We start from the raw sequence: 57,671 nt of genomic DNA, 5'->3' as shown, positions 1-57,671 counted from the left end.
CGGCCGCTTCGGTCTGATACCGGTGAAACATGTACATGGGCACAAACACCTCTTCCAGCGTGGTCATGGGCGTACCGGCCGGAATCTTCTTCTCGGTAAAGTTGCGGAAAACGGCCGACCGAACAGCTATAACGCGCTGAAGCTCCTCCACGGCATTAGCGCCATTGTCCCATAAGTGCGTGGTGGGCGAGGCACTGCCTTCCGGCCGGGCATCCTGATCGGTCAGGAACGTCAGGCCTTTGGCGTGCATCTGCTGCACAATCCGGTTCAGCTCCTTTTTTTCGTCGGTGCCTTTCGGGAATTCCTGGTAGCCGTACCGAATGCTCCATTTGTCGTACTCGCCAATCTCTTTGGTGTACGCATCCGACAGGTCGATACGGCCGCCCTTCAGTTTGGCCACCATATGCGGGTAATCCATCACCGATGCCTGGTTCTGCGTACTGGCTACGTAGTTGTGCGGCAAACCCAGCGTATGGCCTACTTCATGGGCGGCCAGTTGCCGCAGCCGGTCGAGCGACATCTGCATCATCTCGCCCACATGCGCGGTGTCCGACTCAAAATTCCCGACCAGCCCCTGCGCAATCAGGTAATCCTGCCGGACCCGCAGCGAGCCCAGCGTTACTTTGCCTTTGAGGATTTCGCCGGTACGCGGGTCAATAATGGATGCGCCGTACGACCAGCCACGGGTAGAGCGGTGTACCCACTGAATTACGTTATAACGAATATCCATCGGATCGGCATCGGGCGGCAGCAGCTTCACCTGAAAGGCGTTGCGGTAGCCGGCAGCTTCAAAGGCCTGGTTCCACCAGGCGGCACCTTCCAGCAGCGCCGATCGGATAGGCTCCGGCGTGCCGGGGTCCAGGTAGTACACAATAGGCTTTACGGCTTCGCTCACCGCAGCCGAGGGGTCTTTCTTTTCCAGCCGGTGCCGGGCAATGTACCGCTTCATGATGGGCTGGCTCACCGGCGTCGCATAATCGAAGTACTCGATACCCAGGTAGCCGATGCGGGGATCGAATTCGCGGGGTTTGTAGCCGGCATCGGGCAGTTGCACAAAGGAATGGTGCTGCCGCATGGTGACGGCATTGGCCGTGGGCACTACAGAACGCAGGTAACCGCCGGGGCTATCGCCGGTGAGGGTAATGGTTACTTCCAGCTCAGTGTTCTGCGGAAAATTTTTAGTATTGGGCAGGTACATGGCGCAGCGGCTCGGATCGACCCGGAAGCTACCCTGCCGGGTCTGGCTGATAGCCTGTACCGCCCCTACGGCATCCTGCATCAGAAAGGGCGTCAGGTCGACCAGTACATGATTGGCTTCTTCGGCCGCTACCTCAAACCCCCAATGCACCGACTGCGCAAAGGATTCTTCAACGGCCCGGCGTTCGAGCGGATCGGTACTGATGGCCCGGTACTGGTAATTAGGCTCCACCATCAGCACTTTAGGGCCGCTACGCTGAAACTTCACCACGTGTTCGTTACCCAGCCGCCCCCGGTCCAGGCCAATATCGTTGGAGCCGATGCCCGACGCCAACGACGGGTAATAGAGCAGTTCGGTTTCGAATTTATCAATTTCGAGGTAGACTTTGCCTTTTTTGGCATCCCAGTAAAAGGGCAGGTAACCCGGCTGTTTGTCCATGCCGGTCGTAAATACAGCAATAGTTGGCGTTTGCGCGTGGGCTTTACCCAGAAAACCCAATAAGCTAAGGAGTAGGTACAATTTCTTCATCATAAAACAAGGTACGATTCCCTAAACATACTGATTTTTTCCAAATCTGCCCTAAAACAACAAAGCCGCCCCGTTAATACGGGGCGGCCCAGCTATATTATTCTCAATAAAGATTTGATAACCTTAAACGGCAACGGCCGCCCGGCTCAAACCTCAAACTTATTAGTTCCCCGCCTGACCTTTGGCCAGCAGGTTGAAGAACTGATCCAGTTTCGGCAGAATGATAATCTCTGTCCGCCGGTTGATCTTCCGACCGGCCGGTGTAGCATTGGTTTCTTTCGGGATATACTCCGAACGACCACCAGCCGTCATCCGATCCGGGCTAACGCCAAACTTGGTTTGCAGCAGACGGACCACCGACGTAGCCCGCATTACGCTCAGGTCCCAGTTGTCTTTCAGGAAATTAGTGGAGATGGGTACCACGTCGGTATGACCTTCTACCAGAATATCCAGTTCTTTGTGGTCATTTACCACTCGGGCAATTTTACCCAGCACAGCCTCAGCCGGGCTCAGCACTTCGTAGCTACCCGAACGGAACAGCATCCGATCCGACAGAGACACGTACACAACGCCTTTCTTCACTTCAACCTGTACATCCTCGTCATTTACATCGCTCAGCGAACGCTTCAGGCTCATCACCAGCGCCAGGTTCAGCGAGTCTTTACGCTGCATAGTGCTGTTGAGGTTGCTGATGTATTTGCTTTGATCGTTCAGCGTCTCCAGCGATTTACGAATGCTCTCGGCACCTGTTTTGCTAATGATCGACAGCTCAGACATACGGTCGAGCAGGTTAGTGTTGGTCTTTTTCAGATAATCCAACTGCGCCTGTAGGTCTTCTACCTGCTTCAGCCTGCCCTGAAGGTCATTTTCTTTGCTGTTCAGGTTCGCTTGTAAAGCCGTAATTCGTTTGTCACAATCATTCAGGTCAGCAACAGCCTTATCGCGTGACGCCTGTAATTCAGCGTACTGCGACTGCAACTGAACGAACTTCTTTTTACTCGCACACGATGATAGTATCGTGACGGCAACCAACGCAAACATGAATTGTCTCATTCGTTTGGAGTGGGCTAAGGTTAAAAATTATTTTTAATGTCAAATTTTATTTTCCGGCATCAAAATTACGACACAATGTTAACCGAATCAATTTTAATTTGTTTCAATCCCTATCTTCCTATAGAAAACTACTTAATTATCAACAAGTTATAAATCCTTAGAAATTCATTAGAAGAAAAACAGATGAATCAGTCAGCCTTTTTTCAACTAATAATCGTTAACCACTTCAGTATCAGCGGCTCAAATAAACTAAATACCTGCTCACTAATCCAGCACCCAGCTGCTCACCTCAGCTCAAACGTAACCTTAACCTGCGCCGGAATAATTATTTTCTGTGGGATGTCCAGCAGCCCGGCATCGACACTGGCTTTTTCTGAACCATACCCGACCCTGACAGAAGTATCGACATACCGGCGCTGCAGCACCGGGTCAGTTTCTTCCGTATCCCGAACGCTCAATACTCCCCCAAGTGTCCGGCCCGCCGACCGGGCCATTATGGTTGCCTTTTCGCGGGCTACCTCAATGGCTTTTTCCAGGGCTTTTACTTTGCTCTCTTCGGCTTTGGAAGAGCCAAATGCCGCACTAAACTGGTTGAAACCTGCTCCGATCAGCGCTAGCTGCAGGTCGGCATATCGCTTCAGATCATTGAGTTTAAAGATAATCTGCTGCTCGGTAACAACCTCCTCCCGGCGCTGACCCGGCTGTGGATAATAATCAACATTCTTACGGACGTTGAGCAGGGTGTAGGTAATGTCTTTTTCATCAATGCGAAAGTCGCGCAGCACCTGTATCAGCTTTTGCTCAGCCGCCTTATGGGCGTTGTATGCTTTACGGGCATCGGTAGGGTCGGTATAACGCAACATAACCGAGACCTGCACCTGATCAGCAGGCAATTCAAACCGGGCATCGCCCAAAACAACAATCCGGTTAATGGGTAAATCGGCAGTAACGGCACCGGGTTGGGCACTTACCTGGAGCACCATCAATAACCCTACGACTAGTAGAAATAAACGCATACATGGAGTGAAGATTTCTGTTGATCCTGTTGCAAGGTAACGCAGCGCCTGCACAATTCTTATGAAATTCTAATTAGTTGTTAAGTAGCCTCTCAGAAGTACGAGGCTATTTGCAGTGACCCTAACAGATCTAGTTCTAACAGATCAAATATAACAAACTAATTATAAATCGTATGAGAACGCTCTTTAACACGTTGATTGTGGCTGGTCTCACCTGTCTGAGTCTGACCACCGTCAGCGCCCAGACCCCGAATCAGACCACCCGACAGGCGATGACGGACCTGGAAGCAAAGCGGCCCAAGCAAGCCGAACAAACCCTACAGCAGGCAGCGCAGCAGCAACCTTCTCCTGAATCCTATTTTTTCCTCGGGCAGTATTACCTGAAAGCTAATCAGCCCGACAAAGCCCAGGCCGCTTTTGAAAAAGGCGCGTCTATGGAAGACAAAAAGAGTTACCTGAACCAAATTGGTCTGGGTGGTGTGGCCCTGATGCGGGGCGAAACCGGTAAAGCCGGCGACATTTTTGCCGAGGTAGAGAAACGGGCAAAACGAAAAAATCCGGACTGGCTGTACCGCATGGCCCAGATGTATGTAATAGCTGACTCCAGCCACCGCAATCCGCAGGAAGCCCTTCGGTTGATTAATAAAGTGCTGGACGATAGCAAAGTCGAGAAAAAGCCGGGTTATTATATCGTGAAAGGCGATGCCATGCAACATCTCAACAAAGGGGGCGATGCCGTGTCAGCCTATGAATCGGCCCTGCAACTCGACGCCCAGAATGTTTATGCCCTGACGCAAATCGGCCGGATCTTTAAGAACGGTAAAAACTATCCGGTTGCCCGCGATAATTTCCTGAAAGCCCTCAGCATAGATTCAACCTATACACCGGCTTACGATCAGCTGGGGGATCTGTACTTCCTGGGCCGCAATTACCGCTCGGCAGCGTACAACTATAAAAAGGTGGTGGATAACTCCGAGGAAAACTTTGACGACACCTTTCAGTATACCAAGATGGCGTTTCTGGCTAAAGATTATCCGAACATGATAGCGTACCTCGACCGGATCAAAGACAATCCGCAGTTGAAGGATAGTAACCCCGTTCGGCGGATGTATGCCTACGCCTACGTAACCGACGATTACAAGAAGTACGATGAGGCTAAACAACTCATGGAGGAACTCATCAAAACGACTCCGGAAGATGAGCAGTTCACCATGGATTATGCCGCCCTCGGCCGGGCCTATGCCAACATAGATGGAGAGGGTAATGACTCCCTGGCCATTGTGTACCTGACCAAAGCTACGGCCGATACCACCGAAAACCTGTATGATGATATTGCCGGCATCTATTATAGCAAGCTGAAGCAGTATAACAACGCAGCCCGGGCGTATCAGCAAGGCATCGAATGGAAAGAAGCCAACAACAAAAAACCGGTCAGCCAGGACTACTATAACGTAGGGCGGAGCGCCTACTTCGGCTTTACAATCAACAAAGACAGTACCCTTACCGGCCTGGCCGACTCTTCGTTTGCCAAACTCTACGAAGTCAATCCAGCCTATACACGGGGGCTGCTCTGGCGGGCACGCATCAACCGCTACATGCCCGACGATAGTGCCAACCAGCGGGCCGTAGAATTTTATCAGGCCTTTGCCGAAGCGTCTGATACCGATTCGCTCCGAACTGCCGATAAAACCCTGGAAAAAGATCTGACGGAAGCGTACGGATTCCTGGGCTATCAGGCATATCAGGATAAAGAGTACAACAAGGCAGTAGATTACTTCAATAAGACCCTGGAGTTTGACCCGGAACACAAAACCGCTAAACAACTCCTGGAATTTATTGATAAAAACAAGCTTGCAACGACCGGCCAAAACGCAGCCGGCGTCAAGACGGCGTCGAGCCGATGAGTGAGTGGTTGGATAATTGTAGTATTAGTAATGCGTAAAGACAAGTAACGGGCTCCCTTAAGGGAGCCTTGTTCTTTTTTGGCAAAGTTCATTGTCTGATTTGCGTATACAGCGCCGAAAACGCTGTATACGCAAATAGCAGAGTTGCCGTTTATCAGATAATTGCCTTAGCTTTGATAAACAGTCAATGGGTTGCCCGATGAAATTTTTCCTGTATCTGTTTTCAGTCGGTGTTTTACTGGGGTCATTGTCGTGCCGGATGGTTTCGGTTGACGAGCGCACCGCACCGGTCAATTCAAATTCACTCGTCGTGTATCAGATTAAGGCGGGTCAGCATTTTTCGCAGCAGGATGCGCTGCGCTTTACCAGCAAAACTACGCTGACGTTTGAGGCCACTTTCAATGAATCGGCTATGTATCAAAGCCGCGAGCCCGGCAACCAGGGCGATATAAATAAATTGTACGGTTTCTCCGATTGCAACACCCACCACCAGACCAACAGCGCCCGGTTCGGCTGGAACTGGACCGGCAACGCCCTGCGCATTTACGCCTACTGCTACCAGAACAGCAAGGTGATTGCGCAGGAAATCGGGACGGTTAACCTGAACGAAACCAACACCTACCAGCTTGCCATTGTCGGCAGCAAATATGTATTCCGGCTCAGGAACAAAACCGTGGAAATACCGCGCGGGTGCAGCGAAACCGCCACTCAGCAGCGTTACAGGCTTTATCCGTATTTTGGGGGTGACGAACCAGCCCCCCACGATGTGACTATATCCATCAAAGAACTGTAACGAGTTGTCGCGTTGCCGCCGGTCACAGGCTGTCCATGGTTGTTACGGGTATATCTTGGGTGGCGGTTTCCTTCAGCGGAATGTGGGCTTTCTGGTCGTACTGGTAGCCGTCTTCGCAGAGCGGCCACAGCATCGGGGCCAGAAACAGAGTGGTCGCTTTGAAACCCTGCACAATGGCGGCCATGTTGCCGGTACCCTTGGAGAGGTCAGCTTCGTTTTCCATCTCGTAGGGACCCGCAAAGCCCCGCTCGCGCAGCACATCGCAGAACGCCCGCCAGTCGTGATTGTCGGAGCCGCCGAAGCCAGGCATCAGGCATTCGTAATTCATCCGTGCCCACTCGTGCGCCGGCAGTGGCACTCCGGCCCGTTTGGCCAGCTCTTCATTCACGGTTTGCATAGCATACATACCGCCCCAGTACGTCCGGGCGGTGTTCTGCAAATTACGGGTTGCCTTAACGTGGATACGCTTCAGCCGGCTCATATCCGTCTCCCGGATTACGTCTACCGGATTGGTATGCTGCCAGACATCATGCGAAGGGTCGTAGATTTCGCCGTGGTTTGGGCTGGGAATGAGCTGATACATCAGCTTCCGGGCCGCCAGCACCCCGGTCAGGTTGTTGAACGTACCCGTATAGGTGGTCGGTCGCCAGCCCTCCATCGGGCAGTTTTCGTACAGGATGGTTACCCCCAGGTCTTCGGCGTATCTGATGATGGGGCCAAACACGCGGGCATACTCCTCGAGATTCTTCTGAAAACCACCGTCCTGATTACCCAACTCGTGGTTATAGCCGACAAAAGTACCCACTTTCACATCGTTCTGATCGCCCCCCAGCAGGTGCGCCATCCGGATAAGCCGGAGCAAATGGTCCTGGTTTTTCCGGCGCTGCCCCGGATCACCCCCAATCAGGTTCTCGAAAGCGCCGATGGACAGCCGCAGGTTATTCGCATTAAAGGTTTCCAGCAGTCGTTTGGCGTCATCCAGCGAAAAGGATTCGTAGTTCAGGTGGGTGGCAATATGGTCGCTGCGGGTACCGTCGCGCCGGAACACACACAGGTCGATTCCCTGAGCGCCAATTTTACGAGTTTTTTCAATGACTTCGCTTAGTGTCAATTGGGGAAAAGCCGAGCTCATCACCCAGATAGGGTTGTTTAGGGCAGACATGGGTGGTTTGAGGTTTGAAGTTTGAGGTTTGAAGTTTGAGGTTTGAAGTTAATCAAGCGCCGGCAACTTCAAACCTCAAATCTCAAACTTCAAACCAAACTCCTTAACAGGCTGTTGCGCAGAAAACATTTTTGCATGTCATCGTCTGTTTCTATTGTCTGGCTGCGCCGGGATTTACGCCTACACGATAATGCCGCTTTGTATTATGCCCTTAAACGTGGCCACCCGGTTATTCCGCTCTTTATTTTTGACCGGTTGATTCTGGACCCGCTGGAAGACCGGCGCGACCGCCGGGTCGAGTTTATTTACCAGCAGATTGTTTGGTTGCGGGAGCAGTTGGCCCAGATGGGCGTTCCCATGCTGGTACGCTATGGTCGGCCGGTAGATGTCTGGAAGGACGTGCTGGCTGAGTATCCGGTGGTGGAGGTATTTACCAACCACGACTATGAAATCTATGCTAAAGAGCGCGACATCGTTATTCGCAATCTGCTGCAGGAACGCGGAATCGGCTTCCATACCGCTAAAGATCAGGCGATCTTTGACCGCGACGAAGTGCTTACCGGCGGCAAAACACCCTATACCGTTTTTACGCCCTACAGCCGGCGCTGGCACGAACAACTGAATGACTTCTACCTGAAATCGTACCCCACGGAGCGGTACTTTGCCAGTTTTTACAAAGCCGTGCCCTTGCCGATGCCGACATTGCAGGAGATGGGCTTCGAACCACTCGGTGAGTCTTTCCCCAAGCCAACCGTTGATGAAGACTTGCTGCTGGCCTACCAGAAAATGCGGGACTATCCTGCCCGCACCGGCACCAGCGAACTGGGTATTCACCTGCGGTTCGGCACCATCAGCATCCGCGACCTGGCCCGGCAGGCACAGGCCACCAGCCCCACCTTTCTGAACGAACTCTGCTGGCGCGATTTTTACTTTCAGGTGCTGCACTACTTCCCGCACGTAGAGCGGCACTCGTTCCGGCGCGAGTACGACAACATATCCTGGCGAAACAACGAAGCTGAGTTTGAACGCTGGTGCGCCGGTGAAACCGGCTACCCCATTGTGGATGCCGGTATGCGGCAGTTGAACGCAACGGGATGGATGCACAACCGGGTCCGGATGATTACGGCCAGCTTTCTCTGCAAGCACCTGCTCATTCACTGGAGCTGGGGTGAAGCCTATTTCGGGAAAAAGCTCCGCGACTACGACCTCTCGGCTAATAACGGCGGCTGGCAATGGGCGGCCGGATCGGGTACTGATGCCGCCCCCTATTTCCGGGTATTCAACCCGACGCTACAGGCGCAGAAATTCGACCCCAAAGGCGACTATATCCGGAAGTGGGTTCCGGAACTGAACAGCCTCAACTACCCAGTTCCGATGGTAAACCATACCTTTGCCCGTGAGCGGGCCATTGAAACCTACCGAAAAGGCCTCAGGCCCTAAGAATGGTCTGTAAAAAGAAGGACCATTGCATAAAGTAATCTAGGGGTATACCAGCAGAGTAGATACATTTGTAAGATACCCCATCCGCCCTGATATATGAACGATCTCTTCCTGGTACGAGCTATCAACGAAGGTTTGCAGAATCAGCAGACCAGTTTGGTCGATGCGGTTGTGCAGGCTCACAAAACGGGTAACGTAGTGGTGCATAGCAACAGCGGCAACTACTGGGTAGTTTCGCTGGCCAATGCGCTGGTGCTGGTAGAGGCTGGTTATTCCATAGCCTCGCTGCCGGAGGCTCCGGTTCAGGTGAACAAGTAACGCTCAGTTAAACCGTTCCGCGTATTTCTGAAAGATGTTGTTGTATTCGGAGAACCGCTGAGGCTTGGTAATAAACAGTGCGGCTCCCAGGGTATTCGCCCGGTCTTTATCAAGATCGTTTGATGAGGTAGTAAAGATGATAACCGGTACATCTTTCATCGCCTGATTAGCCTTCAGACTGGTTAGCACCTCAAACCCATCGATACCCGGCATGTTCAGATCAAGAACAATCAGTGTAGGACGTATACCGGCCTGACTTACCTGACGAAGAAACGCCCCGCCATCCTCAAAGGACCGGAGCTTACAGTTTGTACAGTTACGGGAGATAGTTTCCTCAATGAACAAACGATCGTCCTCATCATCATCAACAATGAAAACCTCAGAATCTCTTCTCATTGATATAGCTGGTTAGAAGTGCCTTTCCCCAGGCAAACCGTCTCCCGGACAAAAGTAAACCCGTTAACTAATTAATAATTAACGGGCTCTTTTCTTAATTTGTGCGCTCGAAGGGAGTCGAACCCCTATCTTCAGAACCGGAATCTGAAATTCTATCCATTGAACTACGAGCGCATTTCCGAAAGCCTTACGGCTGAATTGGGATGCAAATATAATGGACTATTCAACAAATCGCAAGCTACTTTCCCGAAAAAAGTGCCTTTGTCATCGTTCCAGCGTCTTATAGCCTTTTACTATCGTCTTACAGATCGGCGGCCCAGTCTGTATACCAGCGTATCACTCATAACGCGTAACTCTTCATTCTTAACGCCCTACAGTAACCGCATCGTCTCAAAGTCCCCTACCGATTTCAGGTACAGAAAGTGAATCAGCAGCCCGTTCACATTATTCACCAGTTTATGCGCTTCGGGCAGCGTAGCCACTACGGTGGTAATCCGTTCAAACTCGGAGGCCACGCCCATGTTCCGGTGGTGGAAGCTCATAATCTCGGCGCGGGACAGCTCTTTTTCCACAAAGAAGTAGTGCATAGCCTCGTCACTGGCACCGGTGCTGGGATACCACAGCCGATTATTCAGTTTAACCAGATCACCGGGGGTTACTGCCAGGCCAATCTCCTCGCCTACCTCGCGGGCACCTACCTCGGCGGGTTCATCGTCGACGTCCACCATGCCGGCCGGGTGCTCGTAGGTGTGCGAGCCGTCGCAGACGCGTCGCTGCCGCACCAGTACCACAAATTTCTCTCGTGTGTCGTTGTCGATCAGCACCACCAGCACCGATACGGCATGGCCTTTCAGGAAAACAACGGGCGGTATTTTGTCGCCCTCCGGCGTATCGGCATCAATCGTGAGCAGGGCAAAGAGCACTTCGCCGTTGTGCCGGCGACGGACATACTGCTCCTGCACCTCGTTGAGTTTTATTCCGTTTATGGCCAATTGTTGCTGCCAGAATTTAAATTTGTGGGCGTCGGTAAGGGCTTCCTGCTTTTTTGTCATAGCTGCATGTATGTCTGTAAGGCTGCCGTTAAGAAGAACGGCTTGCCGGCATAGCTACCAATGTGGTGCCAACAAGCCGTTAAACTCCGGATAGAGCTTTCTGGTTTTACTTTTCCGTGAGCCGTACCGGTGACTGTCCTACATAGCGTTCAAAAAATTCATAAATCCGCAGTGTCCGGTCGATGCGCTGACGCACGTTGCCCGAGCGGCTCAGCTCGTGCGTAGCGCCGGGCATCCGGACGTATTCGACGGGCCGCCCCAGCACTTTCAGGCTTTTGTAGAGCATTTCGCTCTGGATAACGCCCGTCCGGAGGTCGTTTTCGCCGTGTTTGATGAGCAGGGGCGTCCGGATTTTGTCCACAAAGGTCAGCGGGGAGTTGGCATCCAGTACCGACTGAATGTCTTTCTGCCAGGGGTAGCCGCCGAAGTAGTTCGGCACCAGTCGCCAGGCATTGCCCTCACCCATAAACGTAGTCAGGTCGTACACCCCCCGCTGCGAAAAGGCCGCTTTGAAGCGGTTGTCATGGGCCACAATCCAGGCGGTCAGGTAGCCCGCATAGGAGCCTCCGGTAATTACCTGCCGGCTGGTATCGGCCCAGGCTTCTTTGGCAGCATCAGTGGCAGCCGCCAGTACGTCTTCGGCCGGGCCGGTGCCCCAGTCCTGGTAGTTGGCTTTCTGGAAATCCTGCCCGTAACCGCCCGAGCCCCGCGGATTGGCGTAGACAACACCATAGCCCTGCGAGCAAAAGAACTGAAGCTCATGCCACATGGAGGGTTCACCCGGCCCCCACATGGCAGTCGGCCCACCGTGCATCTGCACCAGCAGGGGGTATTTCTTACCGGCTTCGGCAAAAGCGGGTTTCATGATCCAGTACTCCACGGTCTGCCCTTTTGCGTTGCGGTAGGTGCGCTTTTCGGGCTGGCTCAGCACTTTGGTGGTTACCCAGTCGTTATGACTGGTGAGTCTGGTGGCATTGGCGAAGGTAGCGGTTGTCATGCCTATGGGTGCTACATAGACCTCCGACGGATTAGCCACTTCCGTTTTGGCAAAAACCACTTTATCTGTTGAGATACCAAAGCTGCCGATGCCACTGTTAAAATCCGATAGCTGCGTTACCTGTAGCGTATTGCCGTCTAGCCGGTATAGCGGAAAGCCGCCGTTGGCAGGAGCCGTAAAATACAGCATATTGCCCGCTACAGGAACCTTTTTACCTTTAGCTATTACCGGCGTTACCGGAGCCCACTTTACACTACCGGCCGACCGGTCGAACGCGACGATCTGCGGAGCCGAAGCAGTAGTACCGTTCAGCGTGGCAAGTGCCAGTTGCGGGAAACCTACACTGCCCGGCGTGCTGGTCAGCAGCGCCAGTTGACGACCATCCGGCGAGATTGTGGGGGCAAAATAGCTGCGCCCGGCCTGGGCCAGAACGGTAGTGCGCTTGCCGGAGCCGTCGGCGGCCAGCCAGATAATCTGATTCTCCTGCTCCCGGTCGGGGTGCTTCAGCGTATCGCGCTCGGTTACCGCCAGCAGGCCGTTGTTGCCTCTCCATTCGGCTCCCTGGTAAGACTGATAGCCACGGGTCAGTGGTCTGGCCGCAGCGCCTTCCCGAACCTCAATCACGTACAGATGTGCAAATTGCAGCTCCGGCTCGGTGGTCGATTCGCCCTGGAAGTCGAGCCGGTTTACGACTTTTGCTTTTTTGTCTTCCACATCTTTGTTCAGGTACGCCCGGATTTCGGCCAGCGTGCCGTCCGGATTCGGCTTCACCGATTTATCGGGGGTAATAAAGCTGTTGGTAGCAAAGCCCGGCTTCTCCAGCGACCACGACGGCAGCCGCTTGCCCGGATTCAGCACGGAGTCTTTCAGCATGTCCGACAGGCTCAAATCGGCGCTGTACACCAGCTTTGTGCCATCGGGCGACCAGCGCGGGTTACCGGCCCCGTATTTGCCGCTGGTGAGTTGCCAGGCTTCGCCCCCATCCAGCGGCATGACAAAGATTTGCGGCTTGCCTTTCACCGTGCGGACAAACGCAATTGATTTCCCGTCCGGCGACCATACCGGCTGACGGGCGCTCTCGCTGCCTCGGGTCAGGGCTTTCGGGGTAGCCCCCGGCTTCAGGTCGAGCAGGTAAATGTGAGTGCGGTAATCGTACTCGAACGCTTCACCGTCTTTTGGTTCGATGATGGTCAGGGTGTACACGGCCCGCTGCCCGTCGGGCGATACGGCCACGGCACCGGCCTGTTTGATGCGGGTCAGATCGGTAGCGACAATAGCGCGGGGATTATCGTTCGGTTTGGCGGTCTGCGCCTGAGCAACCGGATTGACCAGCCACAGCGCCACGCCAATCAGCAGCAATTTCTTCATGCAGGTTTTTCGAGTGATAAAACAAGCCATGAAGGTACACAAAAAAGCCGGACAGACTGTCGGTCCGGCTTTGCTTCAAAAGGCTATTTCCCATGGGCTACCTGGGAGCTCCCACCAGTTCCGTAATTAACCGGTCGGCCTTGTAGATATGCCGCATGGCCGCAATAATGCCGCCGGTATGGACAGAGATACACCGGTTTAGTTCGGGCACGAAGATGAATGAACCGGGCAGGCTTTCAATATTTCCGTCAAAGGCTAAGCCTACCGCTTCCCGGTTTTTGTTGATGATTGGGCTACCGGAGTTACCACCGATGATGTCGTTGGTAGAGATAAAACACATCGGCTCCCGTAGCAGGGCCATGGGCGGGTTTTTCCAGCGTGCCGGCAACGACCAGGGAGCTTTCCCGTTGAAGGAGTAATACCGGTCATACAAGCCGGCATACGTGGTCATGATAGGCGCTATGGTGCCGTTGTAGGGGTAGCTTTTCACCACGCCATCGTTGATCCGCAGCGAGAACGTAGCATCGGGCGGGAAGCTGGTTCCATAGACATCGTACAGTAGTCGGCCGAGTTGCTGCCGTAAGACCTCCTGCCGGGCGCTGATTTGCCGGGCGCTGCCGCTGGCTGTCTGATACCGTTTCACGGCCTGCCGGGCCACCTCCAGCATCGGGTCGTTGGAGGTGGTGATGGCCATTGCGCCTTTAGTGATCAGGTCGTTGACGAAGGCGGGGTTGGTCAGTTTTGTTTGCGACAACAGGTACGAGGCCGCTTCTTTGGGTGAGCGCCCGCCCAGGGCTGCTTTCACATACGGGTCATCATTACCTAAAGCCGTCTGCACCTCGCTCAGGTGCGCAGCCAGGTAAGCCTCCTCCAGCGACCGGGATTTTACCACGGGCGGCTCCAGCATGGTCCGGATACGATCGGCCATTTGCGGCTGTCCATTGATGGCGTCGCCGTACAAGGCCAGTAAATATGCAAAGGCAAGAACCTCGCCCTGCGCCAATGGGTTCGGTGCCAGATACGTATTGTCATTGAACAGCTTCCGCAACTGCAGCGTGTTGGAGGTCAGGTACTCCCAAACCGTCAGCCGCGCGGCATCTATCCCTTTGCTGCGGGCATCGGCCTGAAACTGCTTTTCAAAAGCCGATTTACGGGCCAGCAGGTACGGGTCACGCAAACCGGCAAGTTGCCCGTTGTATGCTTTATAGCTGTTCTCGAAGCTGAAAATTTCATTCTGGATACTGTCGCTTTTGACGGTAGCATTGTAAGCCTGAAGGGCACTGGAACGGTTGCGGAGCAGTTGCAGAATATACGGCATCCGATAATCCCGGTCGTATTCCAGTTCCGCCGTGGTTTTCAGCCGCTCGGTATTGCCAGGGTTACCCGTCACAAATACCGGTTCGCCGTCGCGAATGCCGTTGGGGTTGAATTTAAAATAATGTGTGGTTTGCAACGGCTTGCCGTTATCATACACCCGGAAGAAAGAGCAATCCAGTGAGTAACGCGGATAGGTGAAGTTATCCGGGTCGCCCCCGAAAAAGCCGAGCTGCAGTTCGGGCATAAACACCAGCCGCACATCGGTATACCGCTTAAAGCCGTACAGCGAGTATCGACCCCCGTTGTAAAATGAAATGGTTTGCAGTTCCAGCCCTTTCCAGCCTTCGCGGGTCTGGTATTCCTTTTTTATATCGTCAAACGCCTGTTCACGGGCCTGCAACTGTGCCTGCTCGGAGGTATTCGCACTGATGGCCGACTGCACCCGGCTGGTAATGTCTTCAATACGCACCAGTTGATCGACAAACAGGCCCGGCACCTTGCGTTCTTCGGCCCCGGTTTTGGCAAAAAAGCCTTTGTTGACCAGGTCCTCACCCTTGCGCTGCACCGCTACCCCCGATTCGCGGGCACAGTGATGGTTGGTCATCACCAGGCCGCCAGGCGACACAAACGAGGCCGAGCAGTAATCGGCAAAGCGCAGAGAGGCCAGCCGCACTTCCTCAAACCACTTATCGTCGGGGCTGAAATTATAGGTCTGGCGGAAATACTCCTTCGGCGGATTATCGAAGGTCCACATCTTACCCAGGTCGAAGCGCCCGGCTTTGACGGTATCCGGATTCAGCGTGGCTTGCTGACCCTGGGCGGCCGCAACCAGCAGGGTGAGGAACAAGGCCCCGGTCAGCCTTTTTTTATCAATCAGATGTTGATTCATACAGGTTAAAACAGGCAAAAGGATAGTAAGACACCAATCCGGTAAAGGTAAGCGTTTCCCTTATATGAACGAACAGGCTTACCCCATCTCGTTCTTCAGCATGAACTCCTGAGCCTCTTTATCGCCCGGCCGGACAAACGGCCGGATGATGAGCCGGGTGCCGCGCTCATAGGTAAAGAGTCGATACATCCAGTTACTCAGTACGATCAGCTTGCTCCGGAACCCGATGAGGTAGTAAATGTGAACCACCAGCCAGATTACCCAGGCAAAGAATCCGCCTATGTGCCGGTTACCAGGCAGGTCGGCTACCGCCCGACTGCGCCCGATAATGGCCAGCGACCCTTTGTCGAAGTACTCGAACTCCTCCATTTTTTCGCCCCGAATGGTCCGGTTCAGGTTTTTGGCCAGCAACCGGCCCTGCTGAATAGCCGGCTGCGCTACGCCCGGATGGCCGTTGGGAAACTTATCGGTTTTCATCAGCGCAATGTCGCCGATGGCGTAAATATCAGGGAACCCTTCAATTTGGTTGAAGCGATTCACCATCACCCGGCCACCCCGCGCTATCACCTCGTTTGGTAATCCGTCGATGAGTGCCCCGGTTACCCCGGCCGCCCAGATTACCGTATGGGAGCGGATCTGCTCACCACCCTTAAGCGTAACCACCTCGCCATCGTACGTTTCCACCAGGGTATTGAGCTTCATGTTGATACCCATGTCTGTGAGGTACTTGTACGTCTTCTGACTAGCCTCCGGCGACATAGGCGGCAGCACCCGGTCGAGGCCCTCCACCAGGTAGATATTCATTTTGCTGAAGTCCAGTCCCGGATAATCGCCCGGCAGCACGTGTTTGCGCATTTCGGCCAGCGACCCGGCCAGTTCCACGCCCGTAGGTCCCGCGCCCACAATCACAAAGTTGAGCAGGGCCTGCCGGATATCCGGATCTCTGGTAATACTAGCCTGCTCGAACGATTGCAGCAGTTGGCTGCGGAGGTTAAGCGCTTCGGGAATGGTTTTAAGCGGAAACGAATATTTTTGTACCTGCTCATTGCCGAAGAAATTAGCTTTAGTGCCCGTGGCAATGACCAGGTAATCGTATTTGAGTTCGCCGATAAGCGTTACCACCGTTTTGGCCTGCGGATTGACGCCCGTGACCCGAACGAGCCGGAAGTGGAAATCCTCGTAATCTTCATCGAACATCTTCCGCAGCGGCTCGGCAATGGCGTCGGGCTCCAGCCCGGCGGTAGCCACCTGGTAGAGCAGCGGCCAGAAACCGTGGTAGTTCTGCTTGTCGAACATCACGATCTGGAACGCTTTATTGTCGAGGTTTTTGGCGAGGTTGATACCCCCAAACCCTCCGCCGATGATGACTACCCGCGGCTTGGTCGTATCCGGTATATTCAGGGAAAGATTTTCAAACTTTAACATAGGAAGCCATTGAGATTATAGTCAGGTAGCGCCGACTTGCAGCCGGCTTAAGTATTTACCTGATTTCGATGGATTTGTTTACTACTATAACCCCAAAAATCTGAAAATGGCTAAAGGAATTACTTACGGTCCTATGTCCTGAAGGCTTACTCCGCTCGCCCGCGATTGTATTGTGGACGAGCGGAGTAGAGACATCACTCCTTCCATTGATTCTTTCAGTATATTGAAAACAAATCCGGCTCTTATCCACCCATGGCTACGATTTGTCTTTCATGAACAGGCTCCTCATTCTTCCACTGGCCCTCCTGCTCTGCAGTTTAACCCCTGCGGATGATCCGCCAGCAAAGCGTTACCCGAAACACCGTGTGTATCGGACAGATCTGGGCGATCACATTGAGGAGATTACCGTTCACGACCGACACGGTCGATTGGCGACCGTTCGCTGTTTTGACAGAACCGGCCGGCGTATGTCAGAAGAGCATTTCCAGGACTACCCGCTTCGCATCAGACACGGCCAGACGCGGTACTGGTACAAAACCGGTCAGCTTCAGCTAGCCTGTGATTTCAAGAGAAACCGGATCAATGGGCCGCTAGCGGCTTACCACGAAGATGGATCACCGAAACGCCGGGAACAGTACCGCAACGGCGAATTACGAACCAGCCAGTGCTTCTCACCGGACGGGCAAGCCCGCCCTTGTCAGCCGCTGCTGACAACCGTTGACTTTCCGGGTGGACAAAAGCCATTTGTGGAGTTCCTGCGGGACCGCCTGGACCGTCGGAAAATAAATCTGGTTGATGCGCCGGCGTTTATAACTGTAGAAGCTACCGTACATAAAGACGGAACCCTGTCTGGGCCACGAACCCTGCCGGCTGTTAAACTGCGGCCACTACCGGAACAGATTATAAATCAGCAGGTAGCAGAAGCTATGGCCAATATGCCTCCCTGGCGACCGGCTGCGCTGGATGACATTCCAATAGAAGCGTATGTATTGATAAGTGTTGCTTTGCGAGACGGGATTGTTCACCAGGTCAATTACGAGGTATACGCATTTTGACACCGTAACGCTTTACCCGGCGTTTACCGCAGCCATGCGGTGAAGCAATAGTAGGCTACCCAGTTTCTGCAGGACAGTAGGTAAACACGTTTACTTCAGAGGCTCAACCCGGCAGACAGGCGGAACTTGCCGACCCGCAACCCGTATAATAGCCCTACCTCACTGACTTTAATAGCGGGCTCAACCATTGGCACAAGTTCACCACTAACAGAATACCGGGCGGTAAGCACTGTAGGTATCTGGCTGAACTCATAACCGGCCGCCAGCATGGCGCTGGGCAGATGCGTTTTGCCTATCCCCCCGCTTAACCAGAACCTGGACGGAGAAACCGTTTGCCCATATAAACCGCTAACAGACAGCAGCGAAACGAAAAGTAGTCCCCAATATACCGTTGATTTTCTCATAGTGAAGGTTGAATACTGGCGCAATATACGCCAGTATTCAACCTTCAGGTACGATGTAGCGAGATAGGTGCTGCTTTACGAGCGACATCTATTTTTTTCCGTTTACTCGTATTGATACGTGGCCGTGATTGACGTAACAGTTGCACCCGATTGGGTTTGAACTGTTTTCCGGCTTGGGTATCCCTGTTCGTTGTACTGATAGGTATACGTCTGAGTCGAACGAATCGTGTTGCCATCGGGATCGAGAGCGATCCGTTTGCCAGGATTATTTACGTTCATTTTTATCTGCGGCAGGTACGGATAAAACTCCGTCAGATTTTCAGCACTTTTCTGTTGATCATACCCCTCGTACCGGGTGATGGATGCCAGCGTATAAACCTCTTTACCAGGCTGCTTTACCGACATTTTTTCTTCCGTCACATTGCCCCAGTTATCGTAGGTATAGCTTCGCTTGATTTCAGTACTTCCTTCTTCCAAAGGGTCAAGAACCTGGGTAATCAGCTCACTTAATTGCTGTTGCGCATTGTACGCGTACGTATGGCTAAGCGCCAGCCGGTTGCGGCTATCGTACTCTTCCGAACGCTTGAGTTGACCGCCTTCGTAATAGTATTTGTTGTAGTAGCCCTTATCAAGAGTCACGGTCGTTAATTGGCGGTTCGCGTTGTACGTAAAATCAGCGCTGAGCTGTCGGATGGCACCGTTGACTTACCTGGTGATGGATAGTTTATCAGATTAAAACTACTATAAAGATCCAGCCAGTATCATCATAGTTGTAAGGACGTTGCGTAAAAGGAAGCTGATTGAGTAATCGGTCAAGGAGGTCCAATAAAGTACCCAAAACGTCATATGAGCGTTTGTCCTCAACAAATTAGCCAGGTTTGAGGCCAAATTTGGTTTACTCAGTATATCTCCTAACTTTACTCAGCATATTGAGTAAATTATGTTTGAGCGCAACGAAATAGACCTGCTTAACGAGCGATTACGGGAGCCGCGCCGATTCATACAGGTTTTGATGGGTCCCCGACAAGTAGGAAAGACCACCCTGGTACGTCAGCTTATCCGGAAGCTGGATTTCCCATGCCAGTATGTCTCGGCCGATGCCGTTGGGGCGGCCAACGTAGCCTGGATTGCTCAGCAATGGGAGACGGCCCGCTTTCTGCTCAAAACCTCCGCAGCTACCGAGGCCCTCCTGATTATCGACGAGATCCAGAAGATTGATAACTGGGCCGAACAAGTCAAAGCCCAGTGGGATCAGGACTCCTTCAGCCAAACGCCACTCAAGATCATCCTGCTCGGTTCTGCCCGCCTGCTCATTCAGCGCGGTCTGAGTGAGTCACTGGCCGGCCGCTTTGAAACTATCTCTCTCACCCACTGGACCCTGGATGAGATGGAGCAGGCGTTCGACTTTTCTACCGATCAGTTTGTTTACTACGGAGGCTATCCGGGGGCGGCCCCGCTAATCGGCCAGCCGGATCGGTGGCGGGATTATGTGCTCAACAGCCTGGTTGAAACCACCGTCTCCAGGGACATTCTGATGATGACCAGGGTAGATAAACCGGCGCTGCTACGGCAGTTGTTTGAGTTAGGCGGTAGCTATTCCGGGCAGATCCTGTCGTATACCAAACTGCTGGGGCAACTACAGGATGCAGGCAACACCACTACCTTATCGCATTATACGCAACTGCTGGATTCGGCGGGGCTGTTGAGCAGTCTGGACAAGTACGCGATGGACAAAGCCCGCCAACGAGGGTCTATACCCAAGTGGCAGGTGCAGAACAGCGCCCTGTTTTCGGTGTTTTCGCCCTACTCGTTTGAGCAGGTACGGGCCAACCCGGTGGAGTGGGGCCGTTGGGTAGAGACCGCAGTCGGTGTACACCTGAACCGGTCGGTCCGCCTGGGTAAGCTTACCCTGTTTTACTGGCGCGAAGGGCCGAATGAGGTCGACTTTGTGTTAAAGAGCGGCAAACAGGTAGTGGGTCTGGAGGTAAAAAGTGGCCGCTTCCGGCAAGCAGCGGGTATGGTTGCTTTCCAAACGAAGTTTAAACCCCATAAAGTGGTCCTGATAGGCCAAACCGGTATACCCTGGCCCGACTTCCTGCGGGCCGATCCGGCAATCTTGTTTTAGCAATTGTCTTCCTTCTATATAGGGCAGGTTAATTGCTCCTGCTTTTTTGGCGGCTACGGAACTTAATCAGCCATGGAACTATTTCGTCTTCTAGTATAGCTATTTTGTATACTAATGATACGGCCGGACGCAGGGTAGACAGGTTAACAACACGAAGCCGATGGTAGTTAGGGAAAACCCTAAATTTCAACCGGGTGGGGTTTTCACTATTCCGAAGGGGGCACATCAGTCCTATTTTTGCTAAACAATATTCAATTTACAGACAGAGTTTTATAAAAGTCGGCACCAGTCCAACACCATCCACGACAAAAACCATTGCTAGATACCTTATTTAACCGCGTTCTTTATCACCAATAACCCTGGCAACTATACCTGAGTACATGATACGAGTGTTGATCGCCGACGACCATAATGTGTTTGTGGAAGGCATTGAGTCCCTTATTTCGGGCTCGTCGGCAGTGGAAGTGGCAGAGCGTTGTTATGATGCTCAATCAGTAATGACCCAGTTGAATCGTACGCCCATCGATGTGGTGTTGCTGGATATTTCGTTCCCGCAGATTGATGATGGCCTTACGCTTTGTGAGCATATTACCCGCACCTATCCGCAGACGAAGGTGATTGCCCTCACCATGCACGACGACGCCAGTCTGATTAAACGGGTGGTGAAGAAAGGGGCGAAAGGATACCTGTTGAAGAACACCACGAAGGTAGAGTTGTTGCAGGCCATTCAGGCCGTGTACCAGGAGAGGCAGTATTTCAACGAAACGATTACCAACATCCTGCTGAACGACGAGCCAAAGCCAAAGAAGCCGGCATCGGGCGTTGGCCTGAGACCGAACCTGACCCCCCGCGAATCGGAAGTGCTGGCCCTGATTGCCCAGGGTCTGACCACCCAGCAGATGGCGGCTCAGTTGTTTGTCAGCGTCAAGGCCGTTGAGTTTCACCGCAGTAGCCTGCTTATGAAATTTGGGGTTCCTAATACGGCCCTGCTGATCAAGACTGCCATGCAAATGCAGTGTATTGACTAAACCAAACCTATATAGACGTTTATAGCCGTTGTTGCTTAACCCTATGCCCGTTGTATCTCTGTCCCGAAACGTTTGTCTGGTAACGCTGTTCATTTGGTTGAGCAGCGGGTGCCTGGCGGTACAGGCTACGCCGGATTCTTCGTCTGTTGCGCTTCTGAAGAAGCAGATCAGCCAACTGGTGCAGGACAAAAAGCACGGAGCAGCCGCAAAAGCCTACGAGCAGTTGGGGGAACTGTACCAGAAACAGTATGGGTATAACAAGCACACGCTGGATGCTTACTCCAGCGGGCTGAACTATTACCATATGCTGGGCGATTCGCTGGGGTATTATAACCTGCACATCATCATCGGCGACTACTATTCGCAGGATGCCTTTATGCAACCCTACGCCCGCCAGTATCTGCAACGGGCGCTGCAGTACTTCAACCGGGTCAACAACATGCCCAAGGTTCTCGAAACCCGGCTCGGTCTGGCCAATCTGGAGCAGCGAAAAGAGCCGGTGGCTCACACCCTGATTACCCAGCTTCGGGAAATAGAACGCTTAAGTACACAGCATACGCAGCCCTATTTTCAGGCGTATGCGCAGAACCTGCTGGCCAATACCTATAACCGGAACAAACAACCGGATTCTGCCCGGTATTTCGCGCAGAAAAGTCTGGTATTGTCCCGCCAGGTGAATGTTTCCTGGCTGATTGCCCTCAACTACTTCTACCTGGGACTGGTTGAGCAGTTTAAGGACCGGCCGACTGAAGCCATCCGGAATTATCAGCAAAGTTACCAGCTCGCCAAAGCCGAAGGCAATACGGGTTTGCTGAAAGAACTGTCGCGGCACACGGCCGATAGCTACTCGCACATGGGCGACTATAAAAACGCCTACGCTGCTTTGCTCAGGACGCTGGACCTCACCAATGAACTGTACTCGTCGGAGCAGACCAAAAGCATCCGCTTACAGGAGCTGGATACCCAGATTAAAACGCTGGCGGTTGAGAAGCAACTGGCCGAAGAGCAGAGTCGGCATCAGCATGTACTTAATTCAATGCTCGTAGCCGGTCTTGTTATCAGCATCCTGGGCGTAATCGCGCTGTTTTTTCTCCGCCGGCAGCAGAAACTTATTGCCCACCAGCAGGCCGTGATTGCCCAGCAGCAGATCCGGGAGCTGGAGACCAAATCCCTCCAGGCCATGATCGAGGGCCAGGAAAGCGAGCGCAGCCGCATTGCCCGTGACCTGCACGACGGCCTGGGTATCCAGTTGTCGCGCATCAAACTGTTCGTTGAAGCCCATCAGGAGTTGTTACCCCGGTCGGTGAAAGACCCCCTGAACCAGTTCCTGGACGAAGCCTGCAAAGAAACCCGGTTGATTTCCAACGACCTGCGACCCTACGCCCTGTCGATGTTCGGGCTGATTCCGGCGCTTGAAGATCTCGTGCAGAAGCTGAACCTGGTCAATCAGACCAAGCTGACCCTTGAACATTACGGCGAAGTGCCTGCCCTGAGCGACGAAGCCTCGGTGATGATTTACCGCGTGGTACAGGAACTGCTGAATAATGCACTCAAACACGCGCAGGCCGAAGCCATTACGGTACAGATCATGACCAACGAAGAAGCCGTACTCATCAGCGTGGATGATGATGGCCGGGGTGGCGACTTCGACACCCTGCCCTCCAAAGGCAACGGCATCGCCAATATCAACTCGCGTATAGACTACCTCGGTGGTCATGTCGAGTGGCATAGCGAACCCGGCAAAGGCACGTCGGTGATGATTTCAATACCGATGCGAAAGCTAATCCTGAACCCTCAACCTGCTTTAGTTTAAACCGTTTATGAACCACAAACCCAATAAATGTTTACCCATGTGCCGGTACTGTCCTCCTGAAATAACCTGATTTATTTCCGGAGTACGCGTTCGCTCACAGAACTCTTTTCTCCTGCTGACCCGCTGTTAAGCCAATCACTCCCGGATATAGCCTTCCGGTGAGTCGCTATCGGTTTGTGTCTTCGGAGAGCGTTTTCACCTGCTTATTACCACCAAACACGTCCTGTATACCTGATTAAAACCTAATTTTTTCACCCTACTCAAAGATGATAAAACATGTAATTTCGGGCTTCCTGATCATGAGCTGCTGGATCAGCGTCTCGGCGAAGGACCGAATGCTTACCAGAACAAATCCGGGGCACACCAGAACGGCTCTGACCGCCCTGAAAACGGCTCAGATTAGTGGTACCCGCCGACCCGCCGACGTAAAGCAGGTGGTGAAGGGCGTGGTTCGCGACGAAAAAGGCGAAGGCCTGCCGGGTGCCGCCGTAGCCGTAAAAGGCACACAGATTGGTACCACCACCGACGTAGACGGACGCTTTACCCTGAACGTACCCGCCGGTGCCAAAACGCTGGTCGTCTCCTTCATCGGGATGAAAACGCAGGAGGTCGAGATCGGCTCCCGCACCGAATTCGTGATTACGCTCCAGACCGGCGATCAGTCGCTGGACGAAGTGGTGGTGATCGGTTACGGTACCGCCAAGCGCTCTGATGTTACGTCGTCTATCACGACCCTGAAAGGGACCGAACTAAAGGACCTGCCCGTAGCCGGTATCGACCAGATGCTGCAGGGGAAGGCGGCCGGGGTAACGGTCACCAGCAACGGTGGTCAGCCGGGTGGTGGCGTATCGGTAAAAGTACGCGGGGTGACCTCCATCAACAGCAACGATCCGCTGTTCGTGATCGACGGTGTGCCGTTCGTGGGCGGTAACACCTCCAGCAATACCGGTTTTGCCGGACTGGGCGGTAGCGATGGTCAGACCGGCAACAGTGTGATGGCCATGCTGAACCCGAACGACATCGAGTCGATCGACGTCTTGAAAGATGCCTCGGCGCAGGCGATCTACGGCTCGCAGGCGGCCAACGGGGTGATTCTGATCACCACCAAAAAAGGAAAAGCCGGCGAAGGCAAGATCAACTACGAAACCTATTACGGCGTTTCGGAAGTAGCGAAGAAGCTGGACCTGATGGATCTGCGGGAATTTGCGCAGTACCAGAACCAGGTAATGCCGCTGATTGGCCAGGTGCCGGCGGCTGAGTTCAGAGACCCGTCGCTGCTGGGCCGGGGTACCGACTGGCAGGACGCGATGTTCCAGCGCGGAAAGATCCAGAACCACCAGTTGAGCTTCCAGGGCGGTAAAGACAAAACGACCTACTACCTGTCGCTGAACTACTTCGACAACAAGGGTATTCTGCTGGGTTCCGACTTCAAGCGGTATTCGACCCGCTTCAGCCTGGATAACCAGTTGAAGAGCTGGGCTAAAGTAGGGCTGAGCGCCAACGTATCGCGCAGTATCCAGAACGTAACGCTGGCCGATGCCGCCGAGAGTACCATCTGGTGGGGTGCGGTAACCAGTCCGCTGGTGCCGGTAAAGAACCTCGATGGCTCCTGGGGTGGTGGCGAAACCGTGGGTGGTGTGCAGTACAGCAACGCCAACCTGGTTGGTAACAGCCAGTACCGGGGCAACAACAAAACGACCAACAACGTATTTGGTAGCGCCTACCTGGAACTGGAGTTCCTGAAGGGTCTGTCGCTGCGCAACGAACTGTCGTACTCGCTGGGTCAGAACAACAATACGGCTTTTCAGAAGGCCGGTAATGTGGGAGGCACCTCGTTCCGGAGCAAACTGATCGACTCCCGGTCTGACAGCTACTACTGGTCGCTGACAAACTACCTGACCTACAACAAATATGTCAACAAGCACAGCTTCCAGGCAACGCTGGGCCACCAGGCGCAGAACTCATACTGGCAGGCCATCTCGGGTACGAAAGTAGACCTGCAGGCCAACATTTTTGACCTGAACACCGGTAACTCCGACCAGAAAACCTGGGGCCTGAACGGCGGTAAAGGCCAATGGGCAATGGAGTCGTACTTCGCACGGGCCAACTATACCTACGCCGATCGTTACTCGGTATCGGCCAGCTACCGGGCCGACGGTTCATCCAACTTCGGTCCCAACAACCGCTGGGGTTATTTCCCCGGTGTGTCGGTGGGCTGGACGGTTACCAACGAAGAATTTGCAAAAGGCGCTTTCCAGAACGTAGTCAGCTACCTGAAGGTACGGGCCGGTTACGGTGCCGTGGGCAACCAGAACTTCCCGGGCGGAGCGCCAAACCCGGCCTATGTGGGTGCGGTACAGTTCTTCTCCGGCCCGGTTGGTTTCGGTTCATCGAACATGATCAACGGAATTCCAAACCCGAACCTGAAGTGGGAGTCTGTAAAAACCACCAACGCCGGTGTTGACCTGGGCTTCCTGAACGGCCGTATCGACGCCACCATCGACGTGTACAAGAAGGTAACGTCGGACATGATCATCTTCCTGACCGGCCCGAACCTGATTGGGGTCGGTGATCAGTGGGATGATTTAAAAGCCCCGCTGGGCAACGCCGGCCAGATGACCAACACTGGTATTGACCTGGGCATCAACACCGTCAATATCAAAAATGGTGACCTGACCTGGAAAACCAACGTCGTGTTTACGCACTTTAAGAACACCTACGACCGGGCGGCCAGTGCAGCCTCGGCGCTGGATGGTAAAGTGTACTACAACAACTACCTGATTACGCACACCACTCCCGGCAACCCGGTCGGTTCGTTCTGGGGACTGGTTACGGATGGCCTGTACCGTACGCAGGAAGACCTGGCAAAAGCACTGCCGCAGTTCGGTTACAAAGTGAACCAGAATGAAACCTGGCTGGGTGACATCCGCTTCAAAGACATCAACGGCGACGGTAAGATCGACGCGCAGGATATGACCTTCATCGGCAGCCCGCTGCCGCAGTTTAGCTGGGGTCTGACCAACAACCTCAACTACCGGAACTTCGATTTCAGCCTGTTCTTCCAGGGTAGTCAGGGTGCCAGGGCGTTCAACTTCCTGCGCTGGCAGCTGGAAGGACTAAGCAACGCCTGGTCGAACCAACTGCGGAGTGTGATGGACCGCTACACCGAAACCAACATCGAGGGCAGCCTGCCGCGCTTTACGGCCACCAACCGGAACAACACGGCCATGTCTGACCGCTACATAGAAGATGCCTCGTACGCCCGTATCCAGAATATCACGCTGGGCTACCGCGTACCGACCGCCATCCTGAGCAAAGCCCGTATCGGCAGCCTGCGGGTGTACGGTTCCATTCAGAACCTGAAGACCTTTACGAAGTACTCAGGCTACGATCCGGAAATCGGTGCCTTTAACAACAGCATCAAACTGATGAACGTGGACATGGGCCACTACCCGAACCCACGTACGTTTACCGTAGGCGCGAACCTGCAATTCTAATCCAACGAGTGAATCAGAAATTGATCATGAGCAAAAAAACCATATACGCCCTGGCTCTTTCGGCGGTCATGCTGGCCTCCTGCAAAGAGAGCTTTATTGAGCGGCCGTCGCTCTCGGGCACCACAACGGGTAACTATTACAACAATGCCGAAGAAGTACGGGGCGCCACCAGTACGCTGTACAGTGGCCTGCCCTGGCGGAACTATGAGAGCCGCGCCCAGGATGCCATCGGCGACGTAATGGGTGGTAACATGTTTACCTATACCGACGTCGAATATCTGAAATTTACGGTATCGTCGGCCTCCGACCGCATCGGTGCCGCCTGGGGTGCGTTTTACAAGATCATCGGCTACGCCAATGTGATGATCAAAACATTTGAAGAAAAGAAAGCCGCCGGTGGTGGTGCCGCCTACCTGGACCCGGCCATTGCCGAAGCTCGCTTCATCCGGGGTACGGTGTATTTCTACATCGCCCGCACCTGGGGAGCGGCTCCGATCATCACCGATCCGGGCGAGACAGCGCTGTCGGGTAACTTCAACATTCCGCGTTACATCCAGAAAGATGTGCTGCGGTTTGCCCTTGAAGACCTGAAAAAAGCCGAGGCCGGTCTGCCGGAGTCGGATGTACCAGGTCGGGTAACTAAGTACTCCGCCAAGGGGATGATGGCGAAGCTGTACCTGTATCAGAAGGATTACGCCAACGCCAAAGCCAAAGCGCTGGAAGTGATCCAGTCGGGCAAATACAGCCTGGTGAGCGATTACAACGGCATGTTCACCAAGGCGAGCCTGAACAACAACGTGGAGTCGCTCTTCTCGATCCAGCACCAGTTTTCGCAGGACCCCTGGGGAACGGGTAACATCAAAAACCCGGACCGTGGACCGGGCAACCTGCGAACGGCCGAAGCCGATGCCTGGGAGATGTACGTGCCGTCGATTTCGATCCTGAAAGAATACGAGTTTGGCGACCTGCGCCGGAAGTGGTCCGTTATGGAGCAGGGCTGGACCAACCCGAACTGGAAACCGCAGCGGGTTAACGCGCCGAAGTACAACACTTTCATGGCCAACGGATATAAATACGATACCCTGCAACCAGCCGCCGACGGTGGGCAACTGAGTCCGACCCGCGCCAACATCGCCAAGTATTTTGCCGGTCCGGGCAAGAGCTTCGGTGGTGAGCCGGTGCTGGGGCAGAACTCAGGCAACAACGTGGTGCTGCTGCGCTACGCCGATATTCTGCTGATCTATGCCGAAGCCGTGCTGGCAGACAATGCCTCTACGTCGGATGCGAGTGCGCTCGAAGCGTTCAACAAAGTACGCATTCGGGCGGGCCTGACGCCGAAGACCTCCATCACCAAAGACGACATTCTGCACGAGCGCCGGGTTGAGTTTGCCTTCGAGGGCGACTATTGGTACGATGTGCAGCGCCAGGGTTTTGCTAAAGCCAAAGCCATTATCGAGAAGCAGAACCGGGGTACGGCCCAGAATCCGGAGTACATCACCAACTTCACCGAAGACAAGATGTACCTGCCCATCCCGGCCGGCGAAATCATCCAGGACCCAGAGTTAGGCAAAGAACCCGTTCCGTATTACAAATAATCTAAAGACCACCGGACGTTAGACAGTGGACTTCGGACAAAAAAGTCCACTGTCTAACGTCGGGAATCTAATGTCCTTATAGACTCATGAAACTACATACACTCACCAAACTGGCAGCCTTATCGCTTCTGACCGTGGCGATGGGCGCTCAGTTAAGTTCCTGCGTGGAAGATACCGACGGCCGGCCGCAGATCAGCCCCGGCAATCTGGAAGTAAGCAAGATTTTCCCCGACTCGGCCGCCGGCAACGCGGTTGTCACCCTACAGGGCAGTGGTCTGGGCGACATCCGGACCATTGTTTTCGAGAAGCAGAACGTACCGGCCGGTTTCCAGCCTACGCTGAATACCGACAACGCGCTGATCTTCCGGGTACCGACCGAAGCGGTCGGCGGTGTTCAGAAGGTAACGTTTACCAACAGCGCCGGTAAGTCGGTGTCGGTACCCTTTCGCGTACTGGCCTACCCGACCATTGCCGACGCATCTGACTTTATTTTCCGGGAAGGCACCCTGGTAACGCTGACCGGTAATAACCTGGACGATGTAACGAAGGTTGCAGTAACGGATACGGTAAAGAAGATTTCCGATGCCGTAACCATTGTCTCCAAAGACAAGCGGCAACTGGTGCTGAAGATGCCGGCTACGACGCTGGAGCGGGGTGTGCTGAGCATAACCAACGGCACCGGCACCATGCGGACCCGACAGGAGTTCATTAATGCGGCCAAAGCACACCAGATCTTTACCGATGTGTATGGTACAGGTTACGGAGACGGGTCCTGGGGTAATGCCGGTGCTATCTCCACGAAGGAGTTTAAGACCGGTACCGCTTCGGTCGGCAAAACCTTCCAGAAGGGCAACTGGCACCTGCTTGCCTTTACCAACTGGGGCGCTCCGCTTACGTATTCAGCCGATTATACCTATATCACCGGCTGGATCAAAGGCGCATCTGCCGATTACTCGCTGTACCTGACTACCGATGCCGGCAAAGGCGGGTATGGGGATTACAACGAGAAGAACCGGATTGATGTCAAAGCCAATACCTGGACGTTCTTTAAGCTGAAGCTGTCGGACATTGATTTCTGGGTTCCCGGCAAGAAGCTGACGCAGATGGCCTTCCGGATCAAAGGCCCCGATAAGCAGGACGAAACGTTCTACTTCGACGACATCATGCTCGTTAAGTAATTTCCGTGATGCACATGCTTTTTACATCAGCAGAGGCAAGCGAAATCTTGCCTCTGCTGATGTAGGCTGGTCAGAAATATACTGAGTTTAAGTAAAAATGAGCACAAGTAGGCTTGCTCCTCCGGAGCAGGGGTGTATTTGAGCGAAGTGAAATGACTATAAACCGCTGACCCCTCCGGGGTATATGGACCACTCTTTATACCCCGGAGGGGTCAGCGGTTTATAGCATCTGCCATTCGGGCCTTGCTCTCAGCCCTGTAAGGGCAAGCCAATACTATATCGCCTGTTGCCTAAAAAGCAGTGAGGGGTTAACCTGTGTTTGTTTTAATCCTTAAAATCCTGAACCGCATTACCCCCAACTCCCTATCTGTATGAAACGCTTACTCGTTCTCGTCCTCCTCACCCTCAGCACCGCCACCTTCGCGCAGGTTAAACTAGCCCGCATTTTCTCCGATCATGTAGTGCTTCAGCGGCAGCAACCGGTTCCGGTCTGGGGCTGGGCTAAACCGAACGAAAAGGTTACCGTCACCCTGGCGGGTCAGACCCAGAGCGGTAAAGCGGGTGCCGATGGTAAATGGATGGTGCGTTTTTCACCCCTCGAAGCCGGTGGACCTCACCAGTTGACCGCCACGGCCAAATCCGGCAAAACCGAAATCAACGACGTGCTGATTGGCGAAGTATGGCTGTGCTCCGGTCAGTCGAATATGGAGTGGCCGGTCAAACAGGCGGATAACTACCAGGCGGAAAAGAAAAACGCCAATTTCCCGCAGATCCGCCACTTCAACGTAGCCCATGAACTGGCGCTTACTCCGCAGGCCGACCTGACGAAGGGCGAATGGAAAGTCTGCTCGCCCGAAACCGTCGGCGACTTTACGGCCATCGGCTTTTTCTTCGCCCGCGAACTAACCCAAAAGCTGAATGTGCCGGTTGGGCTACTGCACTCCTCCTGGGGAGGCTCGCAGGTAGAAGGCTGGATCAGCAAAGAAGGGATGATGAGCAACGACGAACTTCGTCCCGTGGCCCGGCAACTCTCCACCAACTGGCAGCAGGCCGACAGCATCGTCGATTATAAGCTCAGGAAGCAACTGCTGAAAGGGGTTAGTAACCTCTACCTGACGGCCGCCGACGAACAGAAATACCTCGACCCGAACTACGACTTCTCTACCTGGCGGCAAGCCGATCCCTTCGGTCAGTGGGACTGGAAAGGAATGCAGGGTTTCCGGGGACAAGGCTACATAGCCCGGCAGATTGAGATCCCGGCCGATATGGCTGGCCGGCAGACTATGCTTGGGCTGGCGGAAAACGACAGCCGGAACGAAATTTACATCAACGGCAGGAAAGTGTACGAGGGTACCGAAACCGGCAGCCGGAAGATTACCATACCGGCGAATACCTGGAAAGCAGGTCAGAACCAATTGGTAGTGAAATATGGCAATGCCGTAAAGCTCCCCTGGTATGGCCTGGGCCTGATGGGCTCGCCCAACGACCTGTATGTGGCCGATGGTACCCAGCGGATTAGCCTGGCCGGTAACTGGCACATGATGCCGGCCTTTGCCGAAAAGCACGAATACTCCCGCTTCATGAACAACGTAGCCACCAGCATTTACAACGCCATGATTGCCCCGCTGGTGCCGTTTGCCATTCGGGGTACGCTGTGGTATCAGGGCGAGTCGAATGCCGGCCGTGCCTATCAATACCGCCAGAGTTTTCCGCTGCTGATCCAGGATTGGCGTACTAAATGGGGAAGCGCCGGGGGAACGGCGGATGGCCGCCCCTCAGACTTCTCGTTCTACTTTGTGCAGCTTTCCAGCTACGGCGGGAACCAGAGCAGCAACCAGGGCAGCGGCTGGGCCGAACTCCGCGAAGCGCAGACCATGACCTTACAGCTACCCAAAACCGGAATGGCGGTTACTACGGATGTCGGTAACCCCAAAGACATACACCCGACCAACAAGCAGGACGTCGGGCACCGGCTGGCGGTGATTGCGCTAAAGCAGGACTACGGCCAGGCTATTCCATACAGCTCACCCCTGTACGACGGTGTCTCTTTCGAGGGCAACAAAGCCATTATCTCCTTTAAACATGCCGACGGTGGCCTGATGGTAAAGGACAAATACGGCTACCTGAAAGGCTTTGAAATTGCCGGTGACGACAAGGTGTTCCACTACGCCAAAGCTGAAATTCAGGACGACAAAGTGGTGGTCTCCAGTCTGAAAGTAGCCAAACCCGTGGCGGTACGCTACGCCTGGACCGATTCGCCGGACGAGGCCAATCTGTATAATGGAGCCGGTTTTCCGGCCAATCCGTTCCGCACCGATACCTGGCCGGAAGTGACCCGAAATGCCAGATTCGACTAAGTAACGTAGTCATATGCACTCCTCTTTTTTGTCATTATTCGGTCGAACGCTGTTGCTGGGGCTGTCTCTGACTAACCTCGCCTACGCCAGACCCAAACCCCGGCTGATCGACGCGAAGGCGACTCCGGAAACTAAGGCGCTTTATCATAATCTGTATAAGCTGTCTAAAAAGTCTGTCTTGTTTGGGCATCAGCACGCAACCGAATACGGTCACGGCTGGTCTGGTGAAAACGACCGTTCCGATGTGAAGTCCGTCACCGGCTCGCACCCGGCTGTTATCGGCGTTGATTTCAGCGGCCTGTCGGGTCGCCCGCAGGCAGCTATTGATCGGGCAAAAGAATCGCTGCGCAGGCACATTGCCGCTACTTACGACCGGGGCGGGGTGGTAACGGTAGCCTGGCATTTCGCCAATCCGGTAACGCCCCAGACGGGCTTCTATTGGAAAGATTCCGTTACTGTTTCGGCCGTAGCCAACCTGATACCCGGCGGCTCGCACCACGAAGCATATAAACAGATACTGCAAACGGTGGCCGATGTCGCCAACACCACAAAAGGTAAAGACGGCAAACGGGTGCCGATGCTGTTTCGGCCATACCACGAGTTCGACGGCGGCTGGTTCTGGTGGGGAAAGCCGCACTGCAGCCGCCAAGACTTTGTTTCACTCTGGCGCTTCACCGTAGGCTACCTGCGCGACAGCCTCAATGTCCATAATTTCATTTACACCTTCTCGCCCGACTGCCTCTACCAAACCGAAGCCGACTATCTGGAGCGCTATCCGGGAGATGAATGGGTGGATATGGTGGGGGTGGATAACTACGCCGACTTCGGCCGCAACGGGCGCTACAATATCGAAGCTGGTATTAAGAAGCTGAAAATTGTGTCGGACTATGCCGAAAAGACCGGCAAACTGGCCGCCTTCACCGAAACCGGCTTAGAATCTATACCCGATACCACCTGGTGGACCAACACCCTGCTGAAAGCCCTGAAGGCGGAGAAGCTGAAGATTGCCTATGTGCTGGTCTGGCGTAATGATTCACGGAGCGCTACGCACTACTACGCACCCTACCCCGGCCACCGCAGCACCCCCGACTTTCTGAAGTTTTACCAGGATCCCTATACCAGGTTTGAAGCCGACCTGCCCGCCATGTACCGCCGGAAGCGGTTTCTGTTCTTCTGAGGCCTGTACTTTGTTCTACTACCTAAAAACATGAATCATCCCGAATTTTTAGGAGCTAATCGGCCGTGCTGAATGCTTGCTTTAGGGACTGTATCCCGCCAACGCCAGCCCCGCTAGGGGCATAACATCGGTAGCACCCGGCAAGTAGCGTCTCGGCATCAAGCCCCGGATGGGGCGTAACATGACCTTATGCGCATGTTACGCCCCATCCGGGACTTTGGCTTGGTAGGGCTATAACTTCCGCTACCGATGTTATGCCCCTAGCGGGGCTGGGTACGCCAACATTCGGGATGACTCATGTATTGTGTCGGGCGTTAGCTACTTTATGATTTGATCAACTGGTCAGCAAAGGGCTGCTTATAAAACCGCTTGCCGGTCGACTTATAAAGCGCATTGGCCACCGCCCCGAACACCGGCGGGAAAGGCGGTTCGCCCAGGCCGGTCGGATCAATATCATTCTCCACAAAGTACACCTCGATCTTCTGGGGCGCTTCGTTATTCCGGATCATGCGGTAATTGTGGAAGTTGGTTTGCTCGGCAGCGCCGTTTTTGTGGGTCAGCGCCCCGTAAAAGGCGTTACCGATCCCATCAACCACCGCGCCCTCGACTATGTTTTTGGCCGCATCGGGGTTCACCACAATGCCGCAGTCCATCGCACTATATACCCGCTCCACATACGGCTGTCCGTTGCGGGTAACCATGTCTACCACATGAGCGGCATAAGAGTTATGGCAGAAATAAGCGGCCACCCCCCGGCTGTACTTTTCACTGCCCGGCTTGTTCCAGTTCGACTTGTCGCGGACCAGCGTCAGGACACTGGCGTACCGGTCAGGATCATACTCGTTGTTTTTACCCACCGGGTTTTCTTTGGCCCTCTTCAGCAGTTCCAGCCTCAGTTCGATGGGGTCTTTACCCATCGCTTCGGCCACTTCATCCAGAAACGACTGCTCGGCGGCTGCGTTGAAGTTGGAGCGCGGAGCCCGGAATGCGCCGATGGTAATGTTGGATGGAATCTGCCAGCCCTCGGCCAGGTAGTTATCCACGGCTCCGGCCGGGAAGCGGTTGGCATGGATGGGATGCTCGGGTATACCGCCCCCTTTCACATGAAAACCAATCAGGTTTTTATTGGCATCCAGGGCCGCCCGGTACGTTGCCGTATACATGGGGCGGTAAATGCCGTAGGTCATGTCATCTTCGCGGGTGTAGATGAGCTTAACCGGTGCCTTGATTTTTTTGGAAATCAGGGCCGCTTCGTAAACATATTGGCCGTAGGCCCGTCGTCCAAAGCCACCACCCATCCGGGTCATCTGAATCTCAATCTTGTCGGCCGGAAGATTCAGCAGTTTCGATAGCGTTGGCTCAACCCAGCCCGGTGCCTGCAAGGGACCCGCCAGTAAGGCTTTTTCATCCGTGACATGGGCGAGGAAGTTCATCGGCTCCATGCAGTTATGGGCCAGAAACGGTGCCGTGTAGGTGCGTTCAATCACCTGAGCCGCATTTTTGAAGGCCGTTTCGGGATCGCCGTCTTTTCTGAGTTCCTGCGCCGGCTTTTTGGCCCATTCCTGCATTTTCTCCAGCTGGGCACTGGTGCTTTCCAGCGCTCCCGGCACCACAACCTCCCGCTTGCCGCCCCGGCCGGCCATGGTATCTTTGGTATCACCGGCGGGCTCCCACTGGGCTATCAGCTTTTTGCGGGCATTCATAACCTCCCAGGTGGTTTTGCCTACCACCACCAGCAAATCGTTGAACGTCCGGGTATCGAAACCGCCCTGCTCAAAACCATCTTCGTACAGTTTCAGGCTGAACACCTCTTTGATGCCCGGCATCTTCAGCGTTTGCGACGCATCGAACGATTTCAGTTTCATGCCAAAGGCGGGCGGATGCTGAATCATGGCAATCAGCATACCGTCGGCCCGGTAATCCAGCCCGAACAGGGGTTTACCGGTTACGACTTTTAGCCCCTCCACATTCTTCTTGGAGTTGCGGACAACACTAAACTCCTTCGGCGCTTTAAGCTTACTATCTTTAGGTACAGGAACTTCGGCGGCTTTGGCCGCCATCTCGCCATACTTAGCTACTTTCATTGTTCGTTCGTGGATGAGCATGCCCGCTTTAGTGGTCACCTCTTCCAAAGGCACACTCCAGCTTTTAGCGGCAGCCTGGCGCAGCATTTGCCGGGCGGCTGCCCCGGCTTCCCGCAGTGGCTTCCAGTACATGCGAACTGAATTACTGCCACCCGTAAACTGAGGGCCTAATTTGGTGTTGTCGTGGGGACCCATCTCAACGACTACGGTTGCCCAATCGGCATCCAGTTCTTCGGCTACCATCATGGGCAGTGAGGTCATCACGTTCTGGCCAAACTCCGGGTTGGGGCAGATGAGTTTAATGACGTTATCGGGCGTGATCTGGATGTAGCCGTTGAGCTGGGTCCATTGCGGAGGCAGGTTCAGAGCCTCCAGTTTATCGGCGGCCTTGGCGCTGGAGAACCAGCTCACGCTGAGCATCAGGCCCCCGCCCGACAGCAGGGAAGCCTTTAAGAAGGAACGGCGGTTATAGGTGTTTTTAGCGTTTGCCATGTCAGGGTCTATTGATGATTAGAGAGGCAGGAGAGCAAGCGTAAAACAGGCTATTGCTGAGCGGCATCTTTGATGGCTGCCCTAACCCGCGTGTAGGTACCACACCGGCAGATGTTGCCGCTCATGAAGGCCTGAATATCCTCGTCGCTCGGATCGGAACGGTTGGCCGCTGCCATGGACTTGAGCAAAGACACGGCGCTCATGATCTGGCCGGCCTGGCAGTAGCCGCACTGGGCTACATCGTGTTCGAGCCAGGCTTTCTGCACGGGATGGTCTCCCTTTTCGGATAATCCCTCAATGGTGGTAATAGCCTGACTGCCAACCGCCGAAACAGGCAACTGGCAGGAACGAACGGCATTGCCGTTCAGGTGTACAGTACAGGCTCCGCACTGGGCTATGCCGCAGCCGTATTTGGTGCCCACCAGATTCAGGTGATCGCGCAATACCCACAGGACAGGCGTTGCGGGGTCCACCTCTACCGGCCGGACTTTCCCGTTAATCTTTAGATTGTATTTTGCCATCGGATAATGGTTTTAAGAAAGGTCAGTATGTTACAACATTCAGTTTAGGCTTTTCATTCACGGTCTGCCCCCGAACAGGCAAGCTTCATTAGTTGTCATTGTAATGGAGCGTCGCGTCGGCGGTCCGACGGTACTCGTTGGGCGATTGCCCTACCCGATCTTTAAACAGGCGGCTGAAATGCTGCGGGTATTTAAACCCCAGTTCAAAGGCGATCTCATTGATGGTTTTGCCGGGGTCAAACACCTTCTCTTTGGCCACCTCAATCAGTTTGGACTGGATATACTCCTGAGCGGAACGGCCGGTTTCCTTTTTCACCAGATCGCCAAAATAATTGGCCGACAGATTCAACTGATCGGCACACCACGCTACCGAAGGCAAGCCGTTCGTCTGGGGTTTCTCGGATTGAAAGTATTCGTTCAACAGACCCTCAAACCGCTCGATGATACCTTTATGCACATTGTCACGGGTGATAAACTGGCGGTCGTAAAAGCGGACGCAGTAGTTCAGCAGCAGTTCGATGTTGGAGACGATCAATCGTTTACTGTGCTTGTCTACGGCATGTTCCAGTTCGTAGTCAATCTTCGAAAAACAATCCAGCACAAGCTTTCTTTCCCGTTCGGATAAATGCAGGGCCTCGTTGGATTGGTAGCCGAAGAACGTATAATCCTGAATATGCCGGCCGAGGCCCGTGCCATGGATCAGATCCGGATGGAAGACTACGGCATAGCCTTTGGGCTGATACGTCTCTCCGGTATTGTCAACGCTGATCACCTGCCCGGGGCCAATGAATACCAGCGTTCCTTCCTGATAGTCATAGGTATGCCGGCCGTAGCGCAGGTCACCGCATTTTACCTCTTTTAAAAAGACGACGTAAAACCCAAAATACATGTTGGAGGCTTGCCGTGGATGGGCCTTCGACAGATCAATCACACTCACCAGGGGGTGACGTGTTTCCGTATTGTTAAAGGCGTTGTACTCACTGATGGTCTCAAACCGACGCAGACTATCCATATCACTGCTGTTTTAACTAACTCAAAACTACGGCTTTATTCCCTTCTTTAAGAACGCTCCTCCCCGAATCAGTAATATTGGTAGAACAATCCGTAATCTGTATACCATGCTCGCCCAACGACAAAGAAGTTGCCAGGATGATGAATACCTACTGGGCTAAGTTCGTTAAGACGGGTGACCCCAATGGCAAGGGACTACCTGCATGGCCGGTTTACGATCCCAAAAAAGGGGAGGTCTTCGAGTTTCGCCAGGACGGCTCGGCCGGTAGTGTTCCCGATCCGAGGAAAGCCAGACTGGACGTGATGGAGAAAGCTGCCACGGCGACAAGGTCAAATTAAGGTCGTTGCGGCTAACCCGCTGCCCTGTCCGTTAGGATGCCTACCTGGGGTCCCATTGTCTTTCTCCGGTTTGCGGTAAGTCAAGAAAGGCCTCCGCTTCTCCGCACCAACACGTCTATTGACTGTCCGGTCTGGAACGGTTATATTGCGTCAATACAGCGTTTGGGTTTGTATTGACGCAACACAGTTGCGTCTATTTACAAGTTGGCGGTCATTGTAACGAACGACACCTCAGAAACCAATGAAGTACAAAAAGATAAAACCTTATAAAGAATTAGAACCCTATATTCATTTCTATTGGGAACTGAAAGGAAACGAAGTTGAAAGACAATGGGAACGGGTTTTTCCAGATGGCTGTGCCGGTATTGTAATGAATTTGGGAGATACTTGTTTGACTGACAACGGCTCGGCTATAATGGAGTTTGGGAAAACGTATGTAGTTGGCGCAATGACTTCATTTAAAGACAGCTTTATTGATAACGATACACATCTAATAGGTGTGTGTCTAAAACCTGCAACTTTTGCAAATTTTTATAGCTATACTTCACAAAATGAGCTGACCAACGACACTGTTGAATTTGAAAAATCTAATGGGTGCATTTCAAATTGTCGCATGGTGAAACTGCCATTTATGCGATATGATGCTCAAAGACCGAATTATCCATACTAATACTAGTAGGAAAGCCTCTGGTTGCGACAATTTGAAATGCACCCAATCTAATTCATTTAATGTTGATAAAATATTTGAAAATCCATTCAATTATTTTGACCATTTTTATTTCGAAAGAATAAAAACCAAAACCAATCGATTACAATCCGTTATTAATGATATACATTCAACAAACGGACAAATTAGTATTTACGAACTTTCAAAAAGACATTTCACAACGGTAAGACAATTGGAGCGAAATTTCAAAAGGTTGATTGGACTATCACCAAAAGAATATTCAAACATCATTCGTTTTCAGAAGGCTTTGAGTTTAATCAAAAAATCAAATCAAAACAGTAGCTTATTAGATATTGCCTTTGAATGTGGCTATTACGACCATTCGCATCTTAGCAATGAAATCAAGCGAAATACTGGGCTTTCACCATCATTACTTTAATTTGTCGCATTTTTACAAAGTGCAACTGGTTGTTGGAAAGTAATTTTGCGGAACATTAAATTTAAAACAGATGCGAAAAATATCACTTTTCATTGCAACAAGTTTAGATGGCTACATTGCAAAACCAAATGACGATCTTAGTTTCTTGAAACTTGTTGAAAAGGAAGGCGAAGACTATGGTTATGCAGAATTTACAGACACGATTGACACATTAATTATTGGTAGAAGAACCTATGATTATGTGCTTAAAGAAATCGGCTCATCTCATTACGACAACGGAAAACGAGATGTTTATGTTATTACAAGAACTGAAAGACCACAAATAGGCAGAACAATTTTCTATACAGGAAACATAACTGAATTGGTCAAACGACTAAAGTCTGAAAAAGGAAAAAATATTTATTGTGACGGCGGTGCAGAAGTAATAAATGAACTATTGAAATACGATTTAATAGACGAGCTAATAATTTCGGTTATACCAGTTTTATTAGGCAATGGAACAAGACTTTTTAAAGATGGAAGACCTGAGCAAATATTTGAATTTATCGAAGCTAAAACATTTGATACAGGATTAGCACAATTGCATTACAAGCGGAAAAAATAAACAACGAACCGCCAACATCGGCTTTGCAAGAGCGGGGCTGAAGTGTTAAAATTGAACTTGTGTACTTCTATCAACTTTTTTACTTTAACCGAACTAAAGTGTTCTAATTCCCCGCCTTCGGCAATACCCGAACCGTTGGCGGTAATCAACTCAATCAACTTTAAAGCAATAATTAGAATTTTAGGATAATCTCACTTTCTTATTCTTTCCATGGTTTATTAACGTATAAATAAGCAGCTGTATGAGCAACTTCCTTTCAATCAAACGTTCTGTCAGTTTTTCAGTTGTCGTTCCAATTCTTCTTATTCTTTCTTGCTGCACTACAAGAAAGGTATCAACAGGAATGCAGCTTTCGCCATCCCCACCGTCACCGGCCCTACCAACGTCTTTGCCACCGCAACAAGCACCATTACCACCGGCACCGGGTAAGCTGCAATTGAAGCAAGGGTATTTTCCCGGGAAGGATGGCGTACAGCTTTTTTACAGGATTGTAGGTTCGGGAAAGGACACAATTGTCTTTGTTCATGGCGGCCCAATAGGCATTGAAGACGGCGCCCTTGATATGGAGGTAATTGCAGAGAGAGGATACACCTTTATTGCGTTTGATCAGCGGGGTGTAGCACGATCTGAACTGGTGCGGGACACTACAAAGCTCGGCATCGACAGTTATGTGGATGATTTAGAAGCTTTGCGACGGTTTTTTGGCATCAGTAAGTTATCCCTCATCGGCCTTTCATGGGGATCAGGAGTAAGTAGTTTCTACGCCTACAAATACCCAAATCATGTAGAACGAATGGCACTCATAAGTCCCATGTGGACGACACCACAAGACAGGGCGGAACGGTGGGCCAAAATTAAATCCGTGTTAGGCCCTGAGGTTGCTCTAAAAACAAAGGTAGTGGATAGCTTATGGTATGTTGCCAAAGATGATCAGATTCAGGCCGTATGGAAAACCTATGATTCATTGCAACTGCCGTACGCTGTCATTGACCCTTCGCATTTAGACAGGGCAAGGGGCACCATTCATACTTATTCGCCAAAGGCTTTGAGGAATGTAGATATCGCATGGAAATATGCTTGGGGACCCGTGGGTAATTTTCGGCCTATGCTGAAACAGATACAAGTGCCAACCGTCGTAATCGAAGGTGAGCAAACCATTGTGTCAAAGGAAGCCATAAAGCAGTACATCTATAATATGCCCAATGCAAAAATGGTTTGGATACCTGACGCCGGACATATGTTTTGGTTAGACCAGCCGAAGGCGGCATTAGATGCCTTGGACAATTTTTTTAAATCGATCAGGAATTAAAATCAAGTATTTCCCATCACAGCTAAGAAATTTTTCTGAATGCGGGGAGCGAATATGGTACCGCGAAAATTTAATACATCATTGTAAGACCAATAAAATGTGCAGACTTTTTTCGATTTGGCGTGGTTGTGTAAGATGGTCGGGGGCGAATAAAGTAGTTTGAGCCGGGGGACTACCGCCAACAAGGGTATTGCTGCAAAGCGGGGCTCGACGTTGGAGCAAGTGGCTTCAGTTCGCTACGCAGCAGTAGTCATCGGCTGGACGAATAATGCCAGGCTTTTAGTTGTTATCTTCATCAACAAACCACAACCAAGCCGTAGTACCGGGCAGGACGTTATAAAATCTTCTGCCTGCAGCGATACCTGAACGTTGTCAGATAAGCAGGTGGGGTGTTCCTCAACACCTGGCTAATCGCTAAAAGCCTCACTTCGTTACGTTGGTATACTCGGCATCGGTTACCGGCTGCATCCAGGTTACCCGCCCTCTTGCGGTGTTGGGCGTTATGGCCACCTGCATAAACGCTTCTGTTGGGGAAGCGCCGTGCCAGTGCGGTACGTTCGGCGGACATTTTACCACATCGCCTTTCCGCAGGATTTGAATGAGCTTGCCCCGTTCCTGATAGTAACCGATACCTCCCATCGCCAGCAGCACCTGTCCCCCTGCGTGGCTATGCCAGTGTGAGCGGGCACCCGGCTCGAAGGTTACATAACCCACCGGAATGTTGAAGGCACTGTCTGCCTCAATTAGTTGCTGCACCCAGACGGTGCCGGTAAAATTGGCAGCCGGTGCCCGCCGGCCTTTTGGAAAAATAGCGCCGGAGTCCGTCACGGGTTTTGCTGGGGTTTGGGCGCTGGTGGCTACACTGACCAGGACAACCTGTAAAGCAGAAGCCGCTACCGCTATGGCTTTGTTTTGCATGAGGTTCTTCGTTTAAATGGTTAATCTTTCTGTTTATTCCCGTCGACCTACCGTCTGGAGGCTGCGACCTGCTTCAGAACCGCCCGCCCGGCATCGGCCTCTGCTTTGCCGATAGCCGTCTCAATCAGCGACAGCGCCTGGCTTAGTTGCGGTTCTGTCAGCCCCACGCGCAAACTGATGCCCAGATGACTTTGCAGCATCGGCTCGACTCCCCCGAGGCTGGTCAGCACCGAAACGGTGGTCAGTTCCCGGTCGGCATAGCTGAGCACGTCACGCTCAAAAATATCGGCAAACAGGTGTTCTTTCAGAAAAATCTCGATCTCCGGACTGAAAGCCGAGTACCCCCGCTTCGGTCCGGTTTCCGGTTGGCCGGTCAGCTGTTCGAGGACTTTTTTGCCGCGCTCGTACTTAGGCTGGTTACTGGTAATCGGCGAGGCTTCCGGGCCCATTTTATCGGTAATTCCTTTTTTCTGCCGCTCGTCCAGCACCGCCATCAACGTCTGTAAGCCACGGATACTGCGGGGAAAGCCGGCATACGCATACAGGTGGACCAGCACTTCCTTGATTTCGTTGACGGTCAGACCAGCCTCCAGGCCGGCGTTCAGGGCCACCGGCAGTTTTTGCAGGTTTCCTTTGGCGGTAAGGGCTGACATGACGACAATGCTTTGCTGCCTGGGCGACAGGGTTGTTGGTTGATGCATCTGGTTTTGCGCATAAAGCTGGTGAACACCTAAAAACCAGCCGAGGATCAGACTAACGAAACAGATACGCATGGGTGTCGTGGTAAGCATTAAGGTGTGACTACCTTTCTTTTTCCTTGTAAAGGTCTACCCAATTAATTGCCGGTACGGTATACAGATTACGGATTGTTCTACCACTATTACTGATTTGAGCATGTTCCCTTTTGAGGAGCCATCCATTAACCTGTAATATTGGTAGAGAAATCAGTAATCTATCTACGCTCCACGCCAAAAAATACAGAGACCTTTGTGCTGTGCCGGACATGAAGACGAACAGCTTCTTTGACCACCTCGCCCCAACCATTTGAGCATGGCCGGGCGAAAACCGGCTTTTTAACAGGCGTTTTAATTATCTATCTATCGACTTATCATGCAAAAGCGAACATTAGGTAAAAGCGGCCTGGAGGTATCAGCCCTTGGTTTGGGTTGTATGGGCCTGAGCTTTGGGTATGGAGCCGCTACGGAGAAAGGCGAGGCTATCAAACTGATCCAGGCGGCCGTTGACCGGGGCGTCACCTTCTTTGATACGGCAGAGGTCTACGGCCCCTTTACCAACGAAGAACTGCTGGGCGAGGCCCTGGAGCCGTTTCGGGATCAGGTCGTCATTGCCACCAAGTTCGGCTTTAACCTCGAAGCCGGCAGCGCCAATGGGGTAAACAGCAAACCGGAAACCATTTGCCGGGCTGTGGAGGGTTCGTTGAAGCGGTTGCGGGTAGAGGTCATCGATCTGCTGTATCAGCACCGCGTAGACCCCGCCGTTCCCATTGAAGACGTGGCCGGCACGGTGAAAGAACTGATTCAGGCGGGAAAGGTAAAGCACTTTGGCTTGTCGGAGGCCGGGGTCAGAACCATTCGCCGGGCCCATGCGGTGCAGCCGGTTACGGCCCTGCAAAGTGAATACTCGCTCTGGTGGCGAGAGCCTGAAGCTGAAATCCTGCCGGCCCTGGACGAACTGGGCATTGGCTTTGTGCCGTTCAGTCCGCTGGGCAAAGGGTTTCTGACCGGCAATATTGACGAGACGACCACTTTCGACAAAGGTGATTTCAGAAACACGGTGCCTCGTTTTTCGGAAGTGAACCGAAAAGCCAACCAGGCATTGGTTGATTTGCTGGGCCGGATGGCAACCGAACGAAATGCCACGGCTGCGCAAATAGCACTTGCCTGGCTGCTGGCGCAAAAGCCCTGGATTGTGCCTATTCCGGGTACCACAAAATTGCACCGCCTGGACGAAAATCTTGGCTCGACCGGAATTACGCTTAGTGCCGAAGACCTCAGCGAGATAACAGAGGCCCTGTCGACAATTGACGTGCAGGGCAACCGGTATTCTGAACAGTCTCAGAAAATGATTGACCGGTAGGAGTACCAACAGAAAGCGCTTCAACTATCAGTAAATTACGCGGGTAAGAAAAATCAACTACATCAACTTTTAACTCAGAACAAAAATGAACGCATTGATAAACGTATTCATTCTCGGTTTATGTTTCCTGCTGCCAGGAATGGGGGCATCCTTCGCTCAGAATCCCAACGCAGGCACAGCTAAGGCCAACCCCACGAAAGCCGAGCAGGAAATCATCAATCTCTCCAAAGAAAAATGGCAGTGGATGGCCGACAAGAATGTGGACAAGCTGGCTCCTCTCTTTCACGATAAATCAAAGTTTGTCCATATGAGTGGCACCTGGAAAAAGGCCGAGGAACTCGACATCATTAAAACCGGAAGCATCTGGTACAAGAAAGCGGATGTCCACGATGTGGCGGTAGAGATCGTTGACGACGTTGCCGTCCTTTGGAGCCGCATTACGCTGACGGCGGTGGTTCGGGGCAATGACGTCGTGACTGAATTTACCGTCACCGAAACCTTTAAAAAACAAGGGAACGACTGGAAATTGTTAGCCCTGACCTTTAGCAGCGTACGGGACACCCATACGATTAAGCATTAGTAGCAGAAACTAACCGGTTCCATGATGCATATCCGGCTGGCCTTCTGGTCTCAGCCTGCTCCTCAGCCCGGATAGAGGATACCAAAGCTACAGAAACCTCTCCGGCAGACCCCGGCAAAATCCTGATCGTGTATTTGTCGCGCACGAACAATATGAAGGCCATTGCCGAATTCATTCATAAGCACGTGAGAGGCACTTTGGTTGCCCTTGAGCTGGTAATGCCCTACCCGGAAAATTCCCGCGCTACCGTTGAGCAGGTAGCGCGGGAAAACGAAACGGGCTTCCTGCCCCCGCTAAAAACCAGGATTGACAACATCAAAGCATATGATGTAATTTTTGTAGGTTTCCCAACGTGGGGCCTGCAAAGCCAGATTATCAATATTAATTTATAATCATACATTATTTTTTCAAAGATGTTAACCCGATATACGCTTTAGGCTTAGTTTCTACCACTTCAATGACATATATCTACGGATGGAGCAGAATAGATTGGTGGCCGTACGAGTAGACAGATAACTTTAATCTACCAAACGTACCAAAAACACACTCATTATATACTATTGTCTTATGGAAGCCAATCGTCTGCCTCAGCCTGTTCCCGCATCGGTTCGCCCTTCGTTTCCGGCCGGTTACCAGCGGGGAACTCAACGGCTCGCGCTGCCTTTTCTGAACCGTACCATTATGGTATACGTTGATGATGTAGTCTGTCTGGAAGCAGAAGGTAATTACACCTTTCTGTTCACCCGCGACGGGAAGCGGTACCTGGTTTCCAAGACGCTGAAAGAACTGGAGCAGGTGCTGGACGAGACCATGTTCGTGCGGATTCATAAGTCGTACACCATCAACCTGGCGTATGTGCGGGGGGGGCTGTTCAACCGGGATCGGATCCTGCAACTGGCCGACGGCCGGGAGGTGCCCATCTCGCGCCGGCGCCTGAAAGACATCACCGACCTGCTGTTCCGGTATATGCAAACCGTTGCGGTTAGCTAATTGAAGGGACTTTTCTCTTTAAAACCAAACCGGCCAGACGTGAGCGCCTGGCCGGTTTGGTTTTAAAACGATACTATCGTAAAGCTTATGTATAGATCAGGCTGGTAGTTCTATAGCCTGCGGGGTCGTTTCTACAACCATCTGCGGCATGGGGACCTCAACCGCCGGTTTGCGCTTCAGGTTTTTCAGCGCTTCCCGGCCCGTATTCCACCGGAGCCACACATTCTCTTCCCGCACCAGTACCGGATCTCGCGGCTGGTTGGGCAAGACAAAATATTCCGGCATCCGGGCAGTCATCATACCCACGATTTTCTCTGCCGGTCCGTGCAGAATAACATGCGGTGCCAACTTCGCTACGCCAATCAGCGCCCGCACCATAGAGAACGAATAGAAGGCGCAATCGATGTCCTGGTGACGAACGGGTACGCCGTCGTGCAGGCGCTGCAGGTTCACTCCGCCGTCTTCCAGCCGATCCGAGACAGGCGCGTACCCTTCGGGTTGCGGAAATACCGTATCCAGTTTATGCTTGAACTTATGCCACCACGGCGGAATACCACCTGGGTTTAGCGTATCGCAGAAAATAACCCGATGAGGTTGGTTTGGCTCTTTCGGATTCATCAGCAGCAGGGCGGCACCCAAATGCCGATCATCGGCGGCATGCCGCCGATGAATAAGGAAGCAGTGCAACCGGAAGTCCTCTTTTTCCTGCAAATGCCCGGTAGCCATTTTTACCGCCCGCAGCGACTCTTCCATGTACCCTTCCGTAACTACATGAATGGGCAGATGGGTATACGGCCAGGCTTCCTGCCGAAGTTTGCCCCCCATAATAGTCAGCGCTGTTTCGTCGGAGCGCCGGGTACCGAAGTACATGCCAATGTCTTCCCGTACCTGATCAGCGGGCATCGCCGAATAGTCGATGGTGTCGCCATCTGCCTCCTGCCGGCTAGGCGGGCTGTACCGAAACGGAACCTCCAGGTGCCGGCGGTGCGCGGCCAGATTATAGATACGCCGTTCGTAGCGGGCCAGCAGCGGCTCATACGCATCGGAATCAAAAAATACGTCGGTGATAGGACGCAGCAGGTGACGGGCGATGGCCTCCTGATCGAGTAACTGCTGAAATGCATCTTCGCGATGTTTGAAAAAACACCGCAGAGCACCCTGCTCAATAAATTCATCTACATCGCTCTCAGGGTCCGGCAAGTGCGACAGTGCCGTGCCGTGATCAATCCAGTCGCGGAGAAATTGTTTAACGGAAGCATCAAACGCCAGGTTTGCCTGCTCTGCTTCCTCTTTAGTACAGCCGGTGGGGCTTGTTTGTTGACTACCTATCAGACGCGCCTGCTCCAGGGGCATCCGAAACGCTACATTCATAGGTTATGCTTACGGTTATGGTACAAAGGAGCAGCCGGCCCCTCAACAATAAGCCGTAGCTTAACTCTGAGACAAATCGTCAAAGGCAGCGGGGGTAGCCAAACCCAACGGCCTTTTGTGCCAGCTCATAAATAAGTTCCGTCTGTTACGTGAGAAATACACTTTGCCACTCCAGGGTACTAAGTTAACCGAATAAAATCATATAAAATTCAATTCGTGTGAATCTATTTTTGGGGTGGCTCTCCCGGAGTGATAATCAGTTGTTTTATTTGAACGTCTATCCATATACGCAAGCCAATATGGTACCTGAGACAATGTCGACCAGCGTTTAACTATCATGTCGTCATCCGGCAGCCCTGACAGGCGGAACCCCGTATTAATTGACAAACTTCTGGGTATACCGGTACAGCAAATCGGTAATCTCCTTCATGCGCCGGCGCGAGATGGGCACCTCCCGGCCGTCGGCCAGTTGCAGGATCCGATCCCGGTTGAACAGCCCCCCCCGCACATACGCCAGGTTGATGGTGTACGACTTATGAATCCGCACGAACATAGTCTCGTCCAGCACCTGCTCCAGTTCTTTCAGCGTCTTGGAAACCAGGTACCGCTTCCCGTCGCGGGTGAACACATACGCATAGTTGCTCTCAGCCTCCAGATTTACAATATCGTCAACAGACACCATGATGGTGCGGTTGAGGTGAGGAATGGCAATCCGGTGGCTTCCCAGCTGGTAACCGGCCGGAAACGAAGGACGAACCGCTGAGGTAGAGGACTGATGCAGACGATTGGCTTCCATGAGACAAAGAATATGTAAGGTTGTAGTAGTGTGGTGTGTGATTGATAGGTTAAAAGTAGCGAACTCCTCCCCCTAACACCAGCGGGATTCCCTTCATCCGTACATACAAGGCACTGAACTGGTAGAAAAGCGGCTCAAACCGTGTATGCCCCTAAACACGTACCCCTGGCTTCCCCAGCCTTTTTGCAGTAAGTTCAACGCGACAACTACTTTTGCGTTTCAGATAACTGCCTTTAACCCAAGCCATGAAATCTCCTGCTTTGTACCCGGTCCTTCTGGCCGTGGCGCTGATAAGCGTTGCGGCTCATTACGCTTATAAACCCGTCCGGCTGTTCGACGGCAAAACCTTCCGGGGCTGGGAAGGCGATACCGTAAATACCTGGCGCATTGACGATGGCGCGCTGGTAGCCGGTTCATTGACCAAAGTTCAGCCCCGTAATGATTTCCTGACGACAAAAGCCCGGTATGGCAACTTTATCCTCCGCCTGAAGTTTAAGCTGCTCGGCACCGAAGGCTTTATCAATGGGGGTGTGCAGTTTCGCAGCCGGCGGCTGACCGATCCGGCTCATGAGATGATCGGCTACCAGGCCGACCTCGGCGATAAATACTGGGCTAGCTTATACGATGAGTCCCGTCGTAATAAAACCCTGATCCAGCCCGACTCGGCGCTGGTTACCAGAATTCTGAAGCGGAATGACTGGAACGATTACGAAATCCGGGCCGAAAACCGTCGGATCCGGCTGTACCTGAATGGCCGCCAGACCGTAGACTACACCGAACCCGACGAAACCATTCCCCAGACCGGTCTGATTGGCCTGCAAATCCACGGCGGAGGCAAGGTGCAGATTTACTACAAGGATATTACAATTGAGGAGTTACCGTAGTTTTAGTAAGCAAGTGCGCAGTCCTGAAGGGGAAAGCGCGGGCTCCGTTACTGCCTACTGCCCACTGTCGTTTGGCCCCCCATTTGTGACGGATTACACCCGGAAATTACCGTTTCACCCTAAGCCCGTACCGGCTATATACCAAATTGATTATTTTTGACTGAACGGAACTACCTAAGGTAGAGGAAATTGATTACCTTTAAACGTGCAGAAAGCGGTCAGGTGGGTCAGCCAGAAACAAATCGAGTATGCGACACGTTGCTGCCTTATGGTGCTTTTTAGGGCTGATCGGAACCAGCATGGCCCAGCGTGCTCCCCTGCCTGAGCTAAACTTTGATCGCCGAACCGACAAAGGCTACCTGGACAGCCTGAAGACGGTCGGACTGAACTACCTTAAAAGCGTTGACGGTCTGCCCCGTGCGGTGCTCAATGACTCCCTGAAACTGGAAGGACTGCGGTACATGGCCCTGGTCTACAAACAGGTGCGGGGTCCGGCCCGGGATAGTCTGCATTATTACGCCAACAAACTGGTTTCGCAATCGGTTGCCTACAACGATCGGGTGTATGCGGTTCGGGGATTGATGCTGGATGAATACTATTTTCGGGTGTTCAAAGGCGATTACCCGAAGGCGCTTCAGATCAACCAGAGAGCCTCTGAACTGTGCGTAGGCCTGCCCAAAGAAACCTCTCCACTCTGGCAGGTTCACATGAACATGGGCGATATTCATCTCCTCCTTAAAGAGTATAACCCGGCCCTGCAGAGCTATGAAAAATCGCTGGCGCTGCTGCCCCTGAATACGCTGGTGAAAGAACGGAACCGTAAGTTGCTGATAAGCCAGGTCGTTAGCCAGATGGGTGAGGTCTATGATATTCAGAAACGATACGATGAAGCCCGCACCCGATTTGAAGACGCCCGGACGATTGCGTACCAGACCAATTCGCAAACCAACATAGCGTATACCAGTCAGCGGCTAGGTGAGTTTTTCATGGCGCGCCGGCAACCGGAGCAGGCTACCCACTGTTATGAAGAAGCCCTGGCGATCTGGACCCGGTTAGGAGATATTCCCGGACAGGCATCGGTATTTTCGCGGCTGGCGGAGGGATACCTGCAACTAAACCAACTCGACAAAGCAATTGATTACGGCGAGAAATCGCTGCAGATAGCCCGCCAGCGCGAAAGCAAACGCCTGTTGCAAATGGCTACGTCGGCGCTCTATCAGGTATATCGGGCGGCCGGAAAACCGGATAAAGCGCTGGCACTGTATGAAGAGTTTGTGGCCGTGCGCGACAGTCTGACCAGTCATAAACGTATCGACGAGATTATTGCCATTCAGAAACGGTACGACATTGAGAAAGTACAGGCTGAAGCTGAAAAACAGCAACTGCTGCAGCGGCAACAATTAATGAATATTCGCCGGCAGGCGGAGCTGGATCAACTGAAAGCGAAAGTGGAGGCTGAGCAACTGGCGGCCGTAGTCCGGGAGACACAGTTGAAACAGAGAATAGAGGCCAACCGGCTCCGGGCAGCCAACGAGAAAACACGCCTGGAAAACCGGGCCCGTATCGATTTCCTGAACCAGAACCTCGAACAGCAAAAACTGAGCCGTCAGTTTCTGCTAGTCGGTTTGTTTATGCTGCTGGCGTTTCTGGCCGTATTTATCCGCAAAAGCCGGCAGATTGCGCATCAGAAAAAGCAGATCGAAGCCTTGAATCACGGACTGGAAGATAAAGTGCGGGAACGTACCGCCGAACTCGAAGCCGCTAACCACCTGTTGCTGACCAAAAACCGAGAAATAGAAGAAGCTCTCCTGCGTGGACAAACAGCGGAGCGCAGGCGCGTAGCAGCCGACCTGCACGACAACCTGGGCGGTATCCTGTCGGCCATCAAAATGAGCCTGTCTGCCCTCAACCCAGGCCGGCTTACCGACCGGGAGCAGCATATCTACGAGAACCTGATGCATATGACCAAAGAGGCTTATGCGGAGGTTCGGTACCTGTCGCATAACCTGCAGCCGGACGAACTGGAAAAGCAGGGCTTAGCCAAAGCATTGCTGCGGCTGACCGACAAACTGAATATCACGCATTTGACCCGGTTCAAACTGGATACAGCCAGTCTGCCCACCCTCGACAAAAACACCGAGTTTCAGTTGTACTCCATTTGCCTGGAGCTTTGCAACAACATTCTGAAACACGCCGATGCTACCGAGGCCGAAATCAGCTTCCGGCAGATTGGTAGTGAGCTAACGATGATTGTCCGGGACAACGGCCGGGGTATGACAACGACGGAGTCGCCAGGTATGGGCCTGCAAAACATTCAGGAGCGGACCGAGGCCGTAAACGGCCGGCTGGAAATCGTTTCCGAAACCGGTACCGGTACCACATTCCTATTCATGTTGCCTCTTTCTTCCGACATGGCGGTTGTTTAAATCTGAAATCTGGGCAAAGTTTCTGACCTTTGCGGCATACTTTCGGAATACAATCGCATGAAATTCAAGAAACACGTCTTTATCTGTACCAATCAGAAGCCGGCTCCCAAGAAGAGCTGCGGAGAAGAACATGGGCTGGCCCTTGTGGAAGCATTTAAACAAGCACTCAAAGATCGCGGTTTACAGGTAGACATCCGGGCGCAGAAAGCCGGCTGCCTGGATACCTGCGCCCTCGGCCCGTCGGTGGTGGTATACCCGGATGGCATCAACTACGGTAACGTTCAGCTCTCTGATGTAGACGAGATCGTAGAAAGCCACCTGGTCAACAACCAGCCCGTCGAGCGCCTGAAACTTACGTTTTAGTTAATAGTCGTTAGTCGTTAGTAAGTCTGGCGTCAGCACTATCGACTATTGACTGACGACTATCCAACTTTTATGTACCAGCATCTTTTTTTCGATTTAGACCACACCCTTTGGGATTTTGACCGGAACTCGATAGAGTCTCTGTGCGAAATGTACGAAAGCTTCCGGCTGGCCGACGCCGGCATCGAGTCGGTAGACGCTTTCTGTGAGCACTTCCTGCAGATCAATAAAAAGCTCTGGGCCGACTTCGACCGGAACCAGGTGACCCATGCCTACATCCGCGAAAACCGGTTTCCGCTGGTATTTCAGGCGCTGGGTTTGCCCGATAATGCCGTGTGCAGCCAATTAAGCGACGAGTACCTGCGGCTGCTGCCCCGCAAACCGCACCTCACCGAAGCGGCTAAAGACGTACTCGACCACCTGAACGGCCGCTACCACCTGCACATCATCACCAACGGCTTTAACGAGATTCAGGCTATCAAAATGGAGAGTGCAGGGATTACCGATTACTTCACACACATTATTACCAACGAAATAGCGGCCTCCAAAAAACCCGATCGGCGCATTTTTGAATTTGCCCTGGAAGTCAGCGGAGCCACGGTCGAGGAAAGCATCATGATCGGCGATAACTACGAGGCTGATATTCTGGGAGCGCAGACGGTGGGGATGGATACCGTCTTTTACAACCCGGCCGGTCTGGAGGTCCCCCAAAAGCCCACGCACGATATTCGCCATTGGAATGAGTTAATGGCTATATTGTGAGCCGAACGGCGAATACCCATCATGAAAACCTTCCTATCCCTCCTGGTTTGCCTGCCAGGCTTCTCCTGTTTTGTAACGGCGCAACCGCTTAGCGTCGATGTCTGCGTATACGGCGGCACCTCTGCCGGGGTAATCGCAGCCTACACGGCCAAAAAAGCCGGCAAGTCGGTTGTGCTGATCGAACCTACCCGGCATCTGGGAGGCCTTTCCTCCGGTGGCCTGGGCGCTACCGACATCGGTAATAAATTTGCCATTACGGGGCTGGCCCGAGACTTCTACCGGCGGGTGGGAAAACACTACGGCCGACTGGAGCAATGGACGTTTGAGCCGCACGTGGCCAAAGCCCTCTTTAACCAGTACCTGCAGGAAGCCGGCGTACCCACCTGGTATGAGTACCGGATCGTGTCGGCCCGTAAGAATCAGCGGGGCACCATTGAGGAAATCGTGCTGGAGCAGTCAGACAAACCGGGCGTCGCCGGGCAACGAGATGCCGGGCAACGAGATGCCGGGCAACGAAATGCCGGGCAACGTATTGTCCGGGCGAAGCAGTATATCGACTGCACCTACGAGGGCGATCTGATGGCCCGAGCCGGGGTGTCGTACACCGTAGGCCGGGAGGCCAACAGTCTGTACGGTGAGACCTATAACGGCGTGCAGTTACTAGACAAGCACCAGTTTCCGGATGGCGTCGACCCGTACAACATACCCGGCAAGCCGGAGAGTGGCCTGGTGTGGGGCATCAGCACCGCTCCACTGCAACCCAACGGCACCGGCGACCGCAGCATTCAGGCCTACAACTACCGGATGTGCCTGACCGATAACCCCGACAACCGTATCCCGATCACCCGCCCGGCCCGGTACGACTCCACCAAATACGAGCTGCTGCTGCGCCAGATTGACAAGAAGGTTCCCAAAGAACTGACCTGGAACCTGATGCATTTTGTGATGATGCCCAACCGCAAAACCGACATCAACAACTGCGGTGGCTTATCGACCGACATGATCGGCGCGAATTACGACTACCCGGAAGCGAGCTACGAACGCCGGGCAGCGATCATTCGGGAACACGAAGACTACACCAAAGGCTTTTTTTACTTTATCGGTCATGATCCCCGCGTACCCGAACACCTCCGGCAGGAGATGCAGCAATGGGGCTATCCGAAGGATGAATATGTCGACAACGACCATTTTTCGCCCCAGCTTTACGTCCGGGAGGCCCGGCGCATGGTGGGCGAATACGTGATGACCCAGGCCAACTGCGAGAGTAAGGTCATTGTCGGGGACGGAGTGGGCATGGCGGCCTACACCATGGATTCGCATAACTGCCAGCGGCTGATTGTCCGCGATGCTCAGGGCCGGGCCATGGTCAGAAACGAAGGCGATGTACAGGTTGGCGGCTTCCCCCCCTATCCGATCAGCTACCGGGCGCTGGTGCCGAAACGAACCGAATGCACCAATCTGCTGGTGCCGGTCTGCCTGTCGGCCAGTCATATCGCTTACGGCTCTATCCGGATGGAGCCGGTCTTTATGGTGCTGGCGCAATCGGCCGCCATGGCTGCCAGTATGGCCATCGACGCCAACAAGGCCGTGCAGGACATCGACGTACCGAAACTACAGGCGTTGCTGCGGTCCAACCCGCTGGCCGACGGGAGCCGCCCGGAACAGCTCATCGATAACGATGATCCCCGGCGGGTAGTAATTAAAGGCGATTGGCAGCGCGAAACAACCGGCGGGCGCTACGGCTTCTCAATGCTCATCGGCAAACCCGCCGAAACCAATGAAGCAGCATCGGTTCGCTTTTCGCTGACGGATGGGCAACCCGGCACCTATGCCGTGTACGTCTACAATCCGATCCGGCAGGGTGGTACATCCAATCCGGACACCTACGGGCAGCAGACCGATAAAGCCAGCCGGGTAGTGGTAAAACTCAATACGGGCAAAGACATAAAGCAACTGTTTATGAACCAGCAACAGCAAGCCAACGACTGGATCAGCCTGGGACAGCACCAGGTTGTTAAGGGCACTACCCCTTACCTGGAGCTGACCTCTCAGGGCGCCAACGGTACCGTAGTGGCGGACGCCGTCTTATTTTTACCCGTGAAATAGCCTCAATCATCAACGAAGATGCTACTGGAAAACGCAACTGCTTTAGTGACCGGAGGAGCGTCCGGTTTGGGAGAAGCTACTGTCCGCCTGTTTGCCGCCGGCGGAGCCAATGTGGTGATCCTCGATATGAACGAAGAACGCGGCAAAGCACTGGCCGATGAACTGGGCGTCAATGTCCTCTTCTGCCGGACAGATGTGTCCAGCGAAGCCGATGTACAGGCCGCTGTCGACCTGGCCGTGCGGGCCTTCAGTGGTATTCAGATTGCTGTTAACTGCGCCGGTATTGCCGAAGCCCGTAAAACCATTGGCAAGGTAGGTGACACCTACGGGCCGCATTCGCTGGCCGCCTTTGAAAAAACAATCCGGGTCAATTTGATCGGTACCTTTAACGTGATCCGGCTGGTGGCCTTTGCGATGGAAAAGAATCAGCCCAATGAGGAAGGCGAACGGGGCGTAATCATCAATACAGCCTCCGTAGCTGCCTATGATGGGCAGATCGGGCAGGTGGCTTATTCGGCCTCCAAAGGCGGTATTGTGGGTATGACCCTGCCCATTGCCCGCGACCTGGCCCGCACCGGTATCCGGGTCATGACCATCGCGCCTGGCCTGTTCGAAACGCCCCTGCTGGCGGCTTTGCCCGAAGAAGCCCGTATTTCGTTGGGGCAACAGGTGCCGTTTCCGTCGCGGCTGGGCCGGCCCAAAGAATATGCGTTACTGGCCAGATCCATTGTAGAAAACCCGATGCTGAACGGTGAAGTCATCCGGCTGGATGGCGCGATCCGCATGGCCCCGAAATAATTTAATCCTAAACCCCATGAGAACCTTCACTACCCTTGCCGATCTGAAAGCGCACGTTGGTCAGGAGATAGGCACTACGCCGTACCTGACCGTAACGCAGGAGATGATCAACGACTTTGCCAAAGCCACGCTCGATTTCCAATGGATCCATATTGATGTGGAGAAGGCGAAAACCCACTCCCCCTTTGGCACACCCGTTGCGCATGGCTTCCTGACCTTATCGCTGGCTCCCAAATTTATGGCCGACCTCTTCCGGGTAGAGTCCGTGAAAATGGGGGTGAACTACGGCGCTAACAAAATCCGGTTTACCTCGGCGGTACCCTCGGGAAGTAATGTCCGGATGAAAGCTACGCTGATGGAGGCCGAACCGGTTCAGGGTGGCCTGCGGATCACGGCCAACTGTACTTTTGAAATAGAAGGACAACCGAAGCCGGCCTGCGTTGCCGAACTCATCTCCCTGTTGTTTGAATAAATCACGCATCAACTTCTAAAAACCACGACTCCACAATGCCACGTTTACAGGACCGAATTGCCATTATTACCGGAGCGGCCCGCGGTATCGGCAAGGCAGCCGCCGACCTTTTTTGCCAGGAAGGAGCCACCGTTATCATCTGGGATCTGCTGGAAGCCGGCGAAGAAACCGCCAAAGCCCTGCGTGACCAGGGTCACCACTGCGCGTTTATGCGGATCAGCACGACCGACGTACCGGCCATTGAAGCCGCCACGCGGGAAATTGTGGATCGCTACGGCCGCATTGATATTTTGGTGAACAATGCGGGCATTACCCGCGATAAAACCCTGCTGAAAATGTCGCATCTGGAATGGCAGCAGGTGATCGACGTGAACCTGACGGGTGTCTTTAACTGCACCAAAGCCGTGGTGCCCTACATGGTAGAGAACAAATACGGCCGCATTATCTGTACCTCGTCCATCGTGGGCGTGCATGGGAATTTCGGGCAAACCAATTATACCGCGGCCAAAGCGGGTGTAATTGCCATGTGCCGCACCTGGGCCAAAGAATTGGGTAAACACGGCATTACGGCCAATGCTGTTGCTCCGGGTTTTATCAAGACCGACATGACCGATGCTATGCCCGAGGAGATCCGGCAGAATCAGGTCAAATTAATCCCGGCCGGCCGGATGGGTGAACCGCGTGACATTGCCAATGCCTACCTGTTTCTGGCGTCTGACGAAGCGTCTTTTGTGAGCGGTCAGGTGCTGGGGGTTAATGGGGGGCAGGCGTCCTGAAACACAACAAAGCGGGTAGTGCTCGCATGAGTGCTACCCGCTTTGAAGACAGCCGGAAATACTTCCCGGGGTACGGCTACATCATCCGTTTCACCAGATCCTCTACGCTAATGCCTTCGGCTTCGGCTTTGAAGTTGCGCACGATGCGGTGACGCAGGATCGGCAACGCTACCGCCCGGACATCTTCAATATCGGGCGAATATTTCCCGTTTAGCAGGGCGTTGCATTTGGCGGCCAGAATCAGTGCCTGCGACGCCCGCGGCCCGGCTCCCCACTCCAGATACTGATTGGCATCCGGAGAAGCCAGCTCGGTATTCGGGCGGGTTTTGTGGACCAGCTTCACGGCGTACTCAATCACGTTATCCACCACCGGCACCCGGCGCACGAGGTGCTGATAGGCCTGAATTTCCTCGCCCGAAATAACTTTCTGAACCTCGTAGCGCTCGTCATTTGTCGTACTCTTTACAATGTCCAGCTCCGAGCGGTACGAGGGGTAATCCAGCCAGATGTTGAACATAAAGCGGTCGAGCTGCGCTTCCGGCAGCGGGTAAGTTCCTTCCTGCTCAATCGGGTTCTGGGTAGCCAGTACAAAGAATGGCCGGCCCAGCGAAAATTTCTGCCCGGCAATGGTAACGGCGTATTCCTGCATGGCTTCCAGCAGGGCCGACTGCGTTTTGGGCGGTGTCCGGTTGATCTCATCGGCCAGAATGATGTTGGCAAACACCGGGCCTTTGATGAATTTGTAGTTGCGCTCCTGATCCAGGGTCTCGGAACCGAGAATGTCCGACGGCATGAGGTCGGGCGTAAACTGAATCCGGTTGAAGCTCAGGTGGAGCGCCCCCGAAATAGTCTGAATCAGCAGCGTCTTGGCCAGACCCGGTACCCCCACCAGCAGGCAGTGGCCCTGGCAAAAAATGGCGGTGAGCAGCAGCCGGACGGTCTCGTCCTGACCAATCACTACTTTCGAAATTTCACTGGTAAGCTTCTTGTACGAATCGTTTAGGGCTTCGGCAGCCGCAACATCAGATGTGTAGGGCACAGGTAGTGGAGTTATGAATTGAGAATTAAGAGTGATGAATTAAGAGGTAAGAGTTATGAATTAAGAATGCGTCATCCCTGATTCTTAATTCATAACTCTTAACTCCTAATTCCTTATTTAGTTTCCGCCGGAAGCGGCACTCGCCTGAGAGGTGCCAAAGATGCGGCAACTGTTGTATTCCGGATCGACGGTAATGTACACATCGCCGACGGATTTGCGGAACCAGTCATCGACCGCATGATTCTTTTTGTTAGCCATGACAATGTTCTGCAGCTTTTCAAAGTCAAGTTTAAAATCAGCGGTATGGGCCGGGACCTTATTTTTGAAGTACAGAATTCGCATGGCACTCTTGCCGTCTTCGGACCGGTACGGCATTGGGGGCGTAATAGTACCTACCTTCATGGTATCCAGCATCATGAACAGGCTGTAATCCATGCTGCCGTCCATCGGCATCTGGGCGCTACCCGATTCATGATCGCGGATCAGGCCACCGGCATCAGCGGTGCTTTTGTCCTCAGAGTGTTCTTTTGCCGCTTTTGCAAAGGTTAGGCTATCGGCCACAATCAGGGTTCGCAAACTATCCAGGTAACGCGTGGCATCCGTCAGGTCCAGACGGTTATAGTCCGGACGCAGCAGAATATGCCGGGCGTGGTACTCGGCTCCCCGCGTTTCAATCAACTGAATCAGGTGCAGCCCATACTCGGTCTCCACAATATCCGACATCTCACCCGGCTTCAGCTTT

At 53.1% G+C, this 57,671-nt stretch carries 50 protein-coding genes and 1 tRNA gene (2 of these 51 cut by a window edge); 30 read left to right on the top strand and 21 right to left on the bottom strand.

Annotation, left to right across the window (positions count from 1 at the left end):
* The 3 genes from ABD931_RS09065 to ABD931_RS09055 form a co-directional block, all read right to left on the bottom strand.
* Positions 1-1,729 carry the 5' portion of a zinc-dependent metalloprotease gene (locus ABD931_RS09065; RefSeq protein WP_345266184.1) on the bottom strand. 695 nt of this gene lie to the left of the window's left edge, so the window shows 1,729 of its 2,424 coding nt (coding positions 1-1,729); the start codon lies at positions 1,727-1,729; its stop codon lies beyond the left edge, outside the window.
* Between the two features lie 159 nt (positions 1,730-1,888).
* A complete protein-coding gene (locus ABD931_RS09060; protein WP_345266182.1) occupies positions 1,889-2,779 on the bottom strand; it encodes an OmpA/MotB family protein in 891 nt (296 codons plus the stop codon).
* 284 nt (positions 2,780-3,063) lie between these two features.
* Positions 3,064-3,795, bottom strand: coding sequence for an SIMPL domain-containing protein (locus ABD931_RS09055; protein ID WP_345266180.1), 732 nt, complete (start codon positions 3,793-3,795; stop codon positions 3,064-3,066).
* A 173-nt stretch (positions 3,796-3,968) separates the two neighbouring features.
* On the opposite strand from ABD931_RS09055, the gene ABD931_RS09050 reads away from it, so the two are divergent.
* Both ABD931_RS09050 and ABD931_RS09045 read left to right on the top strand, forming a co-directional pair.
* Positions 3,969-5,699 carry a tetratricopeptide repeat protein gene (locus ABD931_RS09050; RefSeq protein WP_345266178.1) on the top strand — a complete coding sequence of 577 codons (1,731 nt, stop codon included), beginning with the start codon at positions 3,969-3,971 and terminating at the stop codon, positions 5,697-5,699.
* A 199-nt stretch (positions 5,700-5,898) separates the two neighbouring features.
* Positions 5,899-6,492, top strand: coding sequence for a hypothetical protein (locus tag ABD931_RS09045; RefSeq protein WP_345266176.1), 594 nt, complete (start codon positions 5,899-5,901; stop codon positions 6,490-6,492).
* Positions 6,493-6,514: 22 nt separating this feature from the next.
* Here ABD931_RS09045 and ABD931_RS09040 read toward each other — a convergent pair whose 3' ends face one another.
* A complete protein-coding gene (locus ABD931_RS09040) occupies positions 6,515-7,654 on the bottom strand; it encodes a sugar phosphate isomerase/epimerase family protein (protein WP_345266174.1) in 1,140 nt (379 codons plus the stop codon).
* Between the two features lie 135 nt (positions 7,655-7,789).
* Here ABD931_RS09040 and ABD931_RS09035 point away from each other — a divergent pair, with 135 nt between their 5' ends.
* Both ABD931_RS09035 and ABD931_RS09030 read left to right on the top strand, forming a co-directional pair.
* Positions 7,790-9,094, top strand: coding sequence for a cryptochrome/photolyase family protein (locus tag ABD931_RS09035; protein ID WP_345266172.1), 1,305 nt, complete (start codon positions 7,790-7,792; stop codon positions 9,092-9,094).
* Between the two features lie 96 nt (positions 9,095-9,190).
* The gene (locus ABD931_RS09030; protein WP_345266170.1) at positions 9,191-9,412 is read left to right on the top strand and encodes a hypothetical protein; all 222 of its coding nucleotides are present in this window, start codon (positions 9,191-9,193) and stop codon (positions 9,410-9,412) included.
* Between the two features lie 3 nt (positions 9,413-9,415).
* On the opposite strand, the gene ABD931_RS09025 is transcribed toward ABD931_RS09030, so the two are convergent.
* From ABD931_RS09025 to ABD931_RS09000, 6 genes are all read right to left on the bottom strand, one after another.
* Positions 9,416-9,808, bottom strand: coding sequence for a response regulator (locus ABD931_RS09025; protein ID WP_345266168.1), 393 nt, complete (start codon positions 9,806-9,808; stop codon positions 9,416-9,418).
* A 102-nt stretch (positions 9,809-9,910) separates the two neighbouring features.
* Positions 9,911-9,982 (bottom strand) — tRNA-Arg (locus ABD931_RS09020).
* A gap of 197 nt (positions 9,983-10,179) precedes the next feature.
* Positions 10,180-10,860, bottom strand: a complete 681-nt coding sequence (locus ABD931_RS09015) for an NUDIX hydrolase (protein ID WP_345266166.1) — start codon at positions 10,858-10,860, stop codon at positions 10,180-10,182.
* Positions 10,861-10,966: 106 nt separating this feature from the next.
* The gene (locus ABD931_RS09010; protein ID WP_345266164.1) at positions 10,967-13,225 is read right to left on the bottom strand and encodes a S9 family peptidase; all 2,259 of its coding nucleotides are present in this window, start codon (positions 13,223-13,225) and stop codon (positions 10,967-10,969) included.
* A 97-nt stretch (positions 13,226-13,322) separates the two neighbouring features.
* Complete coding sequence (locus ABD931_RS09005; protein ID WP_345266162.1) at positions 13,323-15,431, bottom strand: S46 family peptidase; 2,109 nt, start codon at positions 15,429-15,431, stop codon at positions 13,323-13,325.
* Positions 15,432-15,509: 78 nt separating this feature from the next.
* Positions 15,510-16,856, bottom strand: coding sequence for an NAD(P)/FAD-dependent oxidoreductase (locus tag ABD931_RS09000; RefSeq protein ID WP_345266160.1), 1,347 nt, complete (start codon positions 16,854-16,856; stop codon positions 15,510-15,512).
* Positions 16,857-17,221: 365 nt separating this feature from the next.
* Between ABD931_RS09000 and ABD931_RS08995 the strand changes: the two genes are divergently transcribed.
* Complete coding sequence (locus ABD931_RS08995) at positions 17,222-17,911, top strand: toxin-antitoxin system YwqK family antitoxin (protein ID WP_345266158.1); 690 nt, start codon at positions 17,222-17,224, stop codon at positions 17,909-17,911.
* 95 nt (positions 17,912-18,006) lie between these two features.
* Here ABD931_RS08995 and ABD931_RS08990 read toward each other — a convergent pair whose 3' ends face one another.
* Together ABD931_RS08990 and ABD931_RS08985 are read right to left on the bottom strand one after the other, a co-directional pair.
* Positions 18,007-18,315 carry a hypothetical protein gene (locus ABD931_RS08990; protein WP_345266156.1) on the bottom strand — a complete coding sequence of 103 codons (309 nt, stop codon included), beginning with the start codon at positions 18,313-18,315 and terminating at the stop codon, positions 18,007-18,009.
* Positions 18,316-18,417: 102 nt separating this feature from the next.
* Entirely contained in the window at positions 18,418-18,954 is a 537-nt protein-coding gene (locus ABD931_RS08985; RefSeq protein ID WP_345266154.1) for a hypothetical protein, read from the bottom strand.
* A gap of 301 nt (positions 18,955-19,255) precedes the next feature.
* Here ABD931_RS08985 and ABD931_RS08980 point away from each other — a divergent pair, with 301 nt between their 5' ends.
* The 8 genes from ABD931_RS08980 to ABD931_RS08945 all read left to right on the top strand — a co-directional run bounded on the left by ABD931_RS08980 (position 19,256) and on the right by ABD931_RS08945 (position 33,085).
* The gene (locus ABD931_RS08980; RefSeq protein ID WP_345266152.1) at positions 19,256-20,440 is read left to right on the top strand and encodes an ATP-binding protein; all 1,185 of its coding nucleotides are present in this window, start codon (positions 19,256-19,258) and stop codon (positions 20,438-20,440) included.
* Between the two features lie 380 nt (positions 20,441-20,820).
* Complete coding sequence (locus ABD931_RS08975) at positions 20,821-21,468, top strand: response regulator transcription factor (protein ID WP_345266150.1); 648 nt, start codon at positions 20,821-20,823, stop codon at positions 21,466-21,468.
* Positions 21,469-21,511: 43 nt separating this feature from the next.
* Positions 21,512-23,281: an ATP-binding protein gene (locus ABD931_RS08970; protein WP_345266148.1), complete on the top strand. Its 1,770-nt coding sequence runs from the start codon at positions 21,512-21,514 to the stop codon at positions 23,279-23,281.
* 266 nt (positions 23,282-23,547) lie between these two features.
* Positions 23,548-26,778 carry a SusC/RagA family TonB-linked outer membrane protein gene (locus ABD931_RS08965; RefSeq protein ID WP_345266147.1) on the top strand — a complete coding sequence of 1,077 codons (3,231 nt, stop codon included), beginning with the start codon at positions 23,548-23,550 and terminating at the stop codon, positions 26,776-26,778.
* A 26-nt stretch (positions 26,779-26,804) separates the two neighbouring features.
* On the top strand, positions 26,805-28,373 hold the full coding sequence (locus ABD931_RS08960) for a RagB/SusD family nutrient uptake outer membrane protein (RefSeq protein WP_345266145.1): 1,569 nt from the start codon (positions 26,805-26,807) through the stop codon (positions 28,371-28,373).
* Between the two features lie 86 nt (positions 28,374-28,459).
* A complete protein-coding gene (locus ABD931_RS08955; protein WP_345266143.1) occupies positions 28,460-29,551 on the top strand; it encodes a cell shape determination protein CcmA in 1,092 nt (363 codons plus the stop codon).
* Positions 29,552-29,922: 371 nt separating this feature from the next.
* Positions 29,923-31,908, top strand: a complete 1,986-nt coding sequence (locus tag ABD931_RS08950; RefSeq protein ID WP_345266141.1) for a sialate O-acetylesterase — start codon at positions 29,923-29,925, stop codon at positions 31,906-31,908.
* A 13-nt stretch (positions 31,909-31,921) separates the two neighbouring features.
* Complete coding sequence (locus tag ABD931_RS08945) at positions 31,922-33,085, top strand: glycoside hydrolase family 26 protein (RefSeq protein WP_345266139.1); 1,164 nt, start codon at positions 31,922-31,924, stop codon at positions 33,083-33,085.
* Positions 33,086-33,408: 323 nt separating this feature from the next.
* On the opposite strand, the gene ABD931_RS08940 is transcribed toward ABD931_RS08945, so the two are convergent.
* The 3 genes from ABD931_RS08940 to ABD931_RS08930 form a co-directional block, all read right to left on the bottom strand.
* Positions 33,409-35,661: a xanthine dehydrogenase family protein molybdopterin-binding subunit gene (locus ABD931_RS08940; RefSeq protein ID WP_345266137.1), complete on the bottom strand. Its 2,253-nt coding sequence runs from the start codon at positions 35,659-35,661 to the stop codon at positions 33,409-33,411.
* A 50-nt stretch (positions 35,662-35,711) separates the two neighbouring features.
* Positions 35,712-36,182 (bottom strand): (2Fe-2S)-binding protein, encoded by a 471-nt coding sequence (locus tag ABD931_RS08935; protein ID WP_345266135.1) that lies wholly within the window; start codon positions 36,180-36,182, stop codon positions 35,712-35,714.
* An 88-nt stretch (positions 36,183-36,270) separates the two neighbouring features.
* A complete protein-coding gene (locus ABD931_RS08930; RefSeq protein ID WP_345266133.1) occupies positions 36,271-37,194 on the bottom strand; it encodes a helix-turn-helix domain-containing protein in 924 nt (307 codons plus the stop codon).
* A 77-nt stretch (positions 37,195-37,271) separates the two neighbouring features.
* On the opposite strand from ABD931_RS08930, the gene ABD931_RS08925 reads away from it, so the two are divergent.
* From ABD931_RS08925 to ABD931_RS08905, 5 genes are all read left to right on the top strand, one after another.
* The gene (locus ABD931_RS08925) at positions 37,272-37,532 is read left to right on the top strand and encodes a carboxylesterase family protein (RefSeq protein WP_345266131.1); all 261 of its coding nucleotides are present in this window, start codon (positions 37,272-37,274) and stop codon (positions 37,530-37,532) included.
* 241 nt (positions 37,533-37,773) lie between these two features.
* Positions 37,774-38,202, top strand: coding sequence for a DUF6597 domain-containing transcriptional factor (locus ABD931_RS08920; RefSeq protein WP_345266129.1), 429 nt, complete (start codon positions 37,774-37,776; stop codon positions 38,200-38,202).
* Positions 38,171-38,638 (top strand): helix-turn-helix domain-containing protein, encoded by a 468-nt coding sequence (locus ABD931_RS08915; RefSeq protein WP_345266127.1) that lies wholly within the window; start codon positions 38,171-38,173, stop codon positions 38,636-38,638. The genes ABD931_RS08920 and ABD931_RS08915 overlap by 32 nt, the downstream gene beginning before the upstream one ends.
* Positions 38,639-38,708: 70 nt before the next feature.
* Complete coding sequence (locus ABD931_RS08910) at positions 38,709-39,242, top strand: dihydrofolate reductase family protein (RefSeq protein ID WP_345266125.1); 534 nt, start codon at positions 38,709-38,711, stop codon at positions 39,240-39,242.
* Positions 39,243-39,483: 241 nt separating this feature from the next.
* Complete coding sequence (locus tag ABD931_RS08905) at positions 39,484-40,551, top strand: alpha/beta fold hydrolase (RefSeq protein WP_345266123.1); 1,068 nt, start codon at positions 39,484-39,486, stop codon at positions 40,549-40,551.
* Positions 40,552-40,974: 423 nt separating this feature from the next.
* On the opposite strand, the gene ABD931_RS08900 is transcribed toward ABD931_RS08905, so the two are convergent.
* Both ABD931_RS08900 and ABD931_RS08895 read right to left on the bottom strand, forming a co-directional pair.
* A complete protein-coding gene (locus tag ABD931_RS08900) occupies positions 40,975-41,469 on the bottom strand; it encodes a cupin domain-containing protein (protein ID WP_345266121.1) in 495 nt (164 codons plus the stop codon).
* Between the two features lie 47 nt (positions 41,470-41,516).
* Positions 41,517-42,242, bottom strand: coding sequence for a carboxymuconolactone decarboxylase family protein (locus ABD931_RS08895; RefSeq protein WP_345266119.1), 726 nt, complete (start codon positions 42,240-42,242; stop codon positions 41,517-41,519).
* Positions 42,243-42,579: 337 nt separating this feature from the next.
* On the opposite strand from ABD931_RS08895, the gene ABD931_RS08890 reads away from it, so the two are divergent.
* The 4 genes from ABD931_RS08890 (at position 42,580) to ABD931_RS08875 (ending at position 45,136) form a co-directional block, all read left to right on the top strand.
* On the top strand, positions 42,580-43,566 hold the full coding sequence (locus ABD931_RS08890) for an aldo/keto reductase (protein WP_345266117.1): 987 nt from the start codon (positions 42,580-42,582) through the stop codon (positions 43,564-43,566).
* Positions 43,567-43,663: 97 nt separating this feature from the next.
* A complete protein-coding gene (locus tag ABD931_RS08885; protein ID WP_370469317.1) occupies positions 43,664-44,146 on the top strand; it encodes a nuclear transport factor 2 family protein in 483 nt (160 codons plus the stop codon).
* Between the two features lie 128 nt (positions 44,147-44,274).
* A complete protein-coding gene (locus ABD931_RS08880; RefSeq protein ID WP_440590442.1) occupies positions 44,275-44,538 on the top strand; it encodes an NADPH-dependent FMN reductase family protein in 264 nt (87 codons plus the stop codon).
* A 175-nt stretch (positions 44,539-44,713) separates the two neighbouring features.
* Positions 44,714-45,136, top strand: coding sequence for a LytTR family DNA-binding domain-containing protein (locus ABD931_RS08875; protein ID WP_345266111.1), 423 nt, complete (start codon positions 44,714-44,716; stop codon positions 45,134-45,136).
* A gap of 96 nt (positions 45,137-45,232) precedes the next feature.
* Here ABD931_RS08875 and ABD931_RS08870 read toward each other — a convergent pair whose 3' ends face one another.
* Positions 45,233-46,507 (bottom strand): hypothetical protein, encoded by a 1,275-nt coding sequence (locus tag ABD931_RS08870; RefSeq protein ID WP_345266109.1) that lies wholly within the window; start codon positions 46,505-46,507, stop codon positions 45,233-45,235.
* A 376-nt stretch (positions 46,508-46,883) separates the two neighbouring features.
* Positions 46,884-47,303: a LytR/AlgR family response regulator transcription factor gene (locus ABD931_RS08865; RefSeq protein WP_345266107.1), complete on the bottom strand. Its 420-nt coding sequence runs from the start codon at positions 47,301-47,303 to the stop codon at positions 46,884-46,886.
* 245 nt (positions 47,304-47,548) lie between these two features.
* Between ABD931_RS08865 and ABD931_RS08860 the strand changes: the two genes are divergently transcribed.
* The 8 genes from ABD931_RS08860 (at position 47,549) to fabG (ending at position 55,890) form a co-directional block, all read left to right on the top strand.
* Positions 47,549-48,187, top strand: coding sequence for a 3-keto-disaccharide hydrolase (locus tag ABD931_RS08860; RefSeq protein ID WP_345266105.1), 639 nt, complete (start codon positions 47,549-47,551; stop codon positions 48,185-48,187).
* 248 nt (positions 48,188-48,435) lie between these two features.
* A complete protein-coding gene (locus tag ABD931_RS08855; RefSeq protein WP_345266103.1) occupies positions 48,436-50,613 on the top strand; it encodes a tetratricopeptide repeat-containing sensor histidine kinase in 2,178 nt (725 codons plus the stop codon).
* Between the two features lie 57 nt (positions 50,614-50,670).
* On the top strand, positions 50,671-50,976 hold the full coding sequence (locus ABD931_RS08850) for a (2Fe-2S) ferredoxin domain-containing protein (RefSeq protein WP_345266101.1): 306 nt from the start codon (positions 50,671-50,673) through the stop codon (positions 50,974-50,976).
* A 72-nt stretch (positions 50,977-51,048) separates the two neighbouring features.
* Entirely contained in the window at positions 51,049-51,738 is a 690-nt protein-coding gene (locus ABD931_RS08845; protein WP_345266099.1) for a YjjG family noncanonical pyrimidine nucleotidase, read from the top strand.
* 21 nt (positions 51,739-51,759) lie between these two features.
* Complete coding sequence (locus tag ABD931_RS08840; RefSeq protein WP_345266097.1) at positions 51,760-53,844, top strand: FAD-dependent oxidoreductase; 2,085 nt, start codon at positions 51,760-51,762, stop codon at positions 53,842-53,844.
* 18 nt (positions 53,845-53,862) lie between these two features.
* On the top strand, positions 53,863-54,642 hold the full coding sequence (locus tag ABD931_RS08835; RefSeq protein ID WP_345266095.1) for a 3-hydroxyacyl-CoA dehydrogenase: 780 nt from the start codon (positions 53,863-53,865) through the stop codon (positions 54,640-54,642).
* 16 nt (positions 54,643-54,658) lie between these two features.
* Entirely contained in the window at positions 54,659-55,114 is a 456-nt protein-coding gene (locus ABD931_RS08830; RefSeq protein WP_345266093.1) for a MaoC family dehydratase, read from the top strand.
* A gap of 35 nt (positions 55,115-55,149) precedes the next feature.
* The gene (gene fabG / locus ABD931_RS08825) at positions 55,150-55,890 is read left to right on the top strand and encodes a 3-oxoacyl-ACP reductase FabG (RefSeq protein ID WP_345266091.1); all 741 of its coding nucleotides are present in this window, start codon (positions 55,150-55,152) and stop codon (positions 55,888-55,890) included.
* A 76-nt stretch (positions 55,891-55,966) separates the two neighbouring features.
* Here the strand turns inward: fabG and ABD931_RS08820 are convergent, their stop codons facing one another.
* Positions 55,967-56,929: an AAA family ATPase gene (locus ABD931_RS08820; RefSeq protein ID WP_345266089.1), complete on the bottom strand. Its 963-nt coding sequence runs from the start codon at positions 56,927-56,929 to the stop codon at positions 55,967-55,969.
* A 117-nt stretch (positions 56,930-57,046) separates the two neighbouring features.
* Positions 57,047-57,671 carry the 3' portion of a peptidylprolyl isomerase gene (locus ABD931_RS08815; RefSeq protein ID WP_345266088.1) on the bottom strand. Its footprint extends 734 nt past the window's final position, so 625 of the gene's 1,359 nt are visible here — the last part of the coding sequence; the start codon falls outside the window, past its right edge — the gene reads right to left on this strand; it ends in the stop codon at positions 57,047-57,049.

Origin of the sequence: Nibrella viscosa, from assembly GCF_039541875.1 — a bacterium.
Classification (GTDB): domain Bacteria; phylum Bacteroidota; class Bacteroidia; order Cytophagales; family Spirosomataceae; genus Nibrella; species Nibrella viscosa.
The sequence above is the reverse complement of the archived record's forward strand: the minus strand, read 5'-3'. Positions and strand labels throughout refer to the sequence as shown.

Bases quoted from the DNA above. Each gene is read 5' to 3' on its own strand.
- ABD931_RS09060 (WP_345266182.1), bottom strand. From the start codon at position 2,779: ATGAGACAATTCATGTTTGCGTTGGTTGCCGTCACGATACTATCATCG.
- ABD931_RS09055 (WP_345266180.1), bottom strand. From the start codon at position 3,795: ATGCGTTTATTTCTACTAGTCGTAGGGTTATTGATGGTGCTCCAGGTA.
- ABD931_RS09050 (WP_345266178.1), top strand. From the start codon at position 3,969: ATGAGAACGCTCTTTAACACGTTGATTGTGGCTGGTCTCACCTGTCTG.
- ABD931_RS09045 (WP_345266176.1), top strand. From the start codon at position 5,899: ATGAAATTTTTCCTGTATCTGTTTTCAGTCGGTGTTTTACTGGGGTCA.
- ABD931_RS09040 (WP_345266174.1), bottom strand. From the start codon at position 7,654: ATGTCTGCCCTAAACAACCCTATCTGGGTGATGAGCTCGGCTTTTCCC.
- ABD931_RS09035 (WP_345266172.1), top strand. From the start codon at position 7,790: ATGTCATCGTCTGTTTCTATTGTCTGGCTGCGCCGGGATTTACGCCTA.
- ABD931_RS09030 (WP_345266170.1), top strand. From the start codon at position 9,191: ATGAACGATCTCTTCCTGGTACGAGCTATCAACGAAGGTTTGCAGAAT.
- ABD931_RS09025 (WP_345266168.1), bottom strand. From the start codon at position 9,808: ATGAGAAGAGATTCTGAGGTTTTCATTGTTGATGATGATGAGGACGAT.
- ABD931_RS09015 (WP_345266166.1), bottom strand. From the start codon at position 10,860: ATGACAAAAAAGCAGGAAGCCCTTACCGACGCCCACAAATTTAAATTC.
- ABD931_RS09010 (WP_345266164.1), bottom strand. From the start codon at position 13,225: ATGAAGAAATTGCTGCTGATTGGCGTGGCGCTGTGGCTGGTCAATCCG.
- ABD931_RS09005 (WP_345266162.1), bottom strand. From the start codon at position 15,431: ATGAATCAACATCTGATTGATAAAAAAAGGCTGACCGGGGCCTTGTTC.
- ABD931_RS09000 (WP_345266160.1), bottom strand. From the start codon at position 16,856: ATGTTAAAGTTTGAAAATCTTTCCCTGAATATACCGGATACGACCAAG.
- ABD931_RS08990 (WP_345266156.1), bottom strand. From the start codon at position 18,315: ATGAGAAAATCAACGGTATATTGGGGACTACTTTTCGTTTCGCTGCTG.
- ABD931_RS08980 (WP_345266152.1), top strand. From the start codon at position 19,256: ATGTTTGAGCGCAACGAAATAGACCTGCTTAACGAGCGATTACGGGAG.
- ABD931_RS08975 (WP_345266150.1), top strand. From the start codon at position 20,821: ATGATACGAGTGTTGATCGCCGACGACCATAATGTGTTTGTGGAAGGC.
- ABD931_RS08970 (WP_345266148.1), top strand. From the start codon at position 21,512: ATGCCCGTTGTATCTCTGTCCCGAAACGTTTGTCTGGTAACGCTGTTC.
- ABD931_RS08965 (WP_345266147.1), top strand. From the start codon at position 23,548: ATGATAAAACATGTAATTTCGGGCTTCCTGATCATGAGCTGCTGGATC.
- ABD931_RS08960 (WP_345266145.1), top strand. From the start codon at position 26,805: ATGAGCAAAAAAACCATATACGCCCTGGCTCTTTCGGCGGTCATGCTG.
- ABD931_RS08955 (WP_345266143.1), top strand. From the start codon at position 28,460: ATGAAACTACATACACTCACCAAACTGGCAGCCTTATCGCTTCTGACC.
- ABD931_RS08950 (WP_345266141.1), top strand. From the start codon at position 29,923: ATGAAACGCTTACTCGTTCTCGTCCTCCTCACCCTCAGCACCGCCACC.
- ABD931_RS08945 (WP_345266139.1), top strand. From the start codon at position 31,922: ATGCACTCCTCTTTTTTGTCATTATTCGGTCGAACGCTGTTGCTGGGG.
- ABD931_RS08940 (WP_345266137.1), bottom strand. From the start codon at position 35,661: ATGGCAAACGCTAAAAACACCTATAACCGCCGTTCCTTCTTAAAGGCT.
- ABD931_RS08935 (WP_345266135.1), bottom strand. From the start codon at position 36,182: ATGGCAAAATACAATCTAAAGATTAACGGGAAAGTCCGGCCGGTAGAG.
- ABD931_RS08930 (WP_345266133.1), bottom strand. From the start codon at position 37,194: ATGGATAGTCTGCGTCGGTTTGAGACCATCAGTGAGTACAACGCCTTT.
- ABD931_RS08920 (WP_345266129.1), top strand. From the start codon at position 37,774: ATGAAGTACAAAAAGATAAAACCTTATAAAGAATTAGAACCCTATATT.
- ABD931_RS08915 (WP_345266127.1), top strand. From the start codon at position 38,171: ATGATGCTCAAAGACCGAATTATCCATACTAATACTAGTAGGAAAGCC.
- ABD931_RS08910 (WP_345266125.1), top strand. From the start codon at position 38,709: ATGCGAAAAATATCACTTTTCATTGCAACAAGTTTAGATGGCTACATT.
- ABD931_RS08905 (WP_345266123.1), top strand. From the start codon at position 39,484: ATGAGCAACTTCCTTTCAATCAAACGTTCTGTCAGTTTTTCAGTTGTC.
- ABD931_RS08900 (WP_345266121.1), bottom strand. From the start codon at position 41,469: ATGCAAAACAAAGCCATAGCGGTAGCGGCTTCTGCTTTACAGGTTGTC.
- ABD931_RS08895 (WP_345266119.1), bottom strand. From the start codon at position 42,242: ATGCGTATCTGTTTCGTTAGTCTGATCCTCGGCTGGTTTTTAGGTGTT.
- ABD931_RS08890 (WP_345266117.1), top strand. From the start codon at position 42,580: ATGCAAAAGCGAACATTAGGTAAAAGCGGCCTGGAGGTATCAGCCCTT.
- ABD931_RS08875 (WP_345266111.1), top strand. From the start codon at position 44,714: ATGGAAGCCAATCGTCTGCCTCAGCCTGTTCCCGCATCGGTTCGCCCT.
- ABD931_RS08870 (WP_345266109.1), bottom strand. From the start codon at position 46,507: ATGAATGTAGCGTTTCGGATGCCCCTGGAGCAGGCGCGTCTGATAGGT.
- ABD931_RS08865 (WP_345266107.1), bottom strand. From the start codon at position 47,303: ATGGAAGCCAATCGTCTGCATCAGTCCTCTACCTCAGCGGTTCGTCCT.
- ABD931_RS08860 (WP_345266105.1), top strand. From the start codon at position 47,549: ATGAAATCTCCTGCTTTGTACCCGGTCCTTCTGGCCGTGGCGCTGATA.
- ABD931_RS08855 (WP_345266103.1), top strand. From the start codon at position 48,436: ATGCGACACGTTGCTGCCTTATGGTGCTTTTTAGGGCTGATCGGAACC.
- ABD931_RS08850 (WP_345266101.1), top strand. From the start codon at position 50,671: ATGAAATTCAAGAAACACGTCTTTATCTGTACCAATCAGAAGCCGGCT.
- ABD931_RS08845 (WP_345266099.1), top strand. From the start codon at position 51,049: ATGTACCAGCATCTTTTTTTCGATTTAGACCACACCCTTTGGGATTTT.
- ABD931_RS08840 (WP_345266097.1), top strand. From the start codon at position 51,760: ATGAAAACCTTCCTATCCCTCCTGGTTTGCCTGCCAGGCTTCTCCTGT.
- ABD931_RS08835 (WP_345266095.1), top strand. From the start codon at position 53,863: ATGCTACTGGAAAACGCAACTGCTTTAGTGACCGGAGGAGCGTCCGGT.
- ABD931_RS08830 (WP_345266093.1), top strand. From the start codon at position 54,659: ATGAGAACCTTCACTACCCTTGCCGATCTGAAAGCGCACGTTGGTCAG.
- fabG (WP_345266091.1), top strand. From the start codon at position 55,150: ATGCCACGTTTACAGGACCGAATTGCCATTATTACCGGAGCGGCCCGC.